This is a genomic window from Streptomyces sp. NPDC058335 (assembly GCF_042723915.1).
Taxonomy (GTDB): Bacteria; Actinomycetota; Actinomycetes; order Streptomycetales; family Streptomycetaceae; genus Streptomyces.
Window position 1 is genome coordinate 227746 of the sequence record NZ_JBHXHX010000010.1, and the last position, 57671, is coordinate 285416.

Here is a 57671-nt window from a genome sequence, read left to right on the forward strand (position 1 = left end):
GCAGGGCCCGCTTAGGCCGCCCGGCCGCGGCACCGCCCCCTCCCGCCGACGAGCCGAGCCCCTCCCCCGCCGTACCGCACCCGCCTGTCGCCTCCCTCCGGTCCCGCCGCAAGCCGCTGCTGGCCGGCGCCACGGCCGTCGCCGTCTGCCTGATCGCTTCGGGCGTCTACGCCCTCACCCGTCAGGACACCCCCGCCGCCGCCCACTCACCCGGATCGGCCGCGACCGGCCCCGCCGGTTCCGGGTCCGGCGGCACCGCCTCCTCCCCCTCGCGCGGCGCCGGCGGCGGTACGTCCACCGAGAGCGGCCCCGGCAGCGCGGCCAGCCCCGACGGCTCCACCGGCGACACCTCCGACCCCCTCGCCACCGCCTCCCCGTCGCCCTCCGCCGCCCCTACGGCCACCCCCGCCAGCCCACCGGCCGGGCCCGGCTCCTCCACCACCCCCACCCCGGCCCCGAGCAGCCCCTCCGCGGAGCCCGCGACCGCGCCCTGGAACACCGACTGCACCCACTACTTCGGCAACGGCCGCACCCGCCAGGGCGACACCGGCAAACGCGTGCTCCAGGTGCAGTGCATGCTGACGAAGCGCGGCTACGGCGTCGGTGACAGCGGCGCCGACGGCATCTTCGGCTCCGGCACGGAAACCGCCGTACGCGGTTTCCAGGGCGACAGGGGACTGACCGTCGACGGCATCGTCGGCCACGACACGTGGACGGCCCTGCGCGGCGGGAACTGACACCGTGACACCTGGCCGTTGCCGGTCCTCACGCCGACGCGGCAGAGAGCCCCGAAGCTCGACATGCCGACCTCGCCCCTCCACACGCGGACACCACCGGCCCTCGATCAGGCGCGGACGTCGATCCCGCCCGAACGGGTCGTGGCCTCTCGCCGGTGAGGAGTCCGGTGCCGAGGGGACGCCGACAACCGACAGTGCGACCAGTGGCCTGCTGCCGGGCGACAGCGGCGTAGACCCGTGCCCCAACCCCGGCCGCCTCAGCCCATCGGTCGTGGCACGGGCACGCTCACCGCACGACGAGGTCGATCGGATGGCCCGGGTCACGGGGCACACGGCGACGGCCGGCGGCACCGGCCCGGCGAGACGGCCGGTAGGGATGTCGGCGGCGCTCCCGACCCCCGGGTCCCGCTGGTCCTCGTCACGGCATCCAACTGGCGTTGGCAGCGGTGTGAGTTCCGTACCGCAGCCCCTATATGTCACCGCGATCCCGTGGGACTGCGGGACGGCCAGGCACCGACGCCACCGACCGGTGACACCTGCCGAGGCCCGGGAGACCTCAGCCCGACCCGGCGTACCGGACGCCGAACAGGAGCGAGACGAGCAGCGCCGGCCGGCCGGAGAAGTCCTCGATCAAGGGATGGATCTTCCGGTGGGTCAGGGAGATGTCCGGCGAGCTGCTCGCCGGTACGCCGGCCACGGCGTTGGCCCGGCCCAGGCGCGGCAGGGTGCGTAGTCAGAGGGAAAGCGGTGCTGCACCTCTGGGGAGACCGCGAGTACGGTCGCCCGGCCGGGCGCGTCACCGAACGCTCCGGGGTCATGGATTCAGTCCGCTCAGCCGAAGTCCCGAACACCTGATGAGACGTTTCCGCAGACGGTGACGTTCAAGGTGGGGCGGGTGGGACTCGAACCCACGGCCGGCGGATTATGAGTCCGCTGCTCTAACCGGCTGAGCTACCGCCCCAAAGCGGCGTGTCGCGTACACGTGTGCGCGCCGTCTGCCGCAGCATAGCCGCTCATACGATCTCACGCGCCGCCTGGTCCGACGCCGCTGACCATGAGGACCGCGCTGCGACCTGCGCGGTTCCCGGCGACATGAAAAAGGACCCCTAAGGGTCCTCGATCACGATGCTCCCCCGACTGGACTCGAACCAGTAACCTGCCGGTTAACAGCCGGCTGCTCTGCCAATTGAGCTACGGAGGACCGAGCTCCCCCGACTGGACTCGAACCAGTAACCTGCCGGTTAACAGCCGGCTGCTCTGCCAATTGAGCTACGGAGGAATGCCTCGTTTGCATCGAACGCCCCTACCTGGGTATTCGCCAGGGGGCGGACGCTCGCTGCGACACATACATTAGCGCAAGCAGGGGGGTGCTCCGCCAATCGGTTCCCCTCAGGCACCGATGCCGCACCGCAGACCTACACGAGGGAAGGGTGGCCGTCATGCGCTACCGGCTCACATTCGTCGTCGGACTCGCCCTGGGCTACGTGCTCGGCACGAAGGCCGGGCGGGAGCGCTACGAACAGTTGAAGAAGTCCGCGCGGCAGGTCGCGCAGAACCCCGCCGTGCGCAACACGGCGGAATCGGCGGCGCAGCAGGGCCGCCAGTTCGCGGGCAAGGCGTACCACGTGGTCAGTGACAAGGTCGGTGACCGGATGCCCGAGTCGGTCGCGGGCCGGGTCCGGTCCCTGCGGGAGCGGTCGGCGCAGAGCGACGGATCGGACGACTGGGGCACCAGTCATACGTAAGGCGCGCCGAGCCGACGCGGTCACCCCTCGCGGTGCGGCAGAATTTTGGCCATGGGGATAGTCGCCGGGTTGGACAGTTCGCCCGAATTCACTCGCATCGTCGTCTGCGACGCGGACACAGGGGCCGTGCTCAGGCAGGGCTATGCGCCGCATCCGGTGGAGGGTTCCGACGGTGCCGGCCGTCCTTCCGATGTCGATCCGCAGGCCTGGCTGCTCTCCCTCGGGGAGGCGGCCGGCGGCGGACTGCTGGAAGGCGTGCAGGCCATCGGCGTGTCGGCGCAGCAGAACGCCATCGTGCCACTCGACGCGCAGGGCAACACCGTGCGCCCGGCGATGGTCGGCGGCGACAAACGCGCCCAGGTCGCGGCGGCCGATCTCGTCGACGCGCTCGGGGGGCGCGAGGCGTGGGCACAGGCGGTCGGCAGTGTGCCGCAGGCCGCTCAGCCGGTGACCAAGCTGCGCTGGATGGCGAAGAACGAGCCCGATGCCGCCCTGCGCACCGCCGTGCTGCTCCAGGCCCACGACTGGCTCGTGTGGCAGTTGCTCGGGCGGCCGGTGCGCCGCACCACCGACCGGGGCGGCGCCTCCGGAACCGGTTACTGGTCGGCGGCCACCGGCGGCTACCGGCCCGAGCTGGTGGAGCTGGCGCTCGGTCACCAGGTCATGCTGCCCGAGGTGATCGGCCCCTCCGACGCGGCCGGTACGACACCGGAGGGCCTGCTGATCTCGGCCGGCACCGGCGAGACCATGGCCGCCGCGTTCGGGCTGGGCATCGGCCTCGGGGACGCGGTCGTGTCGCTGGGTGCCTCCGGGTCCGTGATGGCCGTGCACCGCGAGGCCCTCGTCGACCAGAGCGGGATGATCACCTCTCTGGCGGACGCGACCGGCATGCATCTGCCGGTCGTCACCACCCTGAACGCCGTACGGACCCTGCGCGGGGCCACCGACCTGCTCGGGGTGGCCGATCTGGAGGCGCTGTCCGATCTGGCGGTTAAGTCGACCCCGGGGTCGCACGGGCTGGTGCTGCTGCCCTATCTGGAGGGTGAGCGGACGCCGAATCTGCCGCACACCGCGGGCACCCTGACGGGTCTGCGGCGCGAGTCGATGAAGCCGGAGCACTTCGCGCGGGCGGCGTTCGAGGGCATGCTGTGCGGGCTCGCGGACGCGCTGGACGTGCTGCGCGGCCGGGGCGTGGAGGTACGGCGGATCTTCCTGCTGGGTGCGGCGGCCGAGCTGCCGGCCGTGCAGGCGGCGGCGCCCGCGCTGTTCGGGGCGCAGGTCGTCGTACCGCAGCCCGCGGACTACGCGGCGATCGGGGCGGCGCGGCAGGCCGCCTGGGCGCTCGGGGTGTCGCAGGGCACACTCGATCCGCGCCATCCGCCGGCCTGGCCGGGTCCGGCGGCGCAGGTGCTGGACCCGGGCGAGGAGCTGGCCGTGGGGCAGGCCGTGCGGCAGCAGTACGTGTCGGTGCGGGAGCAGACGCATCCCACGGCGTTCCGCTCGTAGGGCCGGGCCGGGGCCGCATAGCACAACGCTGTCGGCTTAATCGGTTGAGGTAACACGGGTGGAGTGCCGGACGATAGGGGCCAGGGGCAACCAATGCCCCTCACCCCGCCGACTCCGAGAGACGTAGCGTGCTCATACGACTTCTGCGGACCTATCTCAGGCCCTACAAGAAACCCATCGCCCTGCTGGTGCTGCTCCAGTTTCTCCAGACCTGCGCCACGCTCTACCTGCCCACGCTGAACGCCGACATCATCGACGACGGCGTGGTCAACGGTGACACCGGTTACATCCTTTCCTACGGCGCCGTGATGATCGGCATCTCGCTGGTGCAGGTCGTCTGCAACATCGGTGCCGTGTACTACGGCGCCAGGACGGCGTCGGCGCTCGGGCGGGACATGCGGGCGGCCGTCTTCGACCGGGTGCAGTCCTTCTCAGCCCGCGAGGTCGGCCAGTTCGGCGCGGCCTCCCTGATCACCAGGACCACGAACGACGTCCAGCAGATCCAGATGCTGGCCCTGATGACGTTCACGCTGATGGTGTCCGCGCCGATCATGTGCGTGGGCGGCATCGTCATGGCCCTCGGCCTGGATGTGCCGCTGTCCGGGATCCTGGTCGCCGTGGTGCCGGTGCTGGGCATCTGCGTGACGCTGATCGTGCGGGGGCTGCGGCCGCTGTTCCGGTCCATGCAGACGCGGCTGGACACGGTGAACCGGGTGCTGCGCGAGCAGATCACCGGCAACCGCGTCATCCGCGCCTTCGTCCGGGACGACTACGAGGAGGAGCGTTTCCGCAAGGCCAACGCCGACCTCACCGACATCTCGCTGAAGGCCGGAAACCTGCTCGCGCTGATGTTCCCGGTGGTCATGACCACGGTGAACCTGTCGTCGATCGCCGTGGTGTGGTTCGGTGCCCACCGCATCGACAGCGGCGGGATGCAGATCGGCGATCTGACCGCCTTCCTCGCCTACCTCATGCAGATCGTCATGTCCGTGATGATGGCCACCTTCATGTTCATGATGGTGCCGCGCGCCGAGGTGTGCGCCGAGCGCGTCCAGGAGGTCCTGGACACCGAGTCCAGCGTCGTCCTGCCGAAGGCGCCGGTGCGCGAGCTGCGGCGCCACGGTCACCTGGAGATCCGGGGCGCCGGCTTCGGCTACCCGGGCGCCGAGGAGCCCGTGCTCAAGGGCGTCGACCTGGTGGCGCGGCCCGGTGAGACCACCGCCGTCATCGGCTCGACCGGCAGCGGCAAGTCCACGCTGCTCGGGCTGGTCCCCCGGCTGTTCGACGCCACCGACGGGCAGGTCCTCGTCGACGGTGTCGAGGTGGCGCACCTCGACGCCGCGCTGCTCGCCAGGACGGTCGGGCTCGTGCCGCAGAGGCCGTACCTGTTCGCCGGCACGGTCGCCACCAACCTCCGGTACGGAAATCCGGACGCGACGGACGAGGAGCTGTGGCACGCGCTGGAGGTGGCGCAGGCCGCGGAGTTCGTGCGGAAGCTGGAGGGCGGGCTGAACGCCCCCGTCGCACAGGGCGGCACCAATGTGTCCGGCGGTCAGCGGCAGCGGCTCGCCATCGCCCGTACGCTCGTGCAGCGCCCGGAGATCTACCTCTTCGACGACTCCTTCTCCGCCCTCGACTACGCAACCGACGCGGCGCTCAGGGCGGCCCTCGGCCGGGAGACCGCCGAGGCGACCGTCGTCATCGTCGCCCAGCGGGTGGCCACCATCCGCGAGGCGGACCGGATCATCGTCCTCGACGAGGGCCGGGTCGTGGGCGAGGGCACCCATCAGGAACTGATGGCGGACAACGAGACCTACCGGGAGATCGTTCTCTCCCAGCTCACGGAAGCGGAGGCTGCCTGATGGCCGGGCCCATGGGGCGCATGATGGCCGGGACCGGACCGGAGAGCCGCACGCTGGACTTCAAGGTGTCCGGCCGGCGGCTGCTCGGCCACTTCAGGGCGGAGCGGCTCACCCTCTACGCGATGCTGTTCTGCGTCGTCCTGAGCGTGGGCCTCAACGTGATCGGACCGAAGATCCTCGGCCGGGCCACCGACCTGGTCTTCGCCGGCATCATCGGGCGGGAGATGCCGGCCGGGTCCTCCAAGGACCAGGTCCTCGACTCGATGCGCGAGCGCGGTGACGACGATGTCGCCGACATGCTGCGCGGCACCGACTTCACCCCCGGCCAGGGGATCGACTTCGACTCCGTCGGCCGGGTCCTGCTGTTCGCGCTCGCGGTGTTCACGGTCGCGGGCCTGCTGATGGCGGTGGCGACGCGGCTGGTCAACCGGGCCGTCAACCGCACGATGTACCGGATGCGCGAGGACGTGCAGACGAAGCTGTCCCGGCTGCCGCTGTCGTACTTCGACAAGCGCCAGCGCGGCGAGGTGCTGTCGCGGGCGACCAACGACATCGACAACATCGGGCAGACGCTCCAGCAGTCGCTGGGCCAGCTCGTGAACTCGCTGCTCAGCATCGTCGGCGTACTGGCGATGATGTTCTGGGTGTCGTGGATCCTCGCCCTGGTCGCGCTGGTCACCGTGCCGCTGTCGGCGGTCGTCGCCGCGCGCGTGGGCAAGCGGTCGCAGCCGCACTTCGTGCAGCAGTGGCGCACCACCGGCAAGCTGAACGCGCACATCGAGGAGATGTACACCGGCCACACGCTGGTGAAGGTGTTCGGCCGGCAGGACGAGTCGGCGCAGCAGTTCGCCGAGCAGAACGACGCGCTGTACGAGGCCGGGTTCAAGGCGCAGTTCAACAGCGGCGTCATGCAGCCGCTGATGTTCTTCGTGTCGAACCTCAACTATGTGATGGTCGCCGTGGTCGGCGGGCTGCGGGTCGCCACCGGCTCGCTGTCGATCGGTGACGTGCAGGCGTTCATCCAGTACTCGCGCCAGTTCTCGATGCCGCTGACGCAGGTCGCGTCGATGGCGAACCTGGTGCAGTCGGGCGTCGCCTCGGCCGAGCGGATCTTCGAACTGCTGGACGCGGAGGAGCAGCAGGCGGATCCGGTGCCGGGCGTGCGGCCGGAGGAGCTGCGGGGGCGGGTGGCGCTGGAGCACGTGTCCTTCCGCTACGACCCCGACCGGCCGCTGATCGAGGACCTCTCGCTGGTCGTCGAACCCGGCCACACGGTCGCCATCGTCGGCCCGACCGGCGCCGGCAAGACCACCCTGGTCAACCTTCTGATGCGGTTCTACGACGTCACCGGCGGGCGCATCACCCTCGACGGCGTCGACATCGCGCGGATGTCCCGCGACGAACTGCGCGCCGGGATCGGCATGGTGCTCCAGGACACCTGGCTGTTCGGCGGCACCATCGCGGAGAACATCGCGTACGGCGCCGCGCGCGAGGTCACCCGTGGGGAGATCGAGGAGGCGGCGCGGGCGGCCCACGCCGACCGGTTCATCCGGACCCTTCCCGACGGCTACGACACGGTGATCGACGGTGAGGGCAGCGGGGTCAGCGCCGGTGAGAAGCAGCTGATCACCATCGCGCGGGCGTTCCTGTCCGACCCGGTGATCCTGGTGCTCGACGAGGCGACGAGTTCCGTCGACACCCGTACCGAGGTGCTGATCCAGAAGGCGATGGCGAAGCTGGCGCACGGGCGGACGTCGTTCGTCATCGCGCACCGGCTGTCGACGATCCGGGACGCGGACACGATCCTGGTGATGGAGAACGGGGCGATCGTCGAGCAGGGCACGCACACGGACCTGCTGACGGCCGACGGGGCGTACGCGCGGCTGTACAAGGCGCAGTTCGTCCAGGCGGTCGCCGAGGTCGACTAGCGGGACGAACGGCGGGGCGGGGGCCGCCCGGTCGGCGGCCCCCCTGTCAGTCCAGGTAGCCCCTGAGCTGGTCCGCGAAGGCGTGGTCGCGGAGCTTGTTGAGGGTCTTGGACTCGATCTGCCGTATGCGCTCCCGGGTCACGCCGAAGATGCGGCCTATCTCCTCCAGGGTGCGGGGGCGGCCGTCGGCCAGGCCGTAGCGGAGCTGGACGACCTTGCGCTCACGCTCGCCGAGCGTCGACAGGACCGCCTCCAGGTGTTCCCGCAGCAGCAGGAACGCCGCCGACTCGACAGGGCTGGCGGCGTCGCCGTCCTCGATGAGGTCACCGAGGGCCACATCGTCCTCCTCGCCCACCGGGGCGTGCAGGGAGACGGGCTCCTGGGCCAGCCGCAGCACCTCTCCGACGCGCTCGGGGGCCAGATCGAGCTGGGCGGCCACCTCGTCGGCGGTGGGCTCGTAGCCGCGCTCCTGGAGCAGCCGGCGCTGGACGCGGACCACGCGGTTGATCAGCTCCACCACGTGCACGGGGACGCGGATCGTGCGGGCCTGGTCGGCGAGCGCGCGGGACATGGCCTGGCGGATCCACCAGGTGGCGTACGTGGAGAACTTGTAGCCGCGGGCGTAGTCGAACTTCTCGACCGCCCTGATCAGGCCCAGGTTGCCCTCCTGGACGAGGTCGAGCATGGTCAGGCCGCGGCCGACATAGCGCTTGGCGACCGACACGACCAGGCGCAGGTTCGACTCGATGAGACGGCGCTTGGCCATCCGGCCCATCACGACCAGCTTGTCCAGGTCCAGGGCGAGGTCGCTGTCCACGTCGGGGGTGCTGCTCAGCTTCGCCTCGGCGAACAGGCCGGCCTCCACGCGGCGGGCCAGCTCGACCTCCTCGGCGGCGGTGAGCAGCGGGATCCGGCCGATCTCGCGCAGGTACTGGCGGAACAGGTCCGAGGAGGGGGCGGAGGTGTCGACGAAGCGCGGGGCGGGCGTGTCGACGGGCTCGGGGGCCTCGTCGAGCGCCTCGGCGGGCGGGTCCTCGGGTGCCGGGTCCGCCGGCTCGGACTCCGGTTCCATGGCCGTCTCCGGATGACGCACGGCACGGCTCTGCGGCGGGACCGTGACCAGGACGCCCGTCTCGCCGTCCGGTTCCGTGCCGTCGGTACACGTGTCGGTCTGGGTGAGGGTCTGGGTCTGCACGGGGGCGACCTCCAGGGTGATCGCTGCCGGGAGATACGGCAGCGCTGCTTCGAGGGCGGAGGCGGCCTCACCGCTGTCCGTCCCGTCCGCGATGAGCGGAACCGCGGGGGTGTGGGACCCGCTGGGGACGGATCGACCGCGCTCCGAGGACTCAGGCACCGCCACCCAGTGTGGAGTACGACACATCGCCGCCACGAGGGGCGTGCGATGACTTTTTGCGTCCGGTCCGTGACCGCGTGCTGACCGTGCCGGTCACAACCTGCTCAGAGAGCCGCGGCTCCCTGCCCGCGCAGCGCCTGGTCGTACTGTTGGAGGACCCACAGCTCGTTCTGTACGGCGGCCAGCTGGGCCGGGTCGCCGCCGGCGGACAGCCGGGCCAGCTGGGACTGGACGTCGCGGACCCGGCGCTCCACCGCGCGCCGGCGGACCTGGACGAGGACCGTGCCCGCGTACACGTCGTCGACCGCGCGCCGCATGATCGGCTCCACGGCCAGCTCGGTGACCATGGCGCGCACGGTGTCGTCGGGCGCGGCGTCCCGCACCCGCATCAGGTACTCCTGCCCGTCCTGTACGCCGGACTCGGCACCGCCCGCGTCCTGGATCGCCTCGCGTACGGCGGCGTAGGGGGCGGCGGTGAACTCGTCGACGCCGTACGCGTCGAAGGCCGGGGAGACCAGTTCGGGGCGCTGGAGGGCGAGCTTGAGCAGTTCGCGCTCGGTGGCGTAGACGGGGTTGCGCAGGGTGAGGGCGGGGCCGGCGGCCGCGGGGCGCGGGGCGGCCTCGTAGGGCTGTCCGGCGCCGCCGCGGGCGGGTGCCGGGCCCCGGCCGCCGCGGTCGCGGGCCCAACGGGCCAGCTGTGCCACACGCTTGACGACGAACTGGGTGTCGAGGATGCCGAGCATGCCGGCCAGCTGGACGGCGACCTCGTGCTGGGCGCCGCTGTTCTTGATGCGGGCGACGACCGGGGCGGCCTCGTCGAGGGCGGCGGCCCGGCCGCCCGGGGTCTCCAGGTCGTAGCGCGCGACGATCTGGCGGAGGGCGAACTCGAACAGCGGGGTGCGGGGTTCGACGAGGTCGGCGACGGCCTCGTCGCCCTTGGCCAGCCGCAGGTCGCAGGGGTCCATGTTGTCCGGCGCGATCGCGATGTACGTCTCGGCGGCGAACTTCTGGTCGTCCTCGAAGGCGCGCAGGGCCGCCTTCTGGCCGGCCGCGTCGCCGTCGAAGGTGAAGATCACGCGCGCGGAGCCGTTGTCCATCAGCAGGCGGCGGAGGATCTTGATGTGGTCGGTGCCGAAGGCCGTGCCGCAGGTGGCGATGGCGGTGGTGACGCCGGCCAGGTGGCAGGCCATGACGTCGGTGTACCCCTCGACGACGACCGCGCGGGACACCTTGGCAATGTCCTTCTTGGCGAGGTCGATGCCGTAGAGGACCTGCGACTTGCGGTAGATCGGCGTGTCGGGCGTGTTGAGGTACTTGGGGCCGTTGTCGGCCTCGTAGAGCTTGCGGGCGCCGAAGCCGACGACCTCGCCGCCGATGTCGCGGATGGGCCACATCAGCCGGCCGCGGAAGCGGTCGATGGGGCCGCGGCGGCCCTCCTGGGCGAGTCCGGAGAGGGTCAGTTCCTTGTCGCTGAAGCCCTTGCCGCGCAGATAGCGGGTGAGGTGGTCCCAGCCCTGGGGGCTGTAGCCGACGCCGAAGTGGACGGCGGCGGCCTGGTCGAAGCCGCGCTCGGCGAGGAAGATCCGGCCGGCGTCGGCCTCGGGGCTGACGGCGAGCTGTTCGGCGTACCACTCGGCGGCGATCTTGTGGGCCTCGACCAGACGGATGCGTTCGCCGCGCTGATGGGAGGGGTTGTAGCCGCCCTCCTCGTAGCGCAGGGTGATGCCGGCCTGGGCGGCGAGGCGCTCGACGGCCTCGGAGAAGGTGAGGTGGTCGACCTTCATCACGAACGTGATGGTGTCGCCGCCCTCCTGGCAGCCGAAGCAGTGGAAGAGGCCCTTGCTGGGGCTGACCTGGAAGGACGGTGACTTCTCGTCGTGGAAGGGGCACAGGCCCTTGAGGTTGCCACCGCCCGCGTTGCGCAGCTGGAGGTACTCGGACACCACGGCGTCGATCGGAACCGCGTCCCGAACCGCCTTCACGTCCTCGTCGTTGATCCGTCCTGCCACGTGGTGATTCTACGGGGGTGGACCGACAACCCCGGGACCGCGGAACCTCGCGGACGCCTACGCGATCAGCCTCTCGAGGGGCACATGAGGGTCTGCCAGCGCCTCGGTGTCGACCGGGACGCCCGTCCGCACCAGCTTCTGGATCTGCTCTGTGACGTCCCACACGTTCACGTTCATCCCTGCCAGGACCCGCCCCTCCTTCACCCAGAACGCGACAAACTCCCGCTTGCCCGCGTCGCCCCGGATCACCACCTCGTCGTACGTCCCCGGCGGCGCCCACCCGCTGTACTCCATCCCCAGGTCGTACTGGTCGGAGAAGAAGTAGGGCACCCGGTCGTAGGTGACGTCCCGGCCGAGCATGGCGCGGGCGGCGGCCGGTCCGCCGTTCAGGGCGTTGGCCCAGTGCTCGACCCTCAGGGTCGTGCCGAACAGGCCGAGCGGGAAGGACGCCACGTCGCCGGCGGCGTGGATGTCGGGGTCGGAGGTGCGCAGCCGGGTGTCCACCGCGACGCCGCCGCCGTGGACGCGGTCGGCCAGCTGCAGTCCGGCCGCCTCGGCGAGGGCGGTCCGCGGGGCGGCCCCGATCGCGGCGAGCACGTCGTGCGCCGGGTGTTCCTCGCCGTCGTCCGTGCGGGCGGCGAGGACCATGCCGTCCTGGCCGACGATCTCGGTGAGCCGGACGCCGAAGTGGAAGCGGACGCCGTGCTCGCGGTGCAGCTCGGCGAAGACATTGCCCAGCTCGGGGCCGAGGACGCCGTGCAGCGGGGTCGGCTCCGGTTCGACGACGGTGACCTCGGCGCCGTACCCGCGGGCCGCCGCCGCGATCTCCAGGCCGATCCAGCCGGCGCCGGCGATCACGATGTGGCCGTTGTCGCGGCCGAGCGCGGTGAGGACGCCCTTGAGGCGCTCGGCGTGCGCGAGGCGGCGCAGGTGGTGGACGCCCGCGAGGCCGGTGCCGGGGATGTCGAGGCGGCGGGGTTCGGAGCCGGTGGCCAGCAGCAGCTTGTCGTAGTGGACGAGGGTGCCGTCGTCGCCGAAGCGGACCGTCTTCGCCGTACGGTCGATGGCGTCTACGGTCTGGCCCAGGTGCAGCTCGATGTCGTTGCGCGCGTACCAGGCGGGCTCGTGCACGAAGACGCTCTCGCGGCTCTCCTTGCCGAGCAGGAAGCCCTTGGAGAGCGGCGGGCGCTCGTAGGGGTGATCGCGCTCGTCGCAGATCAGTATCACGCGGCCGGTGAAGCCCTCGGTCCTGAGTGTCTCGGCCGCCTTGGCGCCGGCCAGGCCTCCTCCGACGATGACGAATGTCTGATCCGCGTCGACCACGTGATGCCTCCTCGTAAGACTGCCGCCACCCGAGCGTCCCGCACGCGGGATGAGGGGGGAAGGGGTGGTGACCCGATCAGGCCACGGAGTGTCACGTTCGGGCCCGTTCGGGTGCATCGGGCCCGCCCCGTTCAGCGCCTTCTGGTCAGGCGGGCGTGCAGGGAACGGGCCGAGGGGTCGGTGAGGGAGGCGATCTGGTCGACGATCACCCGCTTGCGGGCGCGGTCGTCGGCGGCCACGTCGAACAGGGCGCGGAACTGGGGGTCGAGGCCGTCGGGTGCGCGGGCGGTGAGCGCCTCGGCCAGCTCGCTGATGACGACGCGCTGGTCCGCGCGGAGCAGCTCCTGCTCCGCGCGCTGCATGACGTACCGGTCGGCGACGGCCTTGAGGACCGCGCACTCCAGGCGTGTCTCGTGGGGTACGACGAGTTCGGCGCCGTAGCGGGTGAGCCGCCCGGAACCGTACCTGGCGCGCGTGGCCGCCTCGGCGGCCAGGCAGAAGCGGCCGATGAGCTGGCTGGTCGCGTCCTTGAGGCGGGCCTGGGCGACGGCCGTGCCGTCGTAGCCGTGCGGCCACCACTCCTGGTCCTGGAGCCGGTCGAGGGCGGCGGCGAGTTCGGCGGGGTCGGTGTCCGCTGGGACGTAGCGGCCGACGGCGACGCGGAAGACCTCCGCGCGCTCCGGTTCGGCGTGCAGGCAGTTGGGGTCGATGTGGCCGGCGTGCAGGCCGTCCTCCACGTCGTGCACCGAGTAGGCCACGTCGTCGGACCAGTCCATGACCTGCGCCTCGAAGCACGTGCGCGTGCCGGGGGCCTCCTTGCGGACCCAGTCGAAGACGGGGCGGTCGTCGTCGTAGACGCCGAACTTGGGGGACGCCGGGTCGGTGGGATGTCCGCCGCGCGGCCAGGGGTACTTGGTGGCGGCGTCGAGGGTGGCGCGGGTGAGGTTGAGGCCGACGGAGCCCTCGGGGGTGAACCGCTTGGGTTCGATGCGGGTGAGGAGGCGCAGCGACTGCGCGTTGCCCTCGAAGCCTCCGCAGTCGCGGGCGAAGTCGTTCAGCGCCTGTTCGCCGTTGTGCCCGAACGGGGGGTGGCCGAGGTCGTGGGAGAGGCAGGACGCCTCGACGAGGTCGGGGTCGCAGCCGAGGGCCGCGCCCAGCTCCCGGCCGACCTGGGCGCACTCCAGGGAGTGGGTGAGGCGGGTGCGGGGGGTGGCGTCCCAGGCGTCGGTGCGGGTGCCGGGGGTCACCACCTGGGTCTTGCCCGCGAGCCTCCTGAGCGCCGAGGAGTGCAGGACGCGGGCACGGTCGCGCTGGAAGGCGGTGCGGCCGGGGCGCTTGTCGGGCTCCACCGCCCAGCGTTCTGTTGACGGCACGTCGTAGGGCATGTCTCGACAGTAAGCGGCGGCAGTGACAATCGGGGCGCCACTCGGCTGCCGGGTTCGGTGGGGGTGCGCGGCACCGCCGCCCCGCGCCCCCTCAGGCGGCGTTGCTGCCGACGCTCGCCGCGCGTGCCTGGTCGTAACGGTGCAGGACCAGCCGGGCCATCGCCTCGTGGGTGCCCAGGGGGGCCGCGGCGATCCAGGGGGCGGCCTGCGCGGACTCGGTGGCGAAGCGGCCGGGGGCCGTGAAGTAGGAGGCGACGGCCACCCGGTGGCGGCCTCTCGCGGCGAGGGCGCGGACGGCCGCGGGGACGGTGGGAGCGGCCGTCGAGGCGTACGCCGGGACGACGGGGACGCCGAGGCGGTCCGCCAGGAGCTGGGCCGTGCGGCGGGTGTCGACCGCGGAGTCCGGGTCGCGGGAGCCCGCCGCCGCGAGGACCACCGCGCTCGCGCGGCGCTCGGCGTCGGTCGTACGGGTGCGCCAGCCGGCCTCGACGAGACGTGTGTACAGCGCCTCCACGAGAAGGGGGTGCGGGCCGAGCGGTGCGGCCACGCGCGTGCGTACCCGTACCGCGGCGGCCATCTCGGGGATGTCCCGGCGCACGTGGTAGCCGCGGCTGAGGAGCAGCGGGACGAGGACGGCGTCCGCCGTGTCCGCCGCGTCGAGGTCGGCGAGGGTGTCGGACAGCAGCGGCTCGTTGAGTTCGATGTGCCCGAGGCGCACGGCCAGGCCGGGCCGCAGGTCGCGGACGCGGTCCAGGAGCGCGCTGACGGTGCTCAGGGCGCGCGGATCGCGGCTGCCGTGGGCGACGACCACCAGGGCGGGCGGGCCGGGGCGCCGGCGGCCGTCGAGCGAGACGAGGCTGAGCTGGCTGGCGAGCTGGGAGCTGATCCGGGTCATGATGTGCGCCGTACTGTCGAGGTGGACGCCGGCGGGCAGCGGGCTGCCGGGGCGGTGGTGGGACTCGTCGTACACGGAGGGCGACGCCGTCATGAACCGATGGTGGCGGGGCGAGGTTGCACCGCCGTTGCGCGACCGTCACGAGTGTTTTCCGGGCGTTCACCGCGCGCGTGGCCGCGCTGTGAGGTGCGGTGCGAGAGCGGCGTGAGGATGGGGCCGGTGTGATCGAAGTGACGTGTGGATGGCCGAACCGGATCACCGTTCGTTGCGTCTTCCCGGGTCGAAGCCGGAAGGGCGGTCCGGAAGGGTATTTCGGACGGGCAGCAGGGGGCACCGTATGAAGATCCGTCGGCCGCGGCTGCCGCGCACCCGTACGGGGTGGCGGCGGCTGGTGCAGTGCGTGATGGCCGCCTGTGTGCTGGGGCTGCTTCCGGCCACCTGGCTGCGCGTGTCGACCGAGGACCGGCTGGGCACGACGGCCGACGCGCCGCGCACCGGGGTCGCGGTGGTGTTCGGTGCCGGACTGTGGGCCGGGGAGCCGTCACCGTACCTCGCGCACCGGCTGGACGCGGCGGCGACGCTGTACCGGGAGGGGCGCGTCAAGGTCGTGCTCGTCACCGGCGACAACAGCCGTGAGGACTACGACGAGCCCGACGCCATGCGCGCCTACCTGACGAGACACGGCGTTCCCGACACGCGGATCGTCAGCGACTACGCGGGCTTCGACACCTGGGACTCCTGCGTGCGCGCCAAGAAGATCTTCGGGGTCGACCGGGCGGTCCTCATCAGCCAGGGCTTCCACATCCGGCGGGCGGTCGCCCTGTGCGAGGCGGCGGGCGTCGACTCGTACGGCGTCGGTGTCGACGCCGAACACGACGCGACCTGGTACTACGGCGGCACGCGGGAGATCTTCGCGGCCGGCAAGGCGGCGCTGGACGCGGTGTTCGAGCCGGACCCCCGGTTCCTCGGGCCGAAGGAGCCCGGGGTGACGCGGGCGCTGGCGTCGGGCGAGTAGGGCGATCGGGCGAGCGGGGCGACGTGGGGCGGGCGCCGCAGCCGCGCCTCACTCCGGGTGGGCGTCCGCGGGGAGGGCACCACCACACCGCCGTAACAGGACGCCGCACGGCGTGTAACACGGCCGAAGCACGCTGAAACGTATGGAGACCACCTCGACGCCCACCCACTGCCCGTACTGCGCCCTGCAGTGCGGGATGAATCTGTCACCCACGCCGGAGGGGGGCGTCGAGGTGACCGAGCGCGTGGACTTCCCGGTGAACCGGGGCGCGTTGTGCGGCAAGGGCCGGACGGCGCCGGCGGTGCTCTCGTCCCGGGTGCGGCTGACCTCCCCGTTGGTGCGCTCCGGCGGCACGCTGGTGCCCGCGACCTGGGACGAGGCACTCGACCGGATCGCCGGCGAGCTGGGCGCGATCCGGGCCGAGCACGGGCCCGACGCGCTCGGGGTGTTCGGCGGGGGCGGGCTGACCAACGAGAAGGCCTACACGCTCGGCAAGTTCGCGCGGGTGGTCCTCGGCACCTCGCAGATCGACTACAACGGCCGCTTCTGCATGTCGTCCGCGGCGGCCGGCGGCATCAAGGCCTTCGGTCTCGACCGGGGGCTGCCGTTCCCGCTGGAGGACATCCCGAAGACCGGGTGCGTGATCCTCGTCGGGTCCAACCTCGCGGAGACCATGCCGCCCGCACTGCGCTTCTTCAGCGAACTGCGGGAGAACGGCGGCACGCTGATCGTCGTCGACCCGCGGCGCACCAGGACCGCCGAGCAGGCCGACCTGCACCTGATGCCCCGGCCCGGCACCGATCTCGCCCTGGCGCTGGGGCTGTTGCACCTGGTCGTCGCCGAGGGGCGGGTCGACGAGGAGTACGTACGGGAGCGGACGTCCGGCTGGGAGGAGGCGCGGGCGGCGGCGATGGCCCACTGGCCGGAGCATGTGGAGCGGATCACGGGGGTGTCCGTTCCACAACTCCGGGAGGCCGTGCGCATGTTCTGCGAGCCGGAGGCCGCGATGGTGCTCACCGCGCGGGGGCCCGAGCAGCAGTCCAAGGGCACCGACACGGTCGGCGCGTGGATCAACCTGTGCCTGGCGACCGGCCGGGCGGGGCGCCCGCTCTCCGGGTACGGCTGCCTCACCGGGCAGGGCAACGGGCAGGGCGGGCGCGAACACGGCCAGAAGGCCGACCAGTTGCCCGGCTACCGCAAGCTGGACGACCCGGCGGCGCGCCGGCACGTGGCCGAGGTGTGGGGCGTGGACCCCGACAGCCTGCCCGGTCCGGGGCGCAGCGCCTACGAGCTGCTGGACGCGTTGGGCACCGACATCCGCTCACTGCTGCTGATGGCGTCCAACCCGGTGGTGTCCGCGCCGCGTGCCGCGCACATCGAGGAGCGCCTCAAGTCCCTTGATTTCCTCGCCGTCTGTGACGTGGTGCTGTCGGAGACGGCCGCTCTCGCCGACGTCGTCCTGCCCGTCACGCAGTGGGCGGAGGAGACCGGGACCATGACCAGCCTGGAGGGGCGGGTGCTGCTGCGGCAGCGGGCGATCACTCCGCCCGAGGGGGTCCGCAGCGACCTGGAGGTGCTGCACGAACTGGCCGCGCGGCTCGGGGTGGAGAAGGGTTTCCCCACCGATCCGGAAGAGGTCTTCGAGGAGCTGCGACGGGCGAGCGCGGGTGGGCCCGCGGACTACTCCGGGATCACCTACCGGCGCCTGGTGGAGGAGAACGGGGTGTTCTGGCCGTGCCCGGCGCCGGAGGGGGCGGTCGGAGGGGGGCCTGCGGGAGCGGCGGGAGCGGGGGGAGCGGCCGTGGACGACGACGGGGAGGACACCGGTTTCGACGTGCTTCCGGAGGACCCCGCGCGCGACGACGCCGGCACCGTCCACCCCGGCACCGTCCACCCCGGCACTCCCCGTCTCTTCCTCGACCGGTTCGCCACGGACGACGGCCGGGCGCGGTTCGTGCCGGTCTCGCACCGGCCCGCCGCCGAGGAGCCGGACGAGGAGTACCCGGTCTTCCTCACCACCGGGCGGGTCGTGGCCCAGTACCAGTCCGGCGCCCAGACCCGGCGCGTGGACGAGCTGAACGCCGCCGCGCCGGGCCCGTTCGTGGAGCTGCATCCCCGCCTCGCGGCGCGGCTCGGCGCGGCCGAGGGCGATCCGCTGGCCGTCGTGTCCCGGCGGGGCCGGGCGGTGGCACCGGCCCGGATCACCACCGGCATCCGCCCCGACACCGTTTTCATGCCGTTCCACTGGCCGGGCGAGGGCCGCGCCAACACCCTGACCAACCCGGCCCTGGACCCGACCTCACGGATGCCGGAGTTCAAGGTGTGCGCGGTGCGGGTGGAGATCGCCGGGAGCTGGGCGGACGTCCCTCCCCGAGGCGGCACGGTCAGTTGACGTTGACCGCGCTCCAGGCCGCCGCCACCGCGTTCTGCTCCGCGCTGCCGGCGCCGTAGAGGTCGCGGGCCGCGTTGAGGGTGGCCGTGCGGGCGCCCGCGTAGTTCGTGGAGGAGGTCATGTACACGGTCAGCGCGCGGTACCAGATCCTGCCGAGCTTCTCCCGGCCGATGCCCGTCAGGGTCGAGCCGTTGGAGGTCGGGGAGTCGTAGGCGACGCCGTTGACGGTCCGGGGGCCGCTGCCCTCCGCGAGGAGGAAGGCGAAGTGGTTGGCGACGCCGGAGGAGTAGTGGACGTCGAGGCCGCCGACCGAACTGCTCCAGTAGTCCGCGGAGTTGCCGTCCTTGGACGGCTTGTCCATGTAGCGCAGGGCATCGCGGCCGAAGCCGGGGCGGACGATCTTCTCGCCGATGAGGTAGTCGCCGACGTCGGAGGAGTTGCCCGCGTGGAACTCCACGAGGGTGCCGAAGATGTCGGAGGTCGCCTCGTTCAGGCCGCCGGACTCGCCCGAGTAGGTCAGCTTGGCGGTCTTCGAGGTCACGCCGTGGCTCATCTCGTGCCCGGCCACGTCCAGCGAGACCAGCGGGCCGAGCTGGGTGCCGTCACCGTCGCCGTAGGTCATGCAGAAGCAGCTGTCGTCCCAGAAAGCGTTGTTGTAACCGTTGCCGTAGTGGACGCGGTTGTAGGAACCCTTTCCGTCGTTCCCGATGCCGTTACGGCCGTGGACGTTCTTGTAGTAGTCCCAGGTCACGTCCGTGCCGTACTGCGCGTCCACCGCGACCGTGGCCCGATCGGCGGTGGCGCCGGTCCCCCAGCGGTTGTCGGCGTCCGTGAAGACGGTCGAGGGGGCGCGGCTGATGCAGATGCCGAAGATGCACAGATCGGTCTTGTTGGCCGCGTCGCCGGTGTACGTGTTTCCGCGGGTGGGGTCCTTGAGCTGGTACGCGGCCCCGGAGAGGGTCGTCTCCAGCGGGACCGTGCCGCCGTACAGGGACTTGCCGTCGCCGGTCGCCGACTCCAGGGTGTCCCAGGCGTCGATCTGGGCGCCGGTGCGGGCGTCGGTCAGGACGGCGCGGGCGACGGGGTTGCCCTGCGCGTCCAGCGCGGCGACGTTCGTCTGCCAGGCCAGCTTGGGGGTGCCGTGCAGGGCGTCGACGACCAGCCGCGGCTTGGCGGTGAGCTGCTTCAGCGCCTCGCCGAGGTGCGCGGCGCGCAGGGCGTTCGCCGCGGTGTCGGCGGCCTTCGGCGCGGACAGGGCGGGCACGACGGTGGGAAGGGAAATCACGGCCCTGGTCGCGCGGTCGGCGCCCCGGTAGCTGCCGTCGGGCGCCAGGTGGACCACGAAGTCACCTCCCAGGACCGGGAGTTGACGGAAGGTGCGGTCGTAACGGACGTGCTGGGTGCCGTCCTTGTCGACGATGACGTCCCGGACGGCGGTGGTCTGGGCGGCGGTCAGACCCAGGCTCGCGGCCCGCTCGGCCAGCACGGCCGCGGCGTTGTCCAGTGCGGTGGCCCGGTTCGGCCGGTCGGCCGCGTCGGCTGCCGGGGTGAGTACGGCGGCCAGGAGAGTGGCCGTGGTGACGGCGATGCCGGCGGTGGCGAGACGGGAACCTGGGGCGTGCTGCCGTATCCGACTCATCGGTCTCCTCGGGATCCTCGGGAAGGGCGCCGTGGGGGCGCGTGGGGGGGCACGGGATGGGCGTGGGGCGGGAGGCGTTGAGGTCGTGGGATGGGCGTGGGGTGGGGGGCGCTGAGGTCGTGGGATGGGCGTGGGGTGGGGGGCGCTGAGGTCGTCCTGAGATTTAAGGGGCCATGACATGTCATGTCCATAGCGCACGCGTGCGGGAGCGGTGCGGGTGCGGTGAGGGACGAGAACCGTTTCCGTGCGCCCGGCGCCCTCCTGCGTACCGAGCCACGCCCTCCGGACGCGGGTGCCACCCCAGGTCACCCGTTCACACCCCCCTCCCGCACCCTTCGGGCTCTTTTCCGCGGGGTGGGCTCCGCACTGCGGTGACCTGCCGAAACCGTCGGGGATGCACTCTCGCGGCCCAGCGGTCTGACACCCGTTCAGCACATTCCTGACGATGCCTCAGGAAGCGGGTTCGCGCCGCTGCCACTTACCTCGGAGGAGCAGGGGCGCGACCGACGTAGCGGCACATGGGGATGTCGCGGGCCGCCCTCGCGATAGCTCGGAGGAGCACCGATGCGACGTACCGCCGCCCGACTGCTGACCGGTACCGCGCTCGCCGTGGTCACCGCGGCCGGGTCCGCCGCGCCCGCCCAGGCCGCCGTCTCCGCGAGCGGCGGCAGCCTGGACGTGTACCCCTCGACCGCCGTGCCGGGCGGCCAGGTCACCGTCAACACGGCGGCGTGCGGCGACCCCGGGGCGGCGGCGGGCGACGCGAGCGCGGTCGGCGCCGGCCCTTTCACGCTCGCGCCGAGCAGCCACGACGGTGAGGCGATCGGACAGTTCCGGGTGCCGCCGAGCGCGCAGCCGGGGACGTACGAGATCGTCGCGCAGTGTGCCGCGGACGGGCGGAGGGTCGCCGGGGACCTGGTGGTCGTCCTGAGTTCCACGCGGGAGCAGGTGTATCCGCGCGGAAGTGTGAAGACGGGGGTCGGCGGTGCTCTGGGCCCCGACCCCGTGCAGACCGCGGCCGGTGTGACGGCTCTCGCCGTCGCCGCCGCGGGCGGTACCTGGCTCCTGCATCGCCGGGCGAGAGGCGACGGGATCTGACGGACACCCTCCGCTGTCCGTCCGCCGGTACCGCATGTCCCCTCCCCCTTCGGGTCCGACGCCCCTCGCGGCCCGGAGGGGGGCACGGGGTTCCGTCAGGGAGAGGGGTGCTCACGCATGCGCAGAGTCGTCGGCGACACCGTCATAGCGGCCGTCACCGCGGTCGCCCTCTGCTCGGGCGCGTGGCTGCTGCACGGCGGCGCCGGGACGCACGCCCCGCCGCAGCCGTCGGCCGCCGAGGCCCGTCCGGGCGGCGCCGACCCCCGGTCCGCGCCCGCGCTGCCGCCGTCCCCGCCCGACCGGGTCCGCATCCCGTCGATCCGGGTCGACGCCCCACTCATCGGCCTCGGCCTGACGACGTCCGGCAGCCTCGACGTGCCGCCGGCCGCGAAGAAGAACCTCGCCGGCTGGTACGAGTCCGGCACCACCCCCGGTGAGGTGGGCACCGCGATCGTCGCCGGGCACGTCGACAACGCCGACGGTCCGGCCGTCTTCTACGACCTCGGCGCCGTGCGCAGGGGCGCCACGATCGAGGTGGACCGGCGCGACGGCGGGGTCGCGGTGTTCACCGTCGACGCGGTCGAGGTGTACGACGCCCGCGACTTCCCCGACGAGAGGGTGTACGGGGCCGCGGCCCGGCCCGAGTTGCGGGTGATCACCTGCGGCGGCGGATACTCGCGGGCAACCGGTTACCGGGGGAACGTGGTGGTGTTCGCGCATCTCACGGGGAGCCGGTGAGGGCCCGCAATGCGTGCCGTACGCGGTTTCGGCAAGAACCGGCCAGAGCAGCCGTGGCGCACATGGCTGCCGCGGGCCCGACCGCTTCCCGGCCGATCTAGCCCGCCACCCCGTGGGACGCGGTCGCCTGGTCGAGGAGGTTCTCCCGGCCCCAGGCCCCCAGCGGACCCAGTGCCTCGTTCAGGGTCTCGCCGCGGGCGGTGAGGGAGTACTCGACCCTGGGCGGCACCTCGTCGTACTCCTCGCGGTGCACGATGCCGTCGGCCTCCAGCTCCCGCAACTGTGCCGCGAGCACCTTCTCCGTCACGCCCGGCAGTGCGCGCCGCAGCTCCCCGAAACGGTACGGCCGCTCGTGCAGCGCCCAGAGGATCAGCACCTTCCACTTCCCGCCGATGACGTCCATCGCCGCGTCGATCCCGCAGACGTACGCCCCCGGCCGCCGGCCGATCGCCATACCCGCTCCCCCACCGAAGACTCCACGGACCGTGCCTCCACGGACCCTGCCCGGATGCTTTCCCCGCGGTAACCACCCACTCCCGAGTACGTACTTGAGCAGGCCGGTTCCCACCGACGAGCCTAGTCCCCATGAACGACAACACCCCCTCCCCGACCACCGCACCCCTTCCCGCCGCCGCCCCCGGCCGCCCCACCCCCGTCACCCTTCTCGGCGCCGGCGCCATGGGGACCGCGCTGGCCCGCGCCTGGCTGGCCGCCGGGCACCCCGTGACCGTCTGGAACCGCACCCCCGTCCGGGCCGAGCGGCTGGCCGCCGAGGGTGCCGTCGCCGCCGCGACCCCGGCGGAGGCGGTGGCCGGCGGCCGGCTGGTGGTCCTGTGCCTGCTCGACGACGCGTCCGTCGGCGAGGCCCTCGACGGGGCCGATCTCACCGGCCGCGACCTGGTGAACCTCACCACCGGCACCCCGGCCGAGGGCCGGACCCGGGCCGCCTGGGCGGCGGAGCGCGGCGCCCGCTTCCTGGACGGCGGCATCATGGCCGTACCGCCGATGATCGGGGCCACGGAGAGCGGAGGATACGTTTTCTACAGCGGTTCCTCCGAGTTGTTCGAGGAGCACCGCGCCACCCTCGCCGTGCCCGCCGGGACCGTGTACGTGGGCGCGGACCCCGGCTTCGCCGCCCTGCACGACGTGGCGCTGCTGAGCGCTATGAGCGGCATGTTCGCGGGTGTCCTGCACGCCTTCGCGCTGATCCGCCGGGAGGACATCGCCCCCACGGACCTCGCCCCGCTGCTCGTGTCCTGGCTCGGCGCGATGGCTCCCATGGCCCACCAGACGGCCGCGCAACTGGAGAGCGGCGACTTCACCGAGGGCGTGGTGTCCAACCTGGCCATGCAGGTCGCCGGCAACGCCACACTGCTGCGCACGGCCGAGGAGCAGGGCGTCGGCCCCGAGCTGCTCACGCCGTACATGGCGCTGATGGAACGGCGCCTGGCGGACGGGCACGGGGAGGAGGACACGACGGGGGTGGTGGAGCTGCTGGCACCGCGGGAGCGTTGATCCCGCGGGAGGGCTCATCCCGCGGGAGCGCTGATCCTCCCTGCGGCCATCGGTCGGCGCGCGAACCGTCAGTCGGCGTACGAGGCGAGCGTGCCGCGGCGCCGGACGTCCAGGGTCGCGCAGTGGAACGAGCCGCCGAACGGCGCGTAGTGCAGCAGGTCGCACGGGATCGGCTCGAAGCCCCAGCGTTCCAGCGCGCGCAGCATCCCGGTGTGGTGGCGCTCGGCGATCACCCGTTTCTCGTCGATCATGAGCACGTTCATGCTGAGCCACCTGCCGCACATCGAGGTGATCTTCAGCAGGCGGTCGTCGATCGGGTCGGGCTCGGGCGCGATCAGGACGTCCCAGGACCTGAGGGGCTCGGGGAGGCGGTCGACGTCGACGTACTCGGGATTGACCAGGACCTTGCCGGGGGCGAGCGGGACGAGCGTCGTGTCGATGTGCATGGGCGCACGGCAGCGGCTCTCGACCTCGTGGACGCGGTAGCCGGGCCCGAGGTGGCGGCGCAGCCACTCGATGCCCATCCGGTTGGTGACGTTGCTGGGCGTCACGAACAGGTCGCGTCCGGCCCGCACGAAGTCCGCCGCGTCGAAGACCGGCTCGAACTCGGTGAGGATGCGGCGCGGGGGCTCGCCGTCCCCGGACGGCCGGAAGCCGGGTTCGAACAGTTCGTCGGTGAGCTGTGGCTTCGGGGCCGCCGTCCAGCGGGCGCCGCGCCGGAAGTAGTCCTTGAGGACAGCGCGGTAGGAGTGGGTCTCGAAGTAGCGGCACGGCCACGCCATCGGCGTCTCGATGATCTCGTCGCCGATCACGAGCATGCTGTCGCGCGGGCAGGTGTTGCAGAAACCGCGTGACGACCAGTCGGGGGTGCCGTAGCGGCGCCGGTGGTCGACCGGGTCCGGGCGCCTGACCGTGACGCCGAGGGATTCCAGCAGGGCGACGAACTCGTCCAGCTCGTGCCGCGCCCTCTCGATCAGCGGGCGCGGATACCTGAAGCCCGCGGCCAGCCCCTGCAACCGTGCCGCCCACGGCGGGATGTTGCACCTGACGACCGGATGGTCGGACGGGATCGTCGCGCCGTCGAGCCGCCCGACGATGATCTCCTCCAGCGGGTCCCACTCGTTGTGCGAGTTGACGGGCGACACGAGGGGTGCGTCCCCCCGGGCGGCCGTCGTCGCCGTTTCCGCCCTTTCCGCCGTTTCCGTCCTCGTGGCTGTGGTGGCCGTCGTGGCCGTGCTGTCGAGCCCTTCGGGCCTCCGCGTCACCGTCATGCTCAGCCGCCTTCGGTCGCCTCGGTCAGCGGTTCGTCACCGACCGGGTACCCGCTGTCGACGGGTCCTCACCGCGCCGGGGAGCCGTCCGGGGCCGGCTCGCCGCCCTACGCCGGCCCCTGCTCGTACGCCAGGTTCCCCACCAGCGCGAACACGACCGCCAGCGGCACGATCCGCAGGAAGCGGCCGCCCTTCCTCATGGCCGTGCCGGCGCCGAGCACGCGGCCCGCGAGGTGGAGGGCGGCCATCGGCAGCGCGGGCGGACATCGCCAGGGGGCATGATCGCGACCCTGGGGACGGATACATGGTTCGTCCATCGAACGAGGCACTTCTGGGCCTCGCGCCGGTCAGGGACCCTCCCGCGCACGCACGGGCACCCAGCGGCCCCCGCACCGGGCAGGCGGAATCTCACACGGCGTCCCTCGCGCACCCCGGGAACCCTCACATCCCGGCCGGGCCCCCGCTGAGGGCAGCGTTCCTCGCGGGAAACAACGGTGATGCGGCCGGGTAACCTCCGCACCGCACGCTCGATGACATGACCTCGAATAAGCGTGTGGTGGTGATCGGAGCCGGCCTGGCGGGCGTACGCCTCGCCCGGCGGCTCGGTGAGCTGGGCACGCCCGCGCTGCTGATCGGCGAGGAGGAGCACCGGCCGTACAACCGGGTCCTGCTCGCGGAGGTGCTGGCCGGCCGGTACGCCCCCGAGGTGATCGCGCTGCCCGCGCCCGCCGAACTCGTCCGGGCCCGGGTGACCGGGATCGACCGCGCGCGGCGCAGCCTGGCCTGCGCGGACGGCTCGGAGATCGCATACGACACGCTGGTGCTGGCCACCGGCTCCAACCCGGTGCTGCCGCCGCTGCGCGGACTGTTCACGCCGGACCACGAACTGCCCGAGGGCGTCCACGCCTTCCGCACGATGGACGACTGCCTGGGGCTGTCGAAGGCGGTCCGGCCGGGCGTGCGGGCCGTCGTCATCGGCGGCGGGCTCCTCGGGGTCTCCGCCGCCCGCGCGCTCGCCGTACGGGGCGCGCAGGTGGTCCTCGCCCAGCAGTCCGAGCGGCTCATGGAGCGTCAGCTCGACCCGAACGCCTCGGGGCTGGTGCTGCGGCACCTGCGGGACCTCGGCGTCGAGGTGCACACCGAGTGCCGGGTCCGCGACGTGCGCTGCGTGAACGGCGCGGTCCGCTCGGTGGAGATGGCCGACGGATACGCCCTCGACGCCGACCTGGTGGTGCTGGCCTGCGGGGTCCACCCGCGCACCGGCCTCGCCAAGGAGGCCGGACTCGCCGTCCGCAAGGGCGTCCTCGTCGACGACGAACTGCGCACCTCCGACCCGCACATCCGCGCGATCGGGGACTGCGTCCAGCACGACGGCGAGGTGTACGGGCTCGCCGCGCCCGCCCTCGAACAGGCGGACGTACTGGCCGAGTTGCTCGCCGGCAAGGCCACCGCGCGGTACTCGGGGACGCGTTCCCTCACCCGCCTCACGCTGGCCGGGGACGGCTCGCTGGACCTCGCCGCGTTCGGCGAGACCGAGGCGCTCCCCGGCGACGACGTCGTCCAGCTCACCGACGCCACCCGCGGCACCTACCGCAAGGTCGTCGTCCGCGACGACCGCCTGGTCGGCGGTGTGCTCGTCGGCGAACTCGGCACCGTCGGCGCGCTCGCCCGCGCCTGGGAGGGAGCAGAGCCGCTCCCCGACCACGGCCCCCTGCTCCACCTGCTCACCAACGACGGAGGCTCCTGAATGACCGCCACCCCGGGGGCCACCCCCACGATCGTCCTCGTCGGCCACGGCATGGTCGGCCAGCGCTTCCTCGAGGCGCTCGCCGAGCGCGGCCTGACCGCCACGCACCGCGTGGTCGTGCTCTGCGAGGAGCCGCGTCCCGCGTACGACCGGGTCCAGCTCACCTCGTACTTCTCGGGGAAGACGCCCGAGGAACTCTCCATGACCGACATGGAGTTCATCAAGGACCACGGCATCGAGCTGTACGTCGGCGACCCGGCGGAGACGATCGACCGTGACGCCCGCAAGGTGACCGCCCGCTCGGGTCTGGTCGTCGACTACGACGTACTGGTGCTGGCCACCGGCTCCTACCCGTTCGTGCCGCCGGTCCCCAACAAGGACGCCGAGGGCTGCTTCGTCTACCGGACGATCGAGGACCTCCTCGCCATCGAGGCGTACGCCAGGTCGCGGGCCACGACGGGCGCGGTGGTCGGCGGCGGTCTGCTGGGCCTGGAGGCCGCGGGCGCGCTCAAGGGCCTCGGACTCACCTCCCACATCGTGGAGTTCGCGCCGCGCCTGATGCCGGTGCAGGTCGACGAGGGCGGTGGCGCAGCCCTGCTGCGCACCATCGAGGAGATGGGCCTGAGCGTCCACACGGGCGTCGGTACCCAGGAGATCGTGACGGACGCCTCCGGTGCCGTCACCGGCATGAAGCTGTCGGACGGCTCCGAACTCGCCACCGACCTGGTGGTGTTCAGCGCCGGTGTCCGCCCCCGCGACCAGCTGGCCCGCGAGTCGGGACTGACGGTCGGCGAGCGCGGCGGCATCGCGGTCGACGAGCAGTGCCGTACGGTCACCGACCCGCACGTCTTCGCGATCGGCGAGTGCGCGCTGGCCGCCGACGGCCGGGTGTACGGCCTGGTCGCCCCCGGCTACGAGCAGGCCGAGACGGCCGCCGCGACGATCGCCGCCGACGAGGCCTCCTTCACCGGCGCCGACCTCTCCACCAAGCTGAAGCTGCTCGGCGTGGACGTGGCCTCCTTCGGTGACGCGCACGGCACCGCCGAGGACTGCCTCGACGTCGTCTACTCCGACTCCCGCTCGGGCCTGTACAAGAAGCTGGTCATCGGGCGCGACGGCACGCTGCTCGGCGGCATCCTGATCGGCGACGCGGACGCCTACGGCACCCTGCGAGCCCTGACCGGCTCGGTCCCGCCGATCTCGCCCGAGTCGCTGGTGCTGCCCGCCGGGGCCGGCGGCGGCGCCCAGCTCGGCCCGTCCGCCCTGCCCGACGAGGCGGTCATCTGCTCCTGCCACAACGTCACCAAGGGCACCATCCGCGGCGCGGTCACCGAGCACTCCTGCACCACCGTGCCCGAGGTGAAGAAGTGCACCAAGGCCGGTACGGGCTGCGGCAGTTGCGTCAAGATCCTCGGTCAGCTCGTCACCGCCGAGCTGGAGGCGAGCGGCGTCGAGGTCGACAAGGGCCTGTGCGGCTGCTTCTCGCAGACCCGCGAGGAGCTGTACGAGATCGTCCTCGCCCTGCGCATCAACACCTACCAGGACATGCTCGACCGCTACGGCCGCGACGGCGCGCGGGGCGGTGACGGCTGCGACGTCTGCAAGCCCGCGGTCGCCTCGATCATCGCCTCCCTCGCCCCCACCATCGGCGCCAGCGGTTACGTCCTGGACGGCGAGCAGGCGGCACTGCAGGAGACCAACGACCACTTCCTCGCCAACCTCCAGAAGAACGGCTCCTACTCGGTCGTACCGCGGATCCCCGGCGGTGAGATCACCCCCGAGGGCCTGATCGTCATCGGCGAGATCGCCCGCGACTTCGGCCTCTACACGAAGATCACCGGCGGGCAGCGGATCGACATGTTCGGCGCCCGCGTGGAACAACTCCCGCTGATCTGGGCCCGCCTGGTCGACGCCGGCTTCGAGTCCGGCCACGCCTACGGCAAGTCCCTGCGCACGGTGAAGTCCTGCGTCGGCCAGACCTGGTGCCGCTACGGCGTCCAGGACTCCGTCCGCATGGCGATCGACCTGGAGCTGCGCTACCGGGGCCTGCGCTCCCCGCACAAGCTCAAGTCGGCCGTCTCCGGCTGCGCCCGCGAGTGCGCCGAGGCCCAGTCCAAGGACTTCGGCATCATCGCCACCTCCAACGGCTGGAACCTGTACGTCGGCGGCAACGGCGGCGCCACTCCGCGCCACGCCGACCTGCTCGCCCAGGACCTCTCGGACGCCGAGCTGATCCGCCTGATCGACCGGTTCCTGATGTTCTACATCCGCACCGCCGACCGGCTGGAGCGCACCTCGACCTGGCTGGAGCGGATCCCGGGCGGCCTGGACCACGTGCGGGACGTGGTGGTGGAGGACTCCCTCGGCATCTGCGAGGAGCTGGAATCCCTGATGACCGCGCACGTGGCGAACTACGCCGACGAGTGGGCGACCACCATCAACGACCCCGAGAAGCTGGCCCGGTTCGTGTCCTTCGTCAACGCGCCGGACACCCCCGACCCGGTCGTCGGCTTCGTCCCCGAGCGCGACCAGATCAAGCCCGATCTGCCGCTGCTCACCATCGGCCACCGTCCCCTGGAAGGGAGCGCCCAGCGATGACCCTGGCACTCGAGACGACCGACCTGAAGGTGCAACTCCAGCTCGGCGAGGACTGGTTCACGGTCTGTGACCTGAGCCTGCTGGTCCCCGGCCGCGGTGTGGCGGCACTCCTGCCGGACGGCCGTCAGGTCGCCCTGTTCCGGGACCGGGCGGGCGAGCTGTACGCCGTCGACAACCGCGACCCGTTCAGCGGCGCGGCGGTCCTCTCCCGCGGCCTGACCGGGTCCGTCCAGGGCCGGCCGTTCGTCGCCTCGCCCCTGCTCAAGCAGCGTTTCGACCTGCGCAGCGGACAGTGCCTGGACGACGACACGGTCCGCATCACGACGTACGAGGTGCGGGCGACGGGCTGAATCCCCTGTGTCGGCGGCGGCTTCAGTTCTTGAGGCCGCCGTACGAGACCCCGGTCAGCCGTTCCGACTCCGTCCACAGGCGGCGGCCCGCCCGGTCGTCGAGGGTCCAGGGTGCCCGCCACGAGGGGGCGGGCACCCCGCGCCACATCGCGAGGGACGGTCCGGTGAAGGAGTCGGGGCGTACGTCCGGCGCGGTCGCGGCGTACAGGGCCGGCAGGGCGCCCGCTTCGGCGGACTGGGCGAAGACGCGGTTGCCGGCCGCCATGAGCCGCTCGGCGGTCCCGCGGCCCTCCGCGCGCGGTCCGGCCGTCTGGAGGCCGGTCGCCGCGTATCCGGGGTGCGCGGCCGCCGCGATCACCTCGGCGCCGGACGCCTCCAGCCGGCGTGCCAGCTCGTGCGTGAACAGCAGGTTGGCGGTCTTGGAGCGGCCGTAGGCGGTCCAACGCCGGTAGCGGCGCTCACTGTTGAGGTCGCCCGGGTCGATGGTGCCGAGCAGGTGGGCCATGCTGGAGACGGTCACCACGCGGGCCCGCGGTGCGGCGAGCAGCGCCGGGATGAGCAGTCCGGTGAGGGCGAAGTGCCCCAGGTGGTTCACCCCGAACTGCGTCTCGAACCCGTCGGCGGTCGTGCCGTACGGCATCGCCATCACACCCGCGTTGTTGACGAGCAGGTCGAGCCGGTCGTAGGGCTGGGCGAACTCGCGCACGGAGGCGAGGCCGCCGAGGTCCAGGCGCCGCACCTCGACGTCCGCGCCCGGCACTTCACCGGTGATCCGGGTGACGGCTTCCCGCCCCCGGGTCTCGCTCCGGCAGGCGAGGACGACCCGGGCCCCTTTCCGGGCCAGCTCCCGGGCGGTGACGTAGCCCAGCCCTCCGTTGGCGCCGGTGACGACGGCGGTGCGGCCGCCCTGATCGGGGATGTCGCGCGTGCTCCAGCCGGACATGGCCGTACTCCCTCCGCCGCTGTCCCCAGCCTAGGCATTTCCCCGTCACGGCGTGTCCACGACACGGTCACCCGGCGCTCGTAGCGTCCCTGACCGCACGACCCCGCGGCCGACCGGCCGCGGGGATCACGACACCCCTTGGGAGTGAGCGTGGAACGTCGTACCCTCCTGCGTGCGGCCGTCCTCGGCGGGTCCTCCGCCGTGCTCGGCGGAACCCTGTGGCGCGGCGCCGCGTACGCCGCGCCGGCACAGCCCGGCACGAGCCCGTACGGGGCGCTCGGCTCGCCGGACGCGAACGGCGTCAGGCTTCCGGCCGGCTTCACCAGCCGGGTGATCGCCCGCTCCGGGCAGACGGTGCCCGGCACGTCGTACACATGGCACAACGCCCCCGACGGGGGCGCCTGCTACGTGGACGGCACCGGCTGGATCTACGTCTCCAACTCGGAGATCAACCCGTCCGGCGGGGCGAGCGCGGTGAGGTTCTCGTCGGCGGGCACGGTGACCGGCGCGTACCGCATCCTGTCCGGAACCCGGCAGAACTGCGCGGGCGGCAAGACCCCGTGGAACACCTGGCTGTCCTGCGAGGAGGTGTCCCTGGGCTACGTCTACGAGACGGACCCGTGGGGCGTGAACGCGGCCGTGCAGCGGCCGGCGATGGGCCGCTTCAAGCACGAGGCCGCCGCCGCCGACCCGGTGCGCAAGGTGATCTACCTGACCGAGGACGAGACGAACGGCCGCTTCTACCGCTTCGTGCCGACGACCTGGGGCAGCCTGGCCTCCGGCACGCTCCAGGTGATGGTCGCGGGCAGCGGCACGTCCGGCTCCTTCACCTGGGCGAACGTCCCCGACCCGGACGGCTCCCCCACCACCACCCGCACCCAGGTTTCCGGCTCCAGGTCCTTCAACGGCGGAGAGGGCTGCCACTACGCGAACGACACGGTCTGGTTCACGACCAAGGGCGACAACCGGGTCTGGCAGCTCGACCTCACCAACAACACCTACGAGCTGGCCTACGACGACTCCCTGGTCGCCTCCGGCACGGCCCCCCTCACCGGGGTCGACAACATCACCGGCTCCGCCTCCGGTGACCTGTTCGTCGCGGAGGACGGCGGCACCATGGAGATCTGCATCATCACCCCGGGCGACGTGGTCGCCCCGTTCCTCCGCGTCGACGGCCAGTCCGGCTCGGAGATCACCGGCCCGGCCTTCTCCCCCGACGGCACCCGGCTGTACTTCTCCAGCCAGCGGGGTACGTCGGGCAGCTCGTCCGGCGGGATCACGTACGAGGTGAAGGGCCCGTTCCGGGCGTGACCGTCCGCCCGGCGCCGGACCCCTCCCAGGATTGAAAGGAACCTGACAGCCAAGGAGTGGAACACGGTCGGACGGCGGCTCGTTACTCGCCATCGAAGTGTCACAGCAGCGGTGTGTCGCGTTCGACAGACAGCTCACGGTGCTACGAGCCTCGCCGCAGGACGCGTCCGCCGCCCGACCCCACCCCGGAGGCACCGAGCATGACCCCCACCCCGTCCCGCCGCACCTTCCTCGCCGGCACCGCTCTCGCAGCCTTCACCCTGTCGGCCACGGCAGCCCCCGCCAACTCAGCTGCCTCCGCGGGGACTTGGCCGACCGTCTTCCCCCTCCCCGACGGCTGGCTCCCCGAGGGCATCGCCATCGGCAGCAAGCCGTACGCCTACCTGGGCTCCCGCGCCAACGGCGGCATCTACCGCACCGACCTGCGCACCGGCGAGGGCACCGTCCTCCACACCGGGGGCACCGGCCAGATCGCCGTCGGCCTCAAGCTGGACCACGACGGCCTGCTGTACGTGGCGGGCAGCACCGGAGTGGCCCGCGTCATCGACTCCCGCACCGGCGAGCTGCTCGTCACCCACCAACTCAGCGCCCCCACCGGTCACTTCATCAACGACGTGACCCTGCTGGGCGACCGCGCCTGGTTCACCGATTCCCGCGACGCGGTCCTGTACGGCGCCCCGCGCGGCGGCCGCACCGGCGAGATCCGCGCCCTCCCCCTCACCGGCGACTGGACCCAGCTCCCCGACGTCAACAACGCCAACGGCGTCGTCGACACCCCGGACGGCCGCGCCCTGATCGTCGTCAAGAGCACCCCCGGCGAGCTGCACAAGGTCAACCTCAGGACGGGCCTCACCACGAAGATCACCCTGGTGGGACAGGAGACCGTCGTCAACGGCGACGGCCTCTACCGCATCGGCCGCACCCTGTACGTCGTCCAGAACCGCCTGAACCTCGTCAGCGTCTGGACCCTCGACCGCACGTCCACCACCGCCACACTCACCCGCACGATCACGTCGCCCCACTTCGACGTCCCCACCACGGCAGCCCGTTACGGAAACCGCCTCTACCTGGTCAACGCCCGCTTCACGAGCCCCCAGACCCCGGAGACGACGTTCACGGGGGTGGCGGTGAGTATCTGAGGTGTGGGAGGACGGCTCCCCTGGTCCTCCGAGAACCGGGCTTCCGTGAAACGGACTCGACCGGACGGGGGGGGGAGCCACCTCCTGACATGATGCCCCCCATGCTGATGCCCCTCACCCGCCGAAAGGCTCATGCCGCGTAGTCGGCCCGGCGCCGTGCGCGCCCTCATCCCGCCCGGCCCCCGCACCCGGACCACCCCTCGGCCGGACCGCATCCCCGGCCTGTCCCCCCGGACCAGCCTCGCGATCCACCGTGCGGAACACGACGGAACGGGTTACTACCTCTTCCCCGGCGGCACGGCACGCGCCCTGAGGGTCTACCGGGCTTTCCTCTCCCCAGCCGACCGCCGCCCCCTCTACCCCCGCGCGGCGGTATGCCCCGCCTGCCCAGGCTGCGGCTTGGACGACGTCCGCGAAGCCCGCGACCTCCTGGCGGAAACACTGTCACTCCTCCCCCCACGCCCCCGCTCGGAACTGGCCCGCACGGTACGCAGCCTGGACAACCACTACCGCCTCCGTACCCTGCCCGACCCCGGCGCGGACCCCTCGACACCGTGGTGGCACCGCCGCCTGGCGGAGAGCGCGGAGGGGTGGTGAGCCCGACGGCACACACAAAACCATCACGAAAAGACCACTCTCCCTCCATTCACCGTTTGCCGGTCATACGGTCACCCCCTCACACACAGCTCTGGGGGGACCATGAGTAACCCGTACACCACCACACCCACCCCCAAGTGGGCCCGCAAACGCTACGTCCTGCCCGCCCTCGCCCTGGCCCTGTTCGTGGGCGTGGGAATAGGCGGCACCGACACCGAACCCGCCCCCACGGACGCCAAGCCCCTGTCCGCCACACCCCGCCCGACCGTCACCGTGACGACGACGGCCACGGAGACGGCCGCGCCGGAGCCGGCTGAGACGGTGACCGCGACGGAGACGGTGAGGGTGACCAAGACGGTCACGGCAGCGGCGAACGACGACAGCGGCTCCGACGGCTCCGACGACTCGGGCGGCTCGGGCGGCTCGGGCGGCTCCGACACCGCCTACTACGCCAACTGCACCGAGGCCCGAACCGCGGGCGCGGCGCCGGTCCACGCGGGCGACCCGGGCTACGGCAGACACCTGGACCGCGACGGCGACGGGACGGGCTGCGAGTAGGGAGACACGGAGGAGGCACAAGAGGGCGGCACCCCCGCACGGGTGCCGCCCTCTCTCGGTGCGCCGGTGCCGCTGCGATCGGTGCTGAGGGTCGGGGACCGCAGCGGCTCCGGGGTTCGGAGGGGGGTGGGGACGGACCGTCAGGGGACCGTCCCCACCCCCCGGCTCAGCGGTGGTCGCTGCCCTCCGACTGGGTGGCCGCGCGGCCTGCCTCCAGTCGGGCGACCGGGATGCGGAAGGGGGAGCAGGAGACGTAGTCGAGGCCGACCTCGTGGAAGAAGTGGACGGACTCCGGGTCGCCGCCGTGCTCGCCGCAGACGCCGAGCTTCAGGTCGGGGCGGGTCGCGCGGCCGGCTTCGACGGCGGCCTTGACCAGGGAGCCGACGCCGTCCTTGTCGATGGTCTCGAAGGGGGAGACGCCGAAGATGCCCTTCTCCAGGTAGGCCGTGAAGAAGGAGGCCTCCACGTCGTCGCGGCTGAAGCCCCACACGGTCTGCGTGAGGTCGTTCGTGCCGAAGGAGAAGAACTCCGCGGCCTCGGCGATCTGACCGGCGGTCAGCGCGGCCCGCGGCAGTTCGATCATCGTGCCGATGGCCAGCTTGAGGTCGGTGCCGGTGGCCTCCTGGACCTCGGCGATGACCTGGTCGGCCTCCTCGCGGACGATCTCCAGCTCCTGGACCGTGCCGACGAGCGGGATCATGATCTCGGCGCGCGGGTCGCCCTTGGCGGCCTTGCGTTCGGCCGCGGCCTCGGCGATGGCCCGGACCTGCATGGTGAAGAGACCGGGGATGACCAGGCCCAGCCGTACGCCCCGCAGGCCCAGCATGGGGTTCTGCTCGTGGAGACGGTGGACCGCCTGGAGCAGGCGCAGGTCGTTCTCGTGGGACTCCTGGCGGGACTCCGCGAGGGCGACCCGCACGGACAGTTCCGTGATGTCGGGGAGGAACTCGTGCAGCGGCGGGTCGAGGAGCCGGACCGTCACCGGGAGGCCGTCCATCGCCGAGAACAGCTCCACGAAGTCCTTCTTCTGGAGCGGCAGGAGTGCGGCCAGCGACTCCTCGCGCTCGGCCTCCGTGTCCGCCAGGATCAGACGCTCGACCAGCTCACGACGGTCGCCGAGGAACATGTGCTCCGTACGGCACAGGCCGATGCCCTGGGCGCCGAAACGGCGGGCGCGCAGCGCGTCCTCGGCGTTGTCGGCATTGGCGCGCACCCGCAGGCGGCGCTTGCGGTCGGCGAACGCCATGATCCGGTGCACGGCCTCGACCAGCTCGTCCGCGTCGTTGGCGCCCGCGTGCATGCGGCCCTCGAAGTACTCCACGACGGGGGACGGGACCACCGGTACCTCGCCCAGGTAGACCTTGCCGGAGGAGCCGTCGATCGAGATCAGGTCGCCCTCCTCGACGACGTGACCGCCGGGCACCGTCATCCTGCGGCGCTTGGTGTCGACCTCCAGCTCCTCCGCGCCGCAGACGCAGGTCTTGCCCATGCCGCGCGCGACGACCGCCGCGTGGGAGGTCTTGCCGCCCCGCGAGGTGAGGATGCCCTCGGCCGCGATCATGCCGTCGAGGTCGTCGGGGTTGGTCTCGCGGCGGACCAGGATGACCTTCTCGCCCGAGCGGGACCACTTCACGGCCGTGTACGAGTCGAAGACCGCCTTGCCGACCGCGGCGCCCGGCGAGGCGGCGATGCCCCTGCCGACCTGCTGGGTCTTGGCGTCCTCGTCGAAGCGGGGGAACATCAGCTGGGCGAGCTGGGCGCCGTTGACCCGCTGGAGGGCCTCGGTCTCGTCGATGAGGCCCTGGTCGACGAGCTGGGTGGCGATACGGAAGGCCGCGCCCGCGGTGCGCTTGCCGACGCGGGTCTGGAGCATCCACAGCTGACCGCGCTCGATGGTGAACTCGATGTCGCAGAGGTCCTTGTAGTGGTTCTCCAGCGTCTCCATGATCTGCATCAGCTGGTCGTAGGACTTCTTGTCGATGGTCTCCAGCTCGGCGAGCGGCACCGTGTTGCGGATGCCGGCGACGACGTCCTCGCCCTGGGCGTTCTGGAGGTAGTCGCCGTAGACGCCCTGGTGGCCGGAGGCGGGGTCGCGGGTGAAGGCGACGCCGGTGCCGGAGTCGGGGCCGAGGTTGCCGAAGACCATGGAACAGACGTTGACCGCGGTGCCCAGGTCGTGCGGGATGCGCTCCTGGCGGCGGTAGAGCTTCGCGCGGTCGGTGTTCCAGGAGTCGAAGACCGCGTGGATGGCGAGGTCCATCTGCTCGCGGGGGTCCTGCGGGAAGTCCCGGCCGGCCTCGGCCTTGACGATCTTCTTGAAGCGGGTGACCAGCTTCTTGAGGTCGGCGGCCTCCAATTCGGTGTCGACGGTGACCTTCTTGGCCTCCTTGGCCGCCTCCAGCGCCTCTTCGAAGAGGTCGCCGTCGACGCCGAGGACGGTCTTGCCGAACATCTGGATGAGGCGCCGGTAGGAGTCCCAGGCGAAGCGGTCGTCGCCGGCCTGCTTGGCCAGGCCCTGGACCGACTTGTCGGAGAGGCCGATGTTGAGGACGGTGTCCATCATGCCGGGCATCGAGAACTTGGCGCCGGAGCGGACGGAGACGAGCAGGGGGTCGTCGGCCTGGCCGAGCTTCTTGCCCATCTTCTCTTCGAGGGCGTCGAGGTGTGCACTCACCTCGTCACGCAGTGCCGCCGGCTCCTTGCCGCTGTCGAGGTAGACCTTGCAGGCCTCGGTGGTGATGGTGAACCCGGGCGGCACCGGCAGGCCGAGGTTGGTCATCTCGGCGAGGTTGGCGCCCTTGCCCCCCAGGAGGTCCTTGAGGTCCTTGTTGCCCTCGGTGAAGTCGTAAACGAACTTCACGGCCTCAACGCTCGTGGCCGTTTCGGCTACCGGGAGATCTTTGTTTTCCGACACGGGTCTCGACTCCTCGAGGACGCGGTGGCTGCCCTGACGGGCAGGAACATACCCAGATCAAAGGCGTCTGGGTACGTCCACTTGTGCGTCATGCGCCTGTAACCAGTCGTCCGCCACCGGATCGAAAGTCAAAGCTTGGCAAGCGCAGGACAGTCGATGTTTTCACTTCTTGAACGCAACCACCCCCAACCGGCCCTCTTTTCGCTCAGCTGAGCGGCTCCAGCTACGTTTGATTTCGATCGGTGAACGATCAAGGGGTGGCACTCAGTGCCACCCCTTGAGGAAGTGCAAACGAGCGCGCTCCGCTCACATGAGCGCTACCCCTATCAAGGGTGGCGAGAATCACGCTTCCACAGGCCGCGGGATTTCACCATCCGGACGCCCCCCGGACCCGCCTCACAACGGAAACCCGCTCGTCACACAGGTCGCCGTACGTCGCTCACACGCCCAGCGCCAGCAGCCGTTCCTCCACCCGCGCCGGCGCGTACAGGTGCTCCACGACCATCGCGCCGGCGCCCACCAGCCCCGCCCGGTCCCCCAGCCGTGAGGTCACCACGTCCAGCCGGGCCGTGGAGCGGGGCAGCGCCCGCTGGTAGAGCAGTTCGCGCACCCCCGTGAGGAAGGAGGTGCCGGCCAGGTCCCCGGCGATCATCAGGACGCCCGGGTTGAGCAGCGTCACGACCGTCGCCAGCACGTCGCCGACCTGGCGGCCGGCCTCGCGGGCCAGCGCCGCCGCACCCGGATGCCCGGCGGCGAGCAGGTCGCGCACGTCGGAGCCGGAGGCGGCGGGCACCCCGGTCTCGGCCAGCCTGCGGGCCACCGCGCCACCGCTGGCGACGGCCGCGAGACAGCCGTGCGAGCCACAGCGGCACAGCGCCTCCGAGCCCACCCGGATATGCCCGATGTCACCGGCGCCGCCGTCGACGCCCCGGAAGATCTGGCCGCCCACCACGACCCCGGCGCCGATACCGGTGGACACCTTGACCAGCACGAACGCCGAGCAGTCGCGGTATCCGGTGCGCTGTTCGCCGTACGCCATGAGGTTGGCGTCGTTGTCGACGAGGACCGGGACGGGTGCCGCGCCCGTGCGCTGCGTGAAGGCCCGGGAGAGGCGGGAGCGGATGTCGTAGCCGTCCCAGCCGGGCATGATCGGCGGCTGGACCACCAGGCCGGTCTCGCTGTCGACCGGGCCGGGGACGGCGAGGCCTATGCCGCACGCCTCGTCCGCGCCGCGGCCGGCCTTCTCCAGCAGTTCCGCGAACCAGCCGCCCAGCTCGCCGAGCACGGCGTCCGGGCCGTCCTCGACGGCCAGCGGGCCCGCGTGTTCGGCGAGGATCTCGCCGGTCAGGGACAGTACGGCCGCGCGCGCGTGCCGGGTGTCGAGGTCGGCGGTGAGGACGACGGCGTGCGCGTCGTCGAACTCGAGCGTGATGGAGGGCCTGCCGCCCAGCGGGGAGTCGACGGGGCCGCCCGCGCCCTCGCGCAGCCAGCCCGCGCGGAAGAGACGGTCCAGGCGCTGTCCGACCGTGGCCCGGGAGAGTCCGGTGGCCTGCTGGAGGGCACCGCGTGTGGTGGCCCGGCCGGTCCGTACCAGCGCGAGCAGATCTCCGGCGCCGGCCTGACCGCCGCCCCTGCCCGTCCGTCCGGGCTGTCCGGTCATGCGCACCCCCTTGTGTTTCCCAACTCTGCATTACATATTGGGTTCTGCGTGTTAAATAGACGTAACCCTACGGTAGCCACTGCCGAACTGGTCGACTGTGGCCTCGTCGTCGTCGTTCTTCGGGGAGCCCCGAGTGGATCGCACTGCCCAGCTCATCGCCCGCCCTGCGCAGTACACCGCCGTATACGATCCGACCACTTCGGCCGGTTCGCTGCACCTCAGGGCCATAGGGGTACTGGACGGCAACTGGACGGGCACCTCGACCGTGCCCTCGCGTGGTCTGTACCCGCACCAGTGGTCCTGGGACTCGGCGTTCATCGCGATCGGGCTGCGGCACGTCTCCCCGCGCCGGGCGCAGACCGAGCTGGAGACCCTGCTGGACGCCCAGTGGGGCGACGGGCGGATCCCGCACATCGTCTTCAACCCCTCCGTGCCGCTCGACGCGTACTTCCCGAGCCCCGACTTCTGGCGCTCCTCGACCGCGGGGCGCGCTGCGGGCGCCCCGCGCACCGTACAGACCTCCGGCATCGTGCAGCCACCGGTGCACGCGCTGGCGGCCTGGCTGGTGCACCGCGCCGACCCCGGTCTGTCGCGGGCGCGCGGCTTCCTCGCCCGGGTCTACCCCCGGCTGGCCGCCTGGCACCGCTATCTGCTGCACCGGCGGGACCTGGGCGGCGGCGGCCTGGTGTCGGTCGTCCACCCGTGGGAGCAGGGGATGGACAACGCGCCGTCCTGGGACGCACCGCTCGCCAGGATCGCCCCGGCCCCGGCCCGCTCCTTCCGGCGCGCCGACCTCGCCCACGGGGCGCCGGAGGACCGGCCGACGGACCTGGACTACGGGCGGTACGTGCGGCTGGCGACGGACTACCGGGACGGGGGGTACGCGGACGGGCGGGCCGAGTTCGCCGTCGAGGACCCCGCCTTCAACGCCCTGCTCATCGCCTCGGAGCACGCGCTGGCCCGGATCGCGGAGGAACTGGGGGCCACCGGCACCGCCCGGCACGCCCGCGCGCAGCGGCTGACGGCGGCTCTCGTGGACCGGCTGTGGGACCCGGCCGAGGGCCTGTTCTTCTGCCGGGACCTGCGCGGCGGCGGCCTGGTCCGCGAGCGCGGGGTCTCCGGCCTGGTCCCGCTGCTGCTGCCCGGACTGTCCCGCGAGATCGTCTCCGGTCTCGTACGGACCCTGCGCGGCCCGCACTTCGGGGTGGGCGCCACCACCCGTCTCGCCCCCAGCTACGACCTGCTGGGCGAGGCCTTCGACCCGCACCGCTACTGGCGGGGGCCGGCCTGGTTCAACACGAGCTGGCTCGTCGAGCGGGGCCTGAGGCTGCACGGCGAGCGGGCGCAGGCGGAGGCGCTGCGCGAGGCCGTGCTGGACGTCGCGGACACCTCGGACTTCGCGGAGTACGTCGACCCGTACACCGGCGAGGCCTGCGGGGCGACCGGCTTCAGCTGGACCGCCGCGCTCACGCTCGACCTGCTGCACGACGCGCACGGCACGCGCCATGTGCGGCACGGCACGGACATCGACAGGGACGACAGCTCGTTCAAGGGAGGGGACCGGGGATGACGGACCGGCATCATCTGCTCGTGTACGGCGGGACGTTCGCCGCCGTCGGTGACCGCGGGGACATCAGCGGCGTACGCGGCGCCGGAGCCCCCGACGGGTTGTTCGTCAGGGACGCGCGCCACCTCAGCCGCTGGCAGCTCACCGTCGACGGGGCGGTGCCCGAGGTGCTCGCGCCGGTCGCGGACGGGGACGCGGCGCGCTGTGTGCTCGTGCCGCGCGGCGGCCGCACCGAGCCGCCGTCGTGCACGCTCTTCCGCGAACAGGCGGTGGGCGACGGCTCGTTCGTGGAGTCCCTGCGGGTGGTCAGCAACCGTCCGGCGCCACTGACGGTCCGGCTGGCGCTCACCGTCGACGCCGACTTCACCGACCAGTTCGAACTCCGCTCCGACCACCGCACCTACGCCAAGACCGGCGCCGTCCGGGCCCGCCAGATCCTCGACGACGGCGTGGAGTTCAGCTACCGCCGCGGCGAGTGGCGGTCCGTCACGACGGTGACCGCCGACCCCGCGCCGGACGGCGTCGAGGAGACCGGCACCGGCGCCCGCCGCCTCGCCTGGACCCTGGAGCTGGAGCCGCACGGCTCCGCCGAACTGACCCTGCGGGTGATGGCCCGCCCGCACGGCGAGAAGCGTGCCCTGCGCGTCCCCAGCTCCCCCGCCGCGTTGACCGAGAAGCTGCTGGCGCAGGAGGGCGAGTTCGTGGAAGGCGTGGCCTTCCCGACCGGCTGGCCCGAACTGGCCGCCGCCTGCGCGCGGGGCCTCGCCGACCTGGCCGCGCTCCAGGTCCCCGCGACCGGTCCGGACGGCGAGGAACTCCGGGTCCCGGCCGCCGGTGCCCCCTGGTTCCTCACCCTGCTGGGCCGCGACGCCCTGCTCACCTCGCTCTTCGCGCTCCCCTACCGGCCCGCACCGGCCGCCGCCACGCTCCTCGCGCTGGCCGCCGCCCAGGCCACCGAGACCGGCCCGGAGTCGGTGTCCCAGCCCGGCAAGATCGTGCACGAGGTGCGGCACGGCGAACTCGCCCACTTCCACCAGGTCCCCTACGGCCGCTACTACGGCTCGGTGGACGCCACCCCGCTCTTCCTGGTCCTGCTCGGCGCCTACGTCGAGCAGACCGGCGACGCGGCGCTCGCCCGCCGGCTGGAGCCGCACGCCCGCGCCGCCATCGGCTGGATGCTCGACCACGGCGGCCTCACCTCGCGCGGCTACCTGGTCTACCGCGCCGACCAGGGCGGCCTCGCCAACCAGAACTGGAAGGACTCCCCCGGCGCCATCTGTTCGGCCGACGGCACCCGCGCCTCCGGGCCGGTGATGGCGGCGGGCGCCCAGGGCTACGCGTACGACGCGCTGCGCCGCACCGCGTTCCTGGCGCGCACGGCGTGGCAGGACGAGACCTACGCGGCCCTGCTGGAGCAGGCCGCCGCCGATCTGCGCGATCGTTTCCAGCGGGACTTCTGGATGCGGGAGCGTTCCTTCCCGGCGCTCGCGCTGGACGGCGAGGGCCGCCAGGTCGACGCGCTCGCCTCCGACGCCGGTCATCTGCTGTGGTCGGGGCTGCTGGACAAGGAGTACGGCGAGCTGGTCGGCCGGCGGCTGCTGGAGCCGGACTTCTTCTCCGGCTGGGGCGTCCGCACGCTCGCGGCCGGGCAGCCGGCGTACCACCCGCTCTCGTACCACCGCGGTTCGGTGTGGCCGCACGACAACGCGCTGATCACCCTGGGCCTGGCCCGCTACGGCCTGCACGACGAGGCCCGCACGGTCGCGCACGGCCTGGTCGACGCGGCCACCGCGACCGGCCACCGCCTGCCCGAGGTGCTCGCGGGCTACGGCCGCGACACCCACGCGGAACCGGTGCCGTACCCTCACGCCTGCGTACGGGAATCCCGCTCGGCGGCGGCCCCGTTGGCGCTGCTCACGGCGGTGGGCGGGGCGTAACGACACGCTTGGCCGAGCGTTTGCCCGGTGTTTGCCGACCGCGGGGCGGGACGGTTGAACACCGGACGGGGGCACGCCGTACGAAACGGTGGCGGATCCGGTCCCACCACCGGATCCGCCGATCCACCCGGCTTCGTACGGAAGGACCCCTCGGGTGCCTGTCTTCACACGGTCTCGTGATCTGCCCGACTCCAGCGACGACGGCACGCCCGCGAGCGCCGACGACGCCGAGACGGTCCCGGGGCCCGAGGCGGCGGAGAGCGGGGCGCCGGAGGGCGGGACGGCGCCGCCCCGCACCCTCAGGTCCCGTGTCGCGCACTGGCGGGCCTGGCGGAGCCGCTGTCCGCGGGCGGCGCGCGTGGTGTGGTGGACGGCGACCGCGCTCTCCCTCGCGCTCGTGCTGGGGGCCATGGTGATGCCGAACCAGCTGCACCTCCTACGGGCCGACCAGTTCGTCCGGCTGCCCGGCGAGGCGATCATCGCGGCGGCCCTGCTGCTGTCGCTGCCCCGCCGCCCCCGGCTGGTGGCCGCGGCGGCGCTCGGGGCCGGCCTCGCGGCCCTGACCGTGGTCAACGTGCTGGACATGATGTACGCCGAGTATCTGGGCCGCGGCTTCAACCTGGTCCTGGACTGGGGCCTGCTGGACGACGCGCAGTCCTACGTCGCGGACTCGATGGGCGAGACCACGGCCCTCGGCGCCACGGCCGGCCTCCTCCTGCTGATCGTCGCGCTGTTCGCCGTCATGGCGCTGGCGGCGGTCCGGCTGAGCAACCTGCTGGTGCGCGACGTCTCCGCGTCGACCCGCGGCACGCTGATCGCCGGCACGGTGTGGATCACCTGCTCGGTGCTCTCGATCCAGTACGCAGGGCTGCCGCTCGCCTTCCACCGCGCGGTGACCGCCGCCACCGTCAAGGCCAAGGCCGTACGGCAGACCCTCCTGGACGAGGCCGCGTTCGCCAAGGAGAACCGCGCGGACGCCTTCGGCAACACCCCGCCCGCGCAGCTCGTGCCCGACCTGCGCGGCAAGGACGTGATCTTCACCTTCATCGAGAGCTACGGCCGCAGCGCGATCGAGGACCCGGTCATGGCCCCCGGCGTCAACAGGACGCTCACCGCGAGCACCGACGCGCTGACGAAGGCCGGTTACCACGCGAAGAGCGGCTGGCTGACCTCGGCGACCTTCGGCGGCAGCAGCTGGCTCGGCCACTCCACCACGCTGTCCGGGGTGTGGATCGACAACCAGCAGCGCTATCGCACGGTCATGAACAGCGACCGCCTCAGCCTCCCCAAGATCTTCAAGAAGACCGGGGCCTGGGACACGGTCGGCGTGATGCCCGGCATCCAGAAGGCGTGGCCCGAGCAGAAGCACTACGGCCTCGACAAGGTGTACAACGCCTTCCAGATGGACTACCAGGGGCCGAAGTTCAGCTGGTCGACGATGCCCGACCAGTACGCGCTGGAGGCGTTCCAGCGGCTGGAGCACGGCAAGGACCGCGACAAGCCGCTGATGTCGGAGATCATCCTGACCTCCAGCCACCAGCCGTGGGCCCCGCTCCCGAAGATGGTCGGCTGGGACGAGGTGGGCGACGGCTCGGTCTTCGACAGCATCCAGAAGGCCGGCGAGAACGCCTCCGACGTCATCTCCGACGCGGCCAGGTCCCGCAAGGCGTACGGCGAGTCGATCGAGTACTCGGTGACCGCCCTCACCCAGTGGCTGGAGCGCTACGGCACCGAGGACACCGTCCTGGTCTTCCTCGGCGACCACCAGCCCATCGCCCGCGTCAGCGGCGACAACGCCAGCCGGGACGTGCCGGTCTCGATCGTCGCCAAGGACCCGGAGGTCCTCGACAAGGTCGCCTCCTGGAACTGGACCGACGGCCTCAGGCCGGCGAAGGACGCCCCGGTCTGGAAGATGGACCTGTTCCGCGACCGCTTCCTGACGGCGTACGGGTCGACCCCCCACCCGTCGAAGTGACCGACCCGTCGCAGGGCTGACCCGGCCGGGGCGGGCCTCAGCCGCCGGAGGTGTCCAGTTCGGCTTCCTCGCCGATGCCGGCGCAGTCGTAGGGGTCCTTCAGCCAGCCGTCCGGGAGGACGACCCTGTTGTTGCCGGAGGTGCGGCCGCGGGGGCCGTCGGCGCCGGTCGGCCAGGGCTGGTCGAGGTCCAGTTCGTCGAGTCCGGCACGGAGTTCGCCGAGGGACGAGGTGATCGCCAGTCGCCCCCGCATCTCGGACCCGACGGCGAAGCCCTTCAGATACCAGGCGACGTGCTTGCGGAAGTCGACGACGCCCTTCGCCTCGTCGCCGATCCACTCGCCGAGGAGGGTGGCGTGCCGGACCATGATGTCGGCCACCTCTCGCAGGGACGGGCGTGCGATGTCCTGGGTGCGCCCCTCGAAGGCGGCCACGAGGTCGGCGAACAGCCACGGACGGCCCAGGCAGCCGCGGCCGACCACCACTCCGTCGCAGCCCGTCTCGCGCACCATCCGCAGGGCGTCCTCGGCCGACCAGATGTCGCCGTTGCCGAGGACGGGGATCTCCGGGACGTGCTCCTTCAGACGGGCGATGGCCTCCCAGTCGGCGGTGCCGCCGTAGTGCTGGGCGGCGGTACGGCCGTGCAGCGCGATGGCCGTCACGCCCTCCTCGACGGCGATGCGGCCGGCGTCGAGGTAGGTGATGTGGTCGTCGTCGATGCCCTTGCGCATCTTCATGGTGACGGGGAGGTCCCCGGCGCCGCTGACGGCCTCGCGGAGGATCGCGCGCAGCAGGTTGCGCTTGTAGGGCAGGGCGGAGCCGCCGCCCTTGCGGGTGACCTTCGGGACCGGGCAGCCGAAGTTCAGGTCGATGTGGTCGGCCAGGCCCTCCTCCGCGATCATGCGGACGGCCTTGCCGACGGTCGCCGGGTCCACGCCGTACAGCTGGACCGAGCGCGGCTTCTCGCTCGCGTCGAAGTGGATCAGCTGCATGGTCTTGTCGTTGCGCTCGACCAGCGCCCGGGTCGTGATCATCTCGCTCACGAACAGACCCTTGCCCCCGCTGAACTCCCTGCACAGGGTGCGGAAGGGCGCGTTGGTGATGCCGGCCATGGGGGCGAGGACGACCGGCGGCCGAACGGTGTGCGGGCCGATCTGCAGGGGGGAAACGGGCGTGGACATCCGCCCATTGTCGCGCATCGACGGTGATCATGTAACGGTCATTAGTTAGCCGCACTATCGACATCGGCGTAGCATGACCGTATGCCAGAGCTGAGCCAGCGACGACGTCTGCTCGTCCTCGCGATCTGCTGCATGAGCCTGCTGATCGTGAGCCTCGACAACACCGTCCTCAACGTCGCCCTCCCCGCGATGGAACGCGACCTGCACGCCGGCACCTCCGGCCTCCAGTGGACGATCGACGCGTACACCCTCGTACTCGCCTCCCTGCTGATGCTCGCCGGGTCCACCGCCGACCGGATCGGCCGCAGGAAGGTCTTCCTCGCGGGTCTGGTCGTGTTCTCGCTCGGCTCCCTGCTCTGCTCCCTCGCCCCCGACCTGGAATGGCTGATCGTGGCCCGCATGGTGCAGGCGGTCGGCGGCTCGATGCTCAACCCGGTCGCCATGTCGATCATCACCAACACCTTCACGGACCCGCGCGAGCGCGCCCGCGCGATCGGCGTGTGGGGTGCGGTCGTCGGCATCTCCATGGCCGCCGGACCCCTGATCGGCGGCCTGCTGGTGGAGTCCGTCGGCTGGCGCTCCATCTTCTGGGTCAACCTCCCGGTCGGCCTCGCCGCCCTCCTGCTGACCCTGCGCCACGTCCCCGAATCCCGCGCCCCGAAGGCCCGCCGCCCCGACCCGGTCGGCCAGGTCCTCGTCATCGCCCTCTTCGGCTGCCTGACCTACGCGATCATCGAGGCCCCCGAGGCCGGGCTCGCCACCAGCCTGCCCTTCGCGGCGGTCGCCCTGGCCGCCCTGCTGGGGCTCCTCCGCTACGAACCCCGCCGCGACGAACCCCTCATCGACCTGCGGTTCTTCCGCTCGGCGCCGTTCAGCGGGGCGACCGTGATCGCGATCAGCGCGTTCGCCGCCCTCGGCGGGTTCCTGTTCCTGTCCACGCTCTACCTCCAGAACGTCCGCGGCCTCGACGCCCTCCACGCCGGCCTGTGGATGCTGCCCATGGCCCTCCCCACCTTCCTGTGCGCCCCGCTGGCCGGGCGGCTCGTCGGCAGCCGGGGGCCACGGGTTCCCCTCTTCGTCGCCGGGCTCGCGATGACGACGAGCGGGGTCCTGTTCGCCGCCTTCGACGCGGAGACGTCCGACACCACGCTGTTCCTCGGATACGTGCTGTTCGGCATCGGCTTCGGCTTCGTCAACGCCCCCATCACCAACACGGCCGTCTCAGGCATGCCCCGCACCCAGGCCGGTGTCGCCGCCGCCGTCGCCTCCACCAGCCGGCAGCTCGGCCAGACCCTCGGGGTCGCGGTGATCGGGGCGGTGCTCGCGGCGGGCATCGGGGCGTCGTCGTACCGCGACACGTTCGTGTCGGCGGCGGTGCCCGGCTGGTGGATCCTCGCGGGATGTGGGGCGGTGGTGCTGGTCGTCGGCGTGGTGTCCAGCGGGGCATGGGCACGGGGGACCGCCGCGCGGACGGCTGAGCGGTTGGCCGCGCCTGACGTTCGCGAACAGGTTGGCGCGTAACGCCTTGCGGCCGGCTCTCGGGAACTGCGCTCACGCCAACTGATCGGCCAAGCTTGGCCAGCGCTTGAGCAGGAACTCCTCCGCCCTCGGCAGTGCCTTCTGACCCGCCAGGGCCAGGGCGATCGCTGCCAGCACTCCGGCCCAGGCCAGGGGGCCCAGCGGGGTGCAGCCGAACAACTGGCTGGCGCCCGGGGTTTCCACCAGGGCGAACAGGACCACCGCCGAACCCAAGGACGTGAGGCGGACCAGGGGACTGTCCCGGCGGTCGGCCAGGGTCTGGGCCAGTTGGGTGCCTACCACCGCGCACAGGGCCATCGTGGTCGAGCGCCGGGTCGTGCCGGGGGTGAAGCGGCCGATGAGCCAGGCGACGGTGGCGCCGAGGCAGGTGGTGAGGGCCCGGTGGCGGATCTGGCGGATGAGGGGGGCGCCGAGGAGCGCCGTGCCCAGGGGTGCGTCGGTGTCCGGGGAGTCGGCCCCCTCCTTGGGGGTGACGGCCACCGCCATCGCCGGGAACAGGTCCGTGAACAGGTTGACCAGCAGCATCTGGCGGGTGGACAGCGGGGCGGAGCCCGACAGCAGGGTGCCGAGGATGCCGAAGCCGACCTCGCCCGCGTTGCCGCCGATGAGGATGGCGATGGCGTCGGCGACGCTGTGCCAGAGGGAACGGCCCTCCTGGACGGCCTCGATGAGGACCGACAGGTCGTCGCCGGTGACGACGAGGTCGGCGGCGTTGCGGGCGGCGGCCGAGCCGCGGGCGCTGATGCCGACGCCGATGTCGGCCGCGCGGATCGCGGCGGCGTCGTTGGCGCCGTCGCCGACCATGCCGACGACCCGGCCGGCGTCCCTGAGGGCCTCGACGACCTGGAGTTTCTGTTCGGGCGCGACCCGGGCGACGACGTCGGCGTCGCGGAGCATGCGGGAGCGGACCGAGCGGTCGGCGGCGGCGAGTTCGTCGCCGGTGACCACGGTCGCGTCCTCCGGCCAGCCGAGCCCGACGGCGATGGCGTGGGCGGTCTGCGGATGGTCGCCGGTCAGCACGACGGGCCGTACGCCCGCCTCGCGCAGCCCGTGGACCAGGGCGGGTGAGGTCTCGCGCGGTACGTCGGCGAGGGCCACGAGCCCGGTGAACTCCAGGTCCGCCAGGGGTGCCTCGAGGGCGTCCGTGGCCTCTTCGCCCTCCGCCAGCGGGCGTTGGGCCACCGCCAGGACGCGCAGGCCGTCCCCGGCGAGGGACTTGGACCTGTCGGAGATGTGCGAGGGCAGGCCGGAGCAGGTCGGCAGGACCGTCTCGGGGGCGCCCTTGACGACCAGGACCGGTGAGCCGTCGGCGGCGCGGCCGACCGCCGCCGCGTAGCCCCGGCCCGCCTCGAAGGGCAGGCCCTCGGTCTGCCGCCAGTCGGGGTCCGGGCCCGCGGCGTCCAGGACGGCCTCGTCGGTGGCGTGCACCGGGCGGTGCGGATCGCTGTCGAGGAGCGGGCAGGCTCGGGCCGCCGCGCGCAGGGTGTCGGCGGCGGCCGGTTCGTCGAGGGTGTGGACCGTGCCGTCGGGGCCCGCCACCCGGACCAGGCGCAGCCGGTTCTCGGTGAGCGTGCCGGTCTTGTCGAAGCAGATGGTGTCCATGCGGCCCAGCGCCTCCAGCGTGCGCGGGGTGCGGACGAGGAGGCCCCGGCTGCTGAGCCGACGGGCGGCGGCGAGCTGCGCGACCGTGGCGACCAGGGGCAGTCCCTCGGGTACGGCGGCCACCGCGACGGCGACCCCGCCGCTCACGGCCCGCCGGATCGGGGTGCCCCGCAGCAGCGCCAGGCCGGTCACCGCGGCGCCGCCCGCCATGGTCAACGGCATGGCCTTGCGGGTGAGTTCCTGGAGCCGGGCCTGCACTCCGGCGGCCGGCGGGACGCGCGCGGCGAGGGAGACGGCGCGGGCGGCCTCGGTGCGGTCGCCGGTGTCGACGACGACGGCCTGGGCACGTCCGGCGACCACGGTCGTCCCCTCGAAGACCATGCAGTGCCGTTCCGCCACGGGGGCGTTCGGGGAGGGGGCCACGGCCTTGTCGACGGGCAGGGACTCGCCGGTCAGCGCGGACTCGTCGACCTCGAGCCCGTCCTCCCACAGCAGGCGGGCGTCGGCGGGCACGACGTCGTCGGTCTTGAGGTCGATGACGTGGCCGGGGTGGAGTTTGGCGGCGTCGACGACGTGCGTGGTCCGCTCGTCGTCGGCGACCCGAGCCTTCTGCTTCTGCCCGGCGAGCAGCCCGGACAGGGCGCGCTCGGCCCGCAGCCGCTGGAAGCCGCCGACCAGGGCGTTCAGGTCGAGGGCGCCGACGACGAGCAGCGCGTCCACGACCGAGCCGAGGATGGCGGACGCCGCCGAACCGACGGCCAGGACCGGGGTGAGCGGATCGTCCAGTTCACCGCGTACGGCTCGGGCGAGCTGCACCGACCAGCGGGCCGGGGCCAGCACGGGAAGCCGTACGACGGTGTCGGCGGCCGTGCGCGCTCGGGCCGCCGCCCGTTCGACGGAGGTCGGTTCCGGGGGCGCCTCGCGCTCCAGCCGCTCGCGTACGTCGTCCGGGTGCAGGGTGTGCCAGGCGACCCGGGGCCGGGGGTGCGGGGGGCGGGCCAGGGCGACGCCGAGAGCGGCGCGCGCTCCGGACAGCAGGGCCGCCGCGGCGGCCGCGTCGACGGGCGCGTGCCGCAGGCCGGGCAGCGGGGAACCCGGGCGCCCGCGGGACTCGCCGACGGCCACGAGCAGGCCGGACAGCGCGGCGCCGGACCGGGCCAGGGTCTGCGACCGGCCGCCGACGCGGCGGGCCGCCGGTACGGCGGTCAGCAGCCGCCACACGTCCGCCAGACCGTGCGGGGCGAGGACGTCCGCGCCCCACACCACCTGGCCGTCCGCGTCGGTGAGGGCGACCGCCACGTCACCGCGCAGGAGTCCTGCGGTGACGTCCGTGTCGCCGTGCGGGCGGGGCCGGGCGACGGTGACGACGCCGCCCTCGCCGCGCAAGCTGTCGACGACCTCGCTCAACGGGCGGTCCGCGCTCACGACCTGATCGGCGAGGCCGGTGAAGTCGGCCAGTGCCGGGTCGTCGACGACCACGACGCGCAGGCCGGCCCGGCGGGCGGCGTCCAGGACGGGCTCGGCCCACGGGTCGGCGCCCGCGCCGGGCCTCCTGAGCGCGCTGGGGTGCAGGACGACCGTCCCGGCCATCTCCAGCTGCCGCAGCCGCTCCGGGTCGCGGACCAGCACGCCCTCGCGGGACAGGGCGCCGCTGAGGACGGCGTGGAAGACGGCGGGCCCGTACCGCGCGGCCTTCGGCGAACCGGCCAGGACCGCCTCCGCCGACTCCGTGACGTCGTGCTTGACGAGCAGCGCCGCCACCGCCCCCAGAACACTGCCGGCCGAGGCGTGGGCGGCGTACTCCTGGGCCGGGGAGGTGCGCAGCGGCGGGCGTACGGACGGATCGACGGGCACGCTGTGCCGGTCCGGCGCGCACAGCTCGTCGTGCACGGTCTCGAAGGTCGCCGTCCGCACCACCGCCTCCGCCAGCTGGCCGACGCGCAGCGCCCCGTCGAGCACCAGCGAGGTCGGGGAATGCCCGGCGCCGTGCACGGCCGCGTTCAGGACGGCGAGGAGGACCTCCATGCGGGCGTTGCCCAGGCGGGCCCGCAGCCAGGAACGGAAGCGGGGGTTCTCGCGCAGCAGCGTGACCACGGCGGTCACCAGCCGCGGTGAGGCCGGCAGCCGCATCGCGGACCCCACCAGCGCGGCCACGGCACCCGCCGCGTCGGCCGCGAGGGTCTCGGCGGCGGTCCGTACGGAGGCGGGGTCGCCCGGGTGTCCGAGGTCCTCCACGTCGTCCCCGGCCGGGACCAGTCCGTGCCGCTCCGCGAGCGCCGCCGCCCGCTCGACGACGCTGTCGCTCACGGACGCCTCGACGGCCACCACGACCAGCCGGGCCAGTCCGCTGTCCCAGTAGGCCAGGGCGACGTCCGGGTGCTCTGCGAGGGCGGCGGCCACGCGCCCGGCGCGGTGTCCGAGGGTGTGCGGGCCGGCCTCGTCGTCCGGCCGGGGGCCCGGTCCCTCGCGCCGGGCCTCTCGAAGGGCCAGGTGGGTGCGGGTGCCGGCGCGCCAGTCCGCGGAGGTGCCCGGGAGGGCGGCACGGGTGGCTCTGGCCAGGCGCACCGCGGAATCCGCGGCCCGCACGCCGGCCCTGGCCGTACCCGCGACCGCGCCCGCGGCGACGCCCACCGCCGGGGCCGTACCGCGGGCGAGCAGGCGGGGGCCGGCCAGGACCAGACCGGCGGCGGCCGCCGTGGGGCGGGTGAGGATTCCTGTGTTCATCACTCGCCCTCAGCGCCTCGTCCGGCACGGTGCGGGGTCGTCGCATGGTGCGAGGGAAGCTTGTCGGAGGGGGTGGCCGGTGCCGCCTTACCCCCCGCCGGCGTGCCCTGCGCCGCCCGTTCGGCCGCCGACGGCCCGGCGGGTGCGGTCGCGAGCACCTTGGGCGTGGGCGGCGTCCCGGCGGCATCGCCCGCGGCACCGCCGTCCGTGCGCTGCTCCGTCCCCTGTTCCGTCCGCTGCTGCGGCCGTGGCTGGGTCAGCCAGGCCACTGCGGCTCCGGTGACCGCGATGGGCCACTCCACGACCCCCGCGACGCCGAGCACTCCCGCGCCGGTGTAGACGGCGAGCCGTCGTCCGCGCGGGGACACCGCGCCGACCTTGTCGAGCGCGCCCTCGGCGGCCCGGCCGACCGTGCCGGCGCCGGGCACCTTGCTCAGTACCGAGGCGGCCGCGCGCAGCGGCTGTGGGAGCTCCTGCGTCGACTTCTGCTCGGTCATGACTCTCACTCCTCGGGTCGGCGCCACTCTCCGACCACCCGAGTTCCCGCACCGAGGACACTCATCCACAAAAAGAGCACTCCTGTCCCCGGTTTCTCCTGGTCCGGGGTCCGCTCCCGCTCCGGCCGGGCCGGGCCCGCCCCTCGGACGATCACCCGGGTTCCCGAGGCGGGTCGGGCAACTCACAGGGCCGGGTTCCCCGTTGATGTTCGCCATGCTGCACACTCCTTGCTGCGTCGGCCCGGCTTCTGGAGGCAGCATGTTGGAGATCAACACGAGCAAGGTGAGCCGCTGGGACCAGCACGGGCGCGAGCATGTCGTCCGGGTCCAGCGGGCGGGACTCCAGCGCACGATCAGCTGCGACACGTGCGGCTGGCGCCAGGGGGCGCAGTTCCTGCCCTGGCTGAAGGCGGAGGAGCACCTGGCGGAGGCCCACCAGGCGACCGTGGACCCGGCGGGCGCCTAGGGCGTGTTTCGAAAGCTCCGTCTGCCGGGCGACGCCTGACACGCACGCTCGCCGCGTGTCGGGGTCGTCCCGATACAACCAGTATCGGGACGCCCCCCCGCCTTGCGATCGCACGCACCAGACGCCGCCCGACCCGCCCTTCGGGCGGACGACGCTACTTTCGAGACTTGCCCTGGCCGCGGCTCAGCTGGCGAGACCCCTCAGCAGCAGCTCGACCACGGCCTCGAACTCGCCCTCCACGCCCGGCCGTTCCCACTCCCGCGCGTAGCAGGGGTCGTGGAAGCGGCCCGTGGCGTGGAACAGGGCGCGGGCCTCCGTCTCCGCCGGGCCGGGGACGGTGAAGGCGCCGCTCTCGACGCCGTCCCGCACGATCCGGGTGAGCTGGCCCACGAGGTCGGCGACGTGCTGGGCGACCGCCCCGCCGCTCTCGTCGGTGAGCACCATGTACGTGGCGAACAGCTCGGGGTCGTCGCCCGCCTTGCGGCGCTTGGCCTCGAAGAGGGCGGCTAGCCAGTCGCGGAGGCGGGCGGCGGGGTCCCGCCCCGAGTCGGCGGCGATACCGGCCAGCGCCCGGGACGTACGGTCCAGCCACCGTTTGCTGACCGCTTCCCGCAGCGCCGCCTTCGTGCGGAAGTGGCGGTAGACGCTGCCATGACTGACGCCGAGCGCGCGGGCCACGTCGACCACGGTCGCCTTGGCCGGGCCGTGGCGGCGCAGCACCTCCTCGGTGGCTTCGAGGATGCGCTCGGCGGTCAGGGTCTCGGGGGTCGGTGCCATGGTCAGACCGTACCCGGGGCGGGGGTCACCGCTCGCTGTCGAGGTGGGCCATCGCGGCCGCCGCGTACCGCTCGCCGGCTGCGGCGTCGGCGGGGACGGCCGCCTCGATCGCGGCGAGGTCGGCGGCGTCCAGGACGACGTCCAGCGCGCCGAGCGACTCCGCGAGCCGCTCCCGGCTGCGGGCGCCGATCAGCGGGACGATGTCCTCGCCCTGGGCCAGCACCCAGGCGATGGCGATCTGCGCGACGGAGACGCCCTTCTGCTCGGCGATCTTCCGCAGCGCGTCCACGAGGGCGAGGTTGTGCCGCAGGTTGTCGCCCTGGAAGCGGGGTGAGTGGGCCCGGAAGTCGTTGGCGGCGAGCTGCCGGTCGGCGGTGAAGTGGCCGGAGATCAGGCCGCGGGACAGGACGCCGTACGCCGTGATGGAGATGCCCAGCTCACGGGTGGTCGGCAGGATCGACTTCTCGATGCCGCGGGAGATCAGCGCGTACTCGATCTGGAGGTCGGCGATCGGGGCGGTGGCGGCGGCCCTACGGATCGTCTCGGCGCCGACCTCGCTGAGGCCGATGTGCCGGACGTACCCCTGCTCGACGAGTTCGGCGATGGCGCCGACGGTCTCCTCGATGGGGACGGCCGGGTCGAGCCGGGCGATGCGGTAGACGTCGATGTGGTCGACGCCGAGGCGCTGGAGGGAGTAGGCGGCGAAGTTCTTGACCGCTTCCGGGCGGCCGTCGTAGCCGACCCAGGCACCGTCCGGGGCGCGCAGGGCGCCGAACTTGACGCTGGTCAGGGCCTGTTCGCGGCGGGCCGCGGGGGCGGTGCGCAGGGCCTCGCCGATCAGCAGCTCGTTGTGGCCCATGCCGTAGAAGTCGCCGGTGTCCAGCAGGGTCACGCCGGCCTCCAGGGCGGCGTGGACGGTGGCGATGGACTCGGCCCGGTCCGCGTCGCCGTACAACGCGGACATGCCCATGCAGCCGAGGCCGAGGGCGGAGACCTGGGGGCCGGTGGTTCCGAGGGTGCGGGTGTGCGTCGTCGTGTTCTCCATGTGCTCGAGCATGGCATGACAGCTGACAGATTTCAATATCTGTCATCCCATACTTGCCAGTCCGGTCAGGGGCAGGGGCGGCAACAGGCGCACGGCGTGCGGGCAGCACGAAGCCCCCGGCTCCCAAGAAGGGAACCGGGGGCTTCGGTGGCCGGTGCGGCTCAGGCGCCGATCAGGCGGGCGGCCAGGTAGCCCTCGATCTGATCGAGGGACACCCGCTCCTGCTTCATCGAGTCACGCTCGCGCACGGTCACCGCGTTGTCCTCGAGCGTGTCGAAGTCGACGGTCACGCAGTACGGCGTACCGATCTCGTCCTGACGGCGGTAGCGGCGGCCGATCGCGCCGGCGTCGTCGAAGTCGATGTTCCAGTTCTGCCGCAGCGCCTGGGCGAGGCCCTTGGCCTTGGGCGACAGCTCCGGGTTGCGGGACAGCGGCAGCACCGCGACCTTCACCGGGGCCAGCCGGTGGTCGAGGCGCAGCACCGTGCGCTTCTCCAGCTTGCCCTTGGCGTTGGGCGCCTCGTCCTCGACATAGGCGTCGAGCAGGAACGCCAGCATCGCGCGGCCGACACCGGCGGCGGGCTCGATGACGTAGGGGGTCCAGCGCTCCTGGGCCTCCTGGTCGAAGTAGGAGAGGTCCTGGCCGGAGGCCTTGGCGTGGGCGGAGAGGTCGAAGTCGGTGCGATTGGCGACACCCTCCAGCTCGCCCCACTCGTTGCCGCCGAACTGGAAGCGGTACTCGATGTCGGCGGTGCGCTTGGAGTAGTGGGAGAGCTTCTCCTTCGGGTGGTCGTACCACCGCATGTTCTCCTCGCGCAGGCCGAGACCGGTGTACCAGTTCCAGCGCTGCTCCATCCAGTACTCCTGCCACTGCTCGTCCTCGCCCGGCTTGACGAAGAACTCCATCTCCATCTGCTCGAACTCGCGCGTGCGGAAGATGAAGTTGCCGGGCGTGATCTCGTTGCGGAAGGACTTGCCCATCTGGGCGATGCCGAACGGCGGCTTGCGGCGCGAAGTGGTCTGCACCTGGGCGAAGTTGGTGAAGATGCCCTGGGCGGTCTCGGGGCGCAGGTAGGCGATGGAGCCGGTGTCCTGCGTCGGGCCGAGGTGGGTGGAGAGCAGACCCGAGAACTGCTTGGGCTCGGTGAACTGGCCCTTGTTGCCGCAGTTGGGGCAGTTCACATCGGCCAGGCCGTTCTCCGGCAGGCGCTTGTGCTTGGCCTCGTAGGCCTCCTCCAGGTGGTCCGCACGGAACCGCTTGTGGCAGGAGGTGCACTCGGTGAGCGGGTCGGAGAAGGTGGCGACGTGACCGGAGGCGACCCATACCTCGGGGGCCAGGATGACGGACGAGTCGATGCCGACCACGTCCTCGCGCGACGTCACCATGTAGCGCCACCACTGGCGCTTCAGGTTCTCCTTGAGCTCGACACCCAGCGGTCCGTAGTCCCAGGCGGCGCGCTGGCCGCCGTAGATCTCACTACAAGGGAATACGAAGCCACGGCGCTTGCTCAGGCTGACGATGGTGTCGATCTTGTCGGCGGCCACGGTGCTCTCTTCATAACGACGACGGGCGACGAAGCGAGATGCTTCCAGCGAATTGCCTCAGGGTACCGGCGGGGGCTCCCCCTCGACCAAATCGGTGCCCGTCCACGGGCTTCGGGAGCCCTTGGGGGCGTCCTTACTCCCTCCTTACCTCAGCCCTTACCCGCGGCTTTGTTGACAACGGTTTCCATATTTGTTGAAAATGACTGTCATGAACGTACGACGACACCACATATCCGGGATAGCCGTCGCGGCCGTCACCGCCCTCGGCCTCGGAACCCTCTCCGCCTGCTCGACCGACAGCGCGGCCGCCGGCGGCACGGACAAGTTCGACGTCGTCGCGTCGTTCTACCCGATGGCCTACCTCGCCGAGCAGATCGGCGGCGACCACGTGAAGGTCACCAGCCTCACCGAGCCCGGCCAGGAACCGCACGACCTGGAGATCAGCGCCCAGCAGCGCACCCAGCTCGAGAAGTCCGACGCCGCCCTCTACCTCAAGGGCCTCCAGCCCTCCGTCGACGAGGCCGTCACCCAGTCCGGGATCAAGACGAAGATCGACGCCGCGACCCTCACCACGATGGAGGAGCACGGCACCGAGGTCGGCGGCCACGCGGCCGAGCACGAAGAAGAAGAAGATCACGGGCACGAGGAAGCCGGCGGCAAGGACCCCCACATCTGGCTCGACCCGGTGAAGTACGCCGAGGTCGCCGAGGGCGTCGGCAAGGCCTTCGAGAAGGCCGACCCGGACAACGCGGCCGACTACAAGAAGAACACCGCGGACCTGGTCGCCAAGCTCGGCACCCTGGACACCGAGTTCAAGAACGGCCTGGCCGACACCAGGACCAAGGTCTTCATCACCACGCACGCCGCCTTCGGCTACCTCGCCGAGCGCTACGGCCTCACCGAGGAGGCCATCAGCGGCCTCGACCCCGAGTCGGAGCCCAGCGCCGCGCGCGTCAAGGAACTTGAGAAGATGGCCAAGGCCGACGGCGTCACCACCGTGTTCTACGAGACGCTCGTCAGCGACAAGACCGCCAAGACCATCGCCGGTGACGCGAACCTCAAGACGGACGTCCTCGACCCCATCGAAGGCATCACCGAGAAGTCCCGCGGCACGGACTACTTCGCGGTCCAGAGGGCGAACCTCAAGGCCCTGCAGACGGCCCTGGGAACCGAATGACTTTCATGGAGGGCGTGATGGACACCAAGAGCGAGACCGTCATATCGCTGCGCGGTGTCCGCGCCGAGCTGGGCTCACGCCCCGTCCTGCGCGGCATCGACCTCACCGTGCACCGCGGTGAGGTCGTCGCCCTGCTCGGCGCCAACGGCTCCGGCAAGTCGACCGCCGTACGCGGCATCATCGGCCAGGTGCCCCTCAGCGCCGGGCGGATCGAGCTGTTCGGCACCGACCGGCGGCACTTCAAGGACTGGGGGCGCCTCGGCTACGTACCGCAGCGCACCACGGCCGCGGGCGGCGTCCCGGCGACCGTCACCGAGGTCGTCTCCGCCGGGCGTCTGTCCCGGGCCCGCTTCGGCGTCCTGCGCAAGGCCGACCACCAGGCCGTGCGCCGTGCGCTGGACCTCGTCGGCATGGCCGACCGCGCCAAGGACTCCGTCGACGCCCTCTCCGGCGGCCAGCACCAGCGGGTGCTGATCGCCCGCGCCCTCGCCGCCGAACCCGAGCTGCTGATCATGGACGAGCCGATGGCGGGCGTCGACCTGGCCAGCCAGGAGGTGCTGGCCGAGACCCTGCGCGAGCAGGTCGCCCAGGGCACCACCGTCCTGCTCGTCCTGCACGAGCTGGGCCCCCTGGAGCCCCTCATCGACCGGGCGGTCGTCCTGCGCGACGGCTGTGTGACGCACGACGGCCCGCCGCCGCGCGCCCTCGGCCAGCACGCGCTGCCCGGCCACGACCACGTACACCCGCACGCTCCGGCGGGCGCCGAACCGATCCGCACGGGACTGCTGAGCTGATGGACATCCTCGACTACGCCTTCATGCAGCGGGCGCTGCTCGCCGCCGTCCTGGTCGGCATCACCGCGCCCGCCGTAGGCATCTACCTCGTACAGCGCCGCCAGGCCCTCATGGGCGACGGCATCGGCCACGTCGCCATGACCGGCGTCGGCCTCGGCTTCCTGCTGTCCTGGTCCCCGGTCTGGATGGCCACCGCCGTCTCCGTCCTCGGCGCCGTCCTCATGGAACTGATCCGCTGGTACGGCAAGACCCGCGGCGACATCGCCCTCGCCATGCTCTTCTACGGCGGCATGGCCGGCGGCGTGATGTTCATCAACCTCGCGCCGACCGGCTCCAACGCCAACCTGATGTCGTACCTCTTCGGCTCCCTGTCGACGGTGTCCGAGTCGGACGTGTCCGCGATCTGCATCCTCGCGGCCTTCGTGGTCATCGTCACCGTCGGACTGCGCAGGCAGCTGTTCGCCGTCAGCCAGGACGAGGAGTTCGCGCGGGTCACCGGGCTGCCGGTGCGCGCCCTGAACCTGCTGACGGCGATCACCGCGGCGGTCACCGTGACCGTCGCCATGCGCGTGGTCGGCCTGTTGCTGGTGTCGGCGCTGATGGTGGTGCCGGTGGCGG

At 72.3% G+C, this 57671-nt stretch carries 44 protein-coding genes and 3 tRNA genes (2 of these 47 only partly in view); 25 read left to right on the forward strand and 22 right to left on the reverse strand.

The features are described 5' to 3' along the window. A protein-coding gene (locus ACFWJX_RS21685) for a protein kinase (protein ID WP_383245560.1) crosses the window boundary here: on the forward strand, nt 1–737 show its final stretch. It extends 982 nt beyond the left edge of the window; only the last 737 of its 1719 coding nucleotides appear in the window; its start codon lies off the left edge, out of view; it ends in the stop codon at nt 735–737. Nucleotides 738–1293: 556 nt separating this feature from the next. Here the strand turns inward: ACFWJX_RS21685 and ACFWJX_RS21690 are convergent. The 4 genes from ACFWJX_RS21690 to ACFWJX_RS21705 form a co-directional block, all read right to left on the reverse strand. Beyond that, nucleotides 1294–1434 carry a hypothetical protein gene (locus ACFWJX_RS21690; RefSeq protein WP_383245562.1) on the reverse strand — a complete coding sequence of 47 codons (141 nt, stop codon included), beginning with the start codon at nt 1432–1434 and terminating at the stop codon, nt 1294–1296. Between the two features lie 190 nt (nt 1435–1624). Then, nucleotides 1625–1698: transfer RNA gene (locus ACFWJX_RS21695), tRNA-Ile, on the reverse strand. A gap of 167 nt (nt 1699–1865) precedes the next feature. Continuing rightward, nucleotides 1866–1938 (reverse strand) — tRNA-Asn (locus ACFWJX_RS21700). 5 nt (nt 1939–1943) lie between these two features. Then, a tRNA-Asn gene (locus ACFWJX_RS21705) sits at nt 1944–2016 on the reverse strand. Nucleotides 2017–2176: 160 nt separating this feature from the next. Here ACFWJX_RS21705 and ACFWJX_RS21710 point away from each other — a divergent pair. The 4 genes from ACFWJX_RS21710 (at nt 2177) to ACFWJX_RS21725 (ending at nt 7778) form a co-directional block, all read left to right on the forward strand. Then, nucleotides 2177–2482, forward strand: coding sequence for a YtxH domain-containing protein (locus ACFWJX_RS21710; protein ID WP_383245565.1), 306 nt, complete (start codon nt 2177–2179; stop codon nt 2480–2482). A gap of 51 nt (nt 2483–2533) precedes the next feature. Further along, on the forward strand, nt 2534–3988 hold the full coding sequence (locus ACFWJX_RS21715; RefSeq protein ID WP_383245568.1) for an FGGY family carbohydrate kinase: 1455 nt from the start codon (nt 2534–2536) through the stop codon (nt 3986–3988). A 128-nt stretch (nt 3989–4116) separates the two neighbouring features. Continuing rightward, nucleotides 4117–5850 (forward strand): ABC transporter ATP-binding protein, encoded by a 1734-nt coding sequence (locus ACFWJX_RS21720; protein ID WP_383245571.1) that lies wholly within the window; start codon nt 4117–4119, stop codon nt 5848–5850. Next, the gene (locus tag ACFWJX_RS21725; protein WP_383245574.1) at nt 5850–7778 is read left to right on the forward strand and encodes an ABC transporter ATP-binding protein; all 1929 of its coding nucleotides are present in this window, start codon (nt 5850–5852) and stop codon (nt 7776–7778) included. The genes ACFWJX_RS21720 and ACFWJX_RS21725 overlap by 1 nt, the downstream gene beginning before the upstream one ends. Before the next feature lie 46 nt (nt 7779–7824). Here the strand turns inward: ACFWJX_RS21725 and ACFWJX_RS21730 are convergent, their stop codons facing one another. The 5 genes from ACFWJX_RS21730 to ACFWJX_RS21750 form a co-directional block, all read right to left on the reverse strand. Beyond that, complete coding sequence (locus tag ACFWJX_RS21730; protein WP_383245577.1) at nt 7825–9132, reverse strand: RNA polymerase sigma factor; 1308 nt, start codon at nt 9130–9132, stop codon at nt 7825–7827. A gap of 104 nt (nt 9133–9236) precedes the next feature. After that, nucleotides 9237–11141, reverse strand: coding sequence for a DNA primase (gene dnaG / locus ACFWJX_RS21735; protein WP_383245579.1), 1905 nt, complete (start codon nt 11139–11141; stop codon nt 9237–9239). Between the two features lie 57 nt (nt 11142–11198). Continuing rightward, on the reverse strand, nt 11199–12464 hold the full coding sequence (locus tag ACFWJX_RS21740) for an NAD(P)/FAD-dependent oxidoreductase (RefSeq protein WP_383245582.1): 1266 nt from the start codon (nt 12462–12464) through the stop codon (nt 11199–11201). Between the two features lie 131 nt (nt 12465–12595). Next, nucleotides 12596–13849 carry a deoxyguanosinetriphosphate triphosphohydrolase gene (locus ACFWJX_RS21745; RefSeq protein WP_383245585.1) on the reverse strand — a complete coding sequence of 418 codons (1254 nt, stop codon included), beginning with the start codon at nt 13847–13849 and terminating at the stop codon, nt 12596–12598. A 91-nt stretch (nt 13850–13940) separates the two neighbouring features. Further along, complete coding sequence (locus ACFWJX_RS21750; RefSeq protein WP_383245588.1) at nt 13941–14837, reverse strand: sirohydrochlorin chelatase; 897 nt, start codon at nt 14835–14837, stop codon at nt 13941–13943. 244 nt (nt 14838–15081) lie between these two features. Between ACFWJX_RS21750 and ACFWJX_RS21755 the strand changes: the two genes are divergently transcribed. Continuing rightward, nucleotides 15082–15759 (forward strand): vancomycin high temperature exclusion protein, encoded by a 678-nt coding sequence (locus ACFWJX_RS21755; protein WP_383245590.1) that lies wholly within the window; start codon nt 15082–15084, stop codon nt 15757–15759. A 142-nt stretch (nt 15760–15901) separates the two neighbouring features. Then, nucleotides 15902–18151, forward strand: coding sequence for a molybdopterin oxidoreductase family protein (locus tag ACFWJX_RS21760; RefSeq protein WP_383245593.1), 2250 nt, complete (start codon nt 15902–15904; stop codon nt 18149–18151). Here ACFWJX_RS21760 and ACFWJX_RS21765 read toward each other — a convergent pair. Beyond that, nucleotides 18144–19790: a M4 family metallopeptidase gene (locus ACFWJX_RS21765; protein ID WP_383245596.1), complete on the reverse strand. Its 1647-nt coding sequence runs from the start codon at nt 19788–19790 to the stop codon at nt 18144–18146. The genes ACFWJX_RS21760 and ACFWJX_RS21765 overlap by 8 nt on opposite strands. Nucleotides 19791–20354: 564 nt before the next feature. Here ACFWJX_RS21765 and ACFWJX_RS21770 point away from each other — a divergent pair. Both ACFWJX_RS21770 and ACFWJX_RS21775 read left to right on the forward strand, forming a co-directional pair. Further along, the gene (locus tag ACFWJX_RS21770; RefSeq protein ID WP_383245599.1) at nt 20355–20888 is read left to right on the forward strand and encodes a hypothetical protein; all 534 of its coding nucleotides are present in this window, start codon (nt 20355–20357) and stop codon (nt 20886–20888) included. 117 nt (nt 20889–21005) lie between these two features. Then, complete coding sequence (locus tag ACFWJX_RS21775) at nt 21006–21626, forward strand: class F sortase (protein WP_383245601.1); 621 nt, start codon at nt 21006–21008, stop codon at nt 21624–21626. A gap of 97 nt (nt 21627–21723) precedes the next feature. Here ACFWJX_RS21775 and ACFWJX_RS21780 read toward each other — a convergent pair whose 3' ends face one another. After that, nucleotides 21724–22080, reverse strand: a complete 357-nt coding sequence (locus ACFWJX_RS21780) for a winged helix-turn-helix transcriptional regulator (protein WP_383245604.1) — start codon at nt 22078–22080, stop codon at nt 21724–21726. Nucleotides 22081–22211: 131 nt separating this feature from the next. Between ACFWJX_RS21780 and ACFWJX_RS21785 the strand changes: the two genes are divergently transcribed. Then, nucleotides 22212–23141: an NAD(P)-dependent oxidoreductase gene (locus tag ACFWJX_RS21785; protein WP_383245607.1), complete on the forward strand. Its 930-nt coding sequence runs from the start codon at nt 22212–22214 to the stop codon at nt 23139–23141. 68 nt (nt 23142–23209) lie between these two features. Here the strand turns inward: ACFWJX_RS21785 and ACFWJX_RS21790 are convergent, their stop codons facing one another. Both ACFWJX_RS21790 and ACFWJX_RS21795 read right to left on the reverse strand, forming a co-directional pair. Further along, nucleotides 23210–24412, reverse strand: a complete 1203-nt coding sequence (locus ACFWJX_RS21790; RefSeq protein ID WP_383245609.1) for an amidinotransferase — start codon at nt 24410–24412, stop codon at nt 23210–23212. A gap of 107 nt (nt 24413–24519) precedes the next feature. Next, the gene (locus ACFWJX_RS21795; RefSeq protein ID WP_383245611.1) at nt 24520–24660 is read right to left on the reverse strand and encodes a hypothetical protein; all 141 of its coding nucleotides are present in this window, start codon (nt 24658–24660) and stop codon (nt 24520–24522) included. Nucleotides 24661–24947: 287 nt separating this feature from the next. On the opposite strand from ACFWJX_RS21795, the gene ACFWJX_RS21800 reads away from it, so the two are divergent. The 3 genes from ACFWJX_RS21800 to nirD are packed head-to-tail and all read left to right on the forward strand — an operon-like array spanning nt 24948 to nt 29107. Next, nucleotides 24948–26159: an NAD(P)/FAD-dependent oxidoreductase gene (locus ACFWJX_RS21800; protein WP_383245614.1), complete on the forward strand. Its 1212-nt coding sequence runs from the start codon at nt 24948–24950 to the stop codon at nt 26157–26159. After that, the gene (nirB, locus tag ACFWJX_RS21805; RefSeq protein WP_383245617.1) at nt 26160–28757 is read left to right on the forward strand and encodes a nitrite reductase large subunit NirB; all 2598 of its coding nucleotides are present in this window, start codon (nt 26160–26162) and stop codon (nt 28755–28757) included. It begins immediately after the preceding gene. Further along, nucleotides 28754–29107 (forward strand): nitrite reductase small subunit NirD, encoded by a 354-nt coding sequence (nirD, locus tag ACFWJX_RS21810; protein ID WP_383245620.1) that lies wholly within the window; start codon nt 28754–28756, stop codon nt 29105–29107. Before nirB ends, nirD begins: the two co-directional genes overlap by 4 nt. A gap of 22 nt (nt 29108–29129) precedes the next feature. Here the strand turns inward: nirD and ACFWJX_RS21815 are convergent, their stop codons facing one another. Continuing rightward, complete coding sequence (locus tag ACFWJX_RS21815; RefSeq protein ID WP_383245622.1) at nt 29130–30050, reverse strand: oxidoreductase; 921 nt, start codon at nt 30048–30050, stop codon at nt 29130–29132. 150 nt (nt 30051–30200) lie between these two features. Between ACFWJX_RS21815 and ACFWJX_RS21820 the strand changes: the two genes are divergently transcribed. From ACFWJX_RS21820 to ACFWJX_RS21835, 4 genes are all read left to right on the forward strand, one after another. Continuing rightward, nucleotides 30201–31361, forward strand: coding sequence for an alkaline phosphatase PhoX (locus ACFWJX_RS21820; protein ID WP_383245625.1), 1161 nt, complete (start codon nt 30201–30203; stop codon nt 31359–31361). A gap of 200 nt (nt 31362–31561) precedes the next feature. Further along, entirely contained in the window at nt 31562–32500 is a 939-nt protein-coding gene (locus tag ACFWJX_RS21825) for an SMP-30/gluconolactonase/LRE family protein (RefSeq protein ID WP_383245628.1), read from the forward strand. Between the two features lie 132 nt (nt 32501–32632). Then, nucleotides 32633–33097 carry a hypothetical protein gene (locus ACFWJX_RS21830; RefSeq protein ID WP_383245630.1) on the forward strand — a complete coding sequence of 155 codons (465 nt, stop codon included), beginning with the start codon at nt 32633–32635 and terminating at the stop codon, nt 33095–33097. A 102-nt stretch (nt 33098–33199) separates the two neighbouring features. Next, nucleotides 33200–33655 carry an excalibur calcium-binding domain-containing protein gene (locus ACFWJX_RS21835; RefSeq protein WP_383245633.1) on the forward strand — a complete coding sequence of 152 codons (456 nt, stop codon included), beginning with the start codon at nt 33200–33202 and terminating at the stop codon, nt 33653–33655. Nucleotides 33656–33821: 166 nt separating this feature from the next. Here the strand turns inward: ACFWJX_RS21835 and ppdK are convergent, their stop codons facing one another. After that, a complete protein-coding gene (ppdK, locus tag ACFWJX_RS21840; RefSeq protein ID WP_383245636.1) occupies nt 33822–36569 on the reverse strand; it encodes a pyruvate, phosphate dikinase in 2748 nt (915 codons plus the stop codon). Between the two features lie 439 nt (nt 36570–37008). Beyond that, nucleotides 37009–38229 carry an ROK family protein gene (locus tag ACFWJX_RS21845; protein ID WP_383245639.1) on the reverse strand — a complete coding sequence of 407 codons (1221 nt, stop codon included), beginning with the start codon at nt 38227–38229 and terminating at the stop codon, nt 37009–37011. Between the two features lie 133 nt (nt 38230–38362). Between ACFWJX_RS21845 and ACFWJX_RS21850 the strand changes: the two genes are divergently transcribed. The 3 genes from ACFWJX_RS21850 (at nt 38363) to ACFWJX_RS21860 (ending at nt 43708) form a co-directional block, all read left to right on the forward strand. Further along, entirely contained in the window at nt 38363–39799 is a 1437-nt protein-coding gene (locus ACFWJX_RS21850; RefSeq protein ID WP_383245642.1) for a hypothetical protein, read from the forward strand. After that, nucleotides 39796–41733, forward strand: a complete 1938-nt coding sequence (locus tag ACFWJX_RS21855; protein WP_383245645.1) for a glycogen debranching N-terminal domain-containing protein — start codon at nt 39796–39798, stop codon at nt 41731–41733. The genes ACFWJX_RS21850 and ACFWJX_RS21855 overlap by 4 nt, the downstream gene beginning before the upstream one ends. A gap of 154 nt (nt 41734–41887) precedes the next feature. Continuing rightward, nucleotides 41888–43708: a CDP-alcohol phosphatidyltransferase gene (locus tag ACFWJX_RS21860; protein ID WP_383245648.1), complete on the forward strand. Its 1821-nt coding sequence runs from the start codon at nt 41888–41890 to the stop codon at nt 43706–43708. A 37-nt stretch (nt 43709–43745) separates the two neighbouring features. Here ACFWJX_RS21860 and dusB read toward each other — a convergent pair whose 3' ends face one another. Beyond that, nucleotides 43746–44888, reverse strand: a complete 1143-nt coding sequence (gene dusB, locus ACFWJX_RS21865; RefSeq protein WP_383245651.1) for a tRNA dihydrouridine synthase DusB — start codon at nt 44886–44888, stop codon at nt 43746–43748. Between the two features lie 81 nt (nt 44889–44969). Between dusB and ACFWJX_RS21870 the strand changes: the two genes are divergently transcribed. Beyond that, nucleotides 44970–46409 (forward strand): MFS transporter, encoded by a 1440-nt coding sequence (locus ACFWJX_RS21870; protein ID WP_383245654.1) that lies wholly within the window; start codon nt 44970–44972, stop codon nt 46407–46409. Between the two features lie 30 nt (nt 46410–46439). Here ACFWJX_RS21870 and ACFWJX_RS21875 read toward each other — a convergent pair whose 3' ends face one another. Beyond that, complete coding sequence (locus ACFWJX_RS21875) at nt 46440–50753, reverse strand: HAD-IC family P-type ATPase (protein ID WP_383245656.1); 4314 nt, start codon at nt 50751–50753, stop codon at nt 46440–46442. Then, nucleotides 50753–51250: a hypothetical protein gene (locus tag ACFWJX_RS21880; RefSeq protein ID WP_383245659.1), complete on the reverse strand. Its 498-nt coding sequence runs from the start codon at nt 51248–51250 to the stop codon at nt 50753–50755. Before ACFWJX_RS21880 ends, ACFWJX_RS21875 begins: the two co-directional genes overlap by 1 nt. Nucleotides 51251–51509: 259 nt before the next feature. Here ACFWJX_RS21880 and ACFWJX_RS21885 point away from each other — a divergent pair, with 259 nt between their 5' ends. Beyond that, a complete protein-coding gene (locus ACFWJX_RS21885) occupies nt 51510–51716 on the forward strand; it encodes a hypothetical protein (protein ID WP_383245662.1) in 207 nt (68 codons plus the stop codon). Between the two features lie 183 nt (nt 51717–51899). Here the strand turns inward: ACFWJX_RS21885 and ACFWJX_RS21890 are convergent, their stop codons facing one another. The 3 genes from ACFWJX_RS21890 to ACFWJX_RS21900 form a co-directional block, all read right to left on the reverse strand. After that, a complete protein-coding gene (locus ACFWJX_RS21890) occupies nt 51900–52493 on the reverse strand; it encodes a TetR family transcriptional regulator (protein ID WP_383245665.1) in 594 nt (197 codons plus the stop codon). A gap of 25 nt (nt 52494–52518) precedes the next feature. Continuing rightward, complete coding sequence (locus ACFWJX_RS21895; protein WP_383245668.1) at nt 52519–53538, reverse strand: aldo/keto reductase; 1020 nt, start codon at nt 53536–53538, stop codon at nt 52519–52521. Nucleotides 53539–53699: 161 nt separating this feature from the next. After that, nucleotides 53700–55082 carry a glycine--tRNA ligase gene (locus tag ACFWJX_RS21900; protein WP_383245671.1) on the reverse strand — a complete coding sequence of 461 codons (1383 nt, stop codon included), beginning with the start codon at nt 55080–55082 and terminating at the stop codon, nt 53700–53702. A 208-nt stretch (nt 55083–55290) separates the two neighbouring features. Between ACFWJX_RS21900 and ACFWJX_RS21905 the strand changes: the two genes are divergently transcribed. The 3 genes in view from ACFWJX_RS21905 to ACFWJX_RS21915 are tightly spaced (at most 17 nt apart) and all read left to right on the forward strand, a layout consistent with a single transcriptional unit that may run on beyond the window. Next, entirely contained in the window at nt 55291–56259 is a 969-nt protein-coding gene (locus ACFWJX_RS21905; RefSeq protein ID WP_383245673.1) for a metal ABC transporter substrate-binding protein, read from the forward strand. A gap of 17 nt (nt 56260–56276) precedes the next feature. Continuing rightward, nucleotides 56277–57053 carry a metal ABC transporter ATP-binding protein gene (locus ACFWJX_RS21910; protein ID WP_383245676.1) on the forward strand — a complete coding sequence of 259 codons (777 nt, stop codon included), beginning with the start codon at nt 56277–56279 and terminating at the stop codon, nt 57051–57053. Beyond that, nucleotides 57053–57671, forward strand: the 5' portion of a protein-coding gene (locus ACFWJX_RS21915) for a metal ABC transporter permease (protein WP_383245679.1). The gene runs 272 nt beyond the window's last position; only the first 619 of its 891 coding nucleotides appear in the window; the start codon lies at nt 57053–57055; its stop codon lies off the right edge, out of view. The genes ACFWJX_RS21910 and ACFWJX_RS21915 overlap by 1 nt, the downstream gene beginning before the upstream one ends.

Coding starts and splice junctions, on each gene's coding strand:
- ACFWJX_RS21890 (WP_383245665.1), bottom strand. CDS start 52,493: ATGGCACCGACCCCCGAGACCCTGACCGCCGAGCGCATCCTCGAAGCC.
- ACFWJX_RS21870 (WP_383245654.1), top strand. CDS start 44,970: ATGCCAGAGCTGAGCCAGCGACGACGTCTGCTCGTCCTCGCGATCTGC.
- ACFWJX_RS21825 (WP_383245628.1), top strand. CDS start 31,562: ATGACCCCCACCCCGTCCCGCCGCACCTTCCTCGCCGGCACCGCTCTC.
- ACFWJX_RS21845 (WP_383245639.1), bottom strand. CDS start 38,229: ATGACCGGACAGCCCGGACGGACGGGCAGGGGCGGCGGTCAGGCCGGC.
- ACFWJX_RS21880 (WP_383245659.1), bottom strand. CDS start 51,250: ATGACCGAGCAGAAGTCGACGCAGGAGCTCCCACAGCCGCTGCGCGCG.
- ACFWJX_RS21855 (WP_383245645.1), top strand. CDS start 39,796: ATGACGGACCGGCATCATCTGCTCGTGTACGGCGGGACGTTCGCCGCC.
- ACFWJX_RS21765 (WP_383245596.1), bottom strand. CDS start 19,790: ATGAGTCGGATACGGCAGCACGCCCCAGGTTCCCGTCTCGCCACCGCC.
- nirD (WP_383245620.1), top strand. CDS start 28,754: ATGACCCTGGCACTCGAGACGACCGACCTGAAGGTGCAACTCCAGCTC.
- nirB (WP_383245617.1), top strand. CDS start 26,160: ATGACCGCCACCCCGGGGGCCACCCCCACGATCGTCCTCGTCGGCCAC.
- ACFWJX_RS21910 (WP_383245676.1), top strand. CDS start 56,277: ATGGACACCAAGAGCGAGACCGTCATATCGCTGCGCGGTGTCCGCGCC.
- dusB (WP_383245651.1), bottom strand. CDS start 44,888: ATGTCCACGCCCGTTTCCCCCCTGCAGATCGGCCCGCACACCGTTCGG.
- ACFWJX_RS21895 (WP_383245668.1), bottom strand. CDS start 53,538: ATGGAGAACACGACGACGCACACCCGCACCCTCGGAACCACCGGCCCC.
- ACFWJX_RS21780 (WP_383245604.1), bottom strand. CDS start 22,080: ATGGCGATCGGCCGGCGGCCGGGGGCGTACGTCTGCGGGATCGACGCG.
- ACFWJX_RS21710 (WP_383245565.1), top strand. CDS start 2,177: ATGCGCTACCGGCTCACATTCGTCGTCGGACTCGCCCTGGGCTACGTG.
- ACFWJX_RS21715 (WP_383245568.1), top strand. CDS start 2,534: ATGGGGATAGTCGCCGGGTTGGACAGTTCGCCCGAATTCACTCGCATC.
- ACFWJX_RS21795 (WP_383245611.1), bottom strand. CDS start 24,660: ATGGCCGCCCTCCACCTCGCGGGCCGCGTGCTCGGCGCCGGCACGGCC.
- ACFWJX_RS21885 (WP_383245662.1), top strand. CDS start 51,510: ATGTTGGAGATCAACACGAGCAAGGTGAGCCGCTGGGACCAGCACGGG.
- ACFWJX_RS21815 (WP_383245622.1), bottom strand. CDS start 30,050: ATGTCCGGCTGGAGCACGCGCGACATCCCCGATCAGGGCGGCCGCACC.
- ACFWJX_RS21905 (WP_383245673.1), top strand. CDS start 55,291: ATGAACGTACGACGACACCACATATCCGGGATAGCCGTCGCGGCCGTC.
- ACFWJX_RS21875 (WP_383245656.1), bottom strand. CDS start 50,753: ATGAACACAGGAATCCTCACCCGCCCCACGGCGGCCGCCGCCGGTCTG.
- ACFWJX_RS21760 (WP_383245593.1), top strand. CDS start 15,902: ATGGAGACCACCTCGACGCCCACCCACTGCCCGTACTGCGCCCTGCAG.
- ACFWJX_RS21800 (WP_383245614.1), top strand. CDS start 24,948: ATGACCTCGAATAAGCGTGTGGTGGTGATCGGAGCCGGCCTGGCGGGC.
- ACFWJX_RS21790 (WP_383245609.1), bottom strand. CDS start 24,412: ATGACGGTGACGCGGAGGCCCGAAGGGCTCGACAGCACGGCCACGACG.
- ACFWJX_RS21775 (WP_383245601.1), top strand. CDS start 21,006: ATGCGCAGAGTCGTCGGCGACACCGTCATAGCGGCCGTCACCGCGGTC.
- ACFWJX_RS21785 (WP_383245607.1), top strand. CDS start 22,212: ATGAACGACAACACCCCCTCCCCGACCACCGCACCCCTTCCCGCCGCC.
- ACFWJX_RS21830 (WP_383245630.1), top strand. CDS start 32,633: ATGCCGCGTAGTCGGCCCGGCGCCGTGCGCGCCCTCATCCCGCCCGGC.
- ACFWJX_RS21745 (WP_383245585.1), bottom strand. CDS start 13,849: ATGCCCTACGACGTGCCGTCAACAGAACGCTGGGCGGTGGAGCCCGAC.
- ACFWJX_RS21725 (WP_383245574.1), top strand. CDS start 5,850: ATGGCCGGGCCCATGGGGCGCATGATGGCCGGGACCGGACCGGAGAGC.
- ACFWJX_RS21755 (WP_383245590.1), top strand. CDS start 15,082: ATGAAGATCCGTCGGCCGCGGCTGCCGCGCACCCGTACGGGGTGGCGG.
- ACFWJX_RS21750 (WP_383245588.1), bottom strand. CDS start 14,837: ATGACGGCGTCGCCCTCCGTGTACGACGAGTCCCACCACCGCCCCGGC.
- ACFWJX_RS21770 (WP_383245599.1), top strand. CDS start 20,355: ATGCGACGTACCGCCGCCCGACTGCTGACCGGTACCGCGCTCGCCGTG.
- ACFWJX_RS21835 (WP_383245633.1), top strand. CDS start 33,200: ATGAGTAACCCGTACACCACCACACCCACCCCCAAGTGGGCCCGCAAA.